The sequence below is a fragment of the Microbacterium sp. ZW T2_14 genome (assembly GCF_044987405.1).
Taxonomy (GTDB): domain Bacteria; phylum Actinomycetota; class Actinomycetes; order Actinomycetales; family Microbacteriaceae; genus Microbacterium.
The window spans coordinates 1-42,841 of record NZ_JBJDRK010000042.1 but is presented as its reverse complement, the minus strand read 5'-3'; the positions used below and the strand labels follow the sequence as shown (position 1 = coordinate 42,841).

Sequence of the window (42,841 nt, the reverse complement as noted above, 5' to 3'; positions counted from 1 at the left end):
GTGCGCCGACACGCTCAGCGCGACCAGACCAGCGCGTCCGCGGGCCTCGCCGCGCCACGCCCGGAACGACACCGGCACGTGCCCGAATGCGGCGACGGCATCCATGTGCAGCGGCACGCGGGCCTCTGTCGCCGCCGCGCCCAGCGCTGCGGCATCGTTGACGGTGCCGGCTTCGTTGTTGGCGACCAGAGCGGTGGCGAGAGCGGCGCCCGGGAGTGCTGCGGCGAAGGCCGAGGGCCGGATGCGGGCGACGGCGTCGATGCCGACATGACGCACCCGCGCGCCCTGGGTCTCGAGCCACCCCACGGCGTCGAGCGTCGCGTGATGCTCGCCGTCCGGCAGCACGACAGCGTCCGCATCGGTGGGGCGCGCCCACCACAGACCCTTGACGGCGAGGTTCACGGCCTCGGTGCCACCGGAGGTGAAGACGATCTCGATCGGATCCGCGTCGATCACCGCGGCGAGCCGCTCGCGCGACTCTTCGAGCACCCGACGCGCATGCTGGCCGGCACCGTGGATCGACGACGCGTTGCCGACCGTCGTGGCCGCATCGAGCCAGGCATCCCGTGCCTCGGGCCGCAGCGGCGCCGTCGCCGCGTGGTCCAGATACACGCGCAGATCGCCCATCGCCCTGATCCCCCTCGTGATCATGTCCCCACGGCTGCACCCGAGTCTCAAGGAGCACGGGACCGGGTCTCGTAACAAGTCCGACTCGGACCATGGTTATGGTAGTCCGCATGGTCAGCCCGCAGTCCGTCCTCTCGCCGCCAGCCGCGGCGCTGCTGAGCCCGCAGCTCGACGGGCTGGGTGTCGTGCTGGATGCCGACGGCGGCCGGCTGCGCGTCTGGTCCGGCGCGGCGGACGCCGTCGACCTCGTCGTGTTCGACGACACGGACCTCGATTGGATCACGGCGACCGAGCCGCTCGCCGCGATCGGCGGCGGGGTGTGGGAGGTCACGACTCCTCTGCTGCGCCCGGGTGTCCGCTATGCCATCCGCGTCGACGGCCCTCCGGGTGCCGGCAACACGTTCAACCGGGGCACGCTCCTGCTCGACCCGTACGCGCGCGGCCTCGACCGCACCGGCTACGACGGGTGGCGATCGGCCGTCGTCGAGGGGTCGTTCGACTGGGGCGGCGTCTCCAAGCCCGCGGTCCCGCTGGACCGCACCGTCATCTACGAGGGCCACCTCAAGGGCCTGTCGAAGCGGCATCCCGATGTTCCCGGAGCCCTGCGCGGGACGTATGCCGGGCTCGCCCATCCCGCCATGGTCCAGCATTTCCTGGACCTCGGCGTCACGAGCATCGAACTCCTCCCGGTCCACGCCTTCGCCACGGAGCCGAGACTGCTCCAGCACGGTCTCGCGAACTACTGGGGCTACAACTCGCTCGGATTCTTCTCCCCGCACGGCGCGTACGCCACGGAGGACGCGCGTCGCCAAGGCCCTGAGGCGGTCCTGCGGGAGTTCAAGGGCATGGTGCGCCTCCTCCACGAGGCCGGGCTCGAGGTGATCCTCGACGTGGTCTACAACCACACCGCCGAAGAAGGCATCGGCGGTCCCCGCTCGAGCCTGCGCGGCATCGACAACCGCGCGTACTACCGCCAGCAGGACGACGGCGTGTACATCGACGTCACCGGCTGCGGCAATTCCCTGGACACCTCGACGGATGCCGCGGCCCGCCTGGTGCTGGACTCGCTGCGGTACTGGGCGAACGACGTGCAGATCGACGGCTTCCGCTTCGACCTCGCCGCGACGCTCGGCCGCGACCGGACGCATGTCTTCACGCCGGAGCACCCGCTGCTGCGCGCGATCGTGGACGACCCCGCACTGGCGGGTGTCAAGAAGATCGCAGAGCCGTGGGACGTCGGCATGGGCGGCTGGCAGACCGGCAACTTCGGGGACGGCTGGAGCGAGTGGAACGACCGCTACCGCGATCGCGTCCGCAACTTCTGGCTGAGCGACGTCGACTACGCGCGGCGCGCGTCCACCTCGCCCGTCGGGATCGGCGGCTTCGCGAACCGCCTCGCCGGCTCGGCGAACACCTTCGCCGACGAGCGCGGCCCTCTCGCGGGAGTGAACTTCGTGACGGCGCACGACGGTTTCACGCTGCGTGATCTGGTCTCGTACGACGTCAAGCACAACGTCGGCAACGGGGAGCACAACCGCGACGGCGCCGACACGAACCGCTCCTTCAACCACGGTGCCGAAGGCCCCACGGACGACCAGGCGATCCTCGCCACGCGACGCAAGGCGATGCGCAACCTGCTCGGCACGCTCCTTCTCTCGGCCGGCGTGCCCATGCTGACGGCGGGCGACGAGTTCGCACGCACGCAGCGGGGCAACAACAACGCCTACTGCCACGACTCCGCGCTCACCTGGCTGTCGTGGGAGCACGCCCCATGGCAGCGGGATCTGTACGCGCATGTGCGTCACCTCCTGCGACTGCGCCGGGAGAACCCGGCCCTGCGCCCCGGCCGCTTCGCGCGGCTCGGCGAACGCACGCCGTCGGCATCCGTCATGGAGTGGTACGACGAGAACGGCCAGACCATGTCGATCGAGCGGTGGACCGACCCCGCGCACCGCACGCTGCAGTACGTGGCCGCCTCGACGCCCGAGTTCGAGGGGTTCAACCGCGTCCTCCTCATGATCCACGGCACTGAGCGGCCGACCACCGTCACGCTGCCGGACGTGGACGGCGTGACGCGGTACGCATCGCTGTGGTCCAGCGCCGACGAGACGCCGTCCGAGGCCCAGCCGGTCTTCGCGCCCGGCGACGCGATCGCCCTCGCCGGCACGACCATGCGCCTCTTCCGTGCCGAGTAGACCGGCTGCGATCCGGCGGCGGCCCGCCGTCACGTCGCTGTCATCCCGGTCGGACGCGCGATAGGTTCGACACGTGGTCACGACGACGCGCTCTCAGCGCTCCCGCCCCTGGCGGAGCGCCTCGGCCCTCCCTGTCCGCGACATCCGTGCCTGGCAGGCAGAACGCGACACCGCAGCGCGGCGTGTTCCCCTCGCTCAGCCGTCACCGGCCGTCCCCTGGGGTGATTACCGACCCAAGGCCTTCCACGGCGAGGTCGTGCCGTTCCGCGTCACGGCATTCCGCGAGGGACACGATCGCATCGGCGTGCAGGTGCGTCTCTTCTCGCCGTCCGGAGACGAATCGCTGCATCGCCTGCACGCGCTGAACGACGGATTCGACCGTTGGCAGACCGAAGTGGCGCTGCTCGAGCAGGGCATCTGGCACTTCCGCTTCGAGTCCTTCGGCGACGACTTCGCGACGTGGGAGCATGCCGCCTCGGTCAAGATCGCGGCGGGTGTGGATGCCGCGGTCATGCGCGAGCTCGGAGCTCTGCTCTTCGAGCGCGCCGGAACCGAGAAGGGGCGCCCGGCGGCCGAACGGCGCGCACTCGGCGCCGCGGCGGCATCACTCCGGGACTCCGCCGTCGACGACATCGGAGCGCTCGCCATCGTCGAGGATCCGGCGATCGCGGACTTCTTCGAGGCGCGCCCCCTCATGTCGCTGGAAACGATCGGCGACGACTTCGAGCTCCTGGTCGAGCGGGAGCGCGCCGGTGTCGGCGCCTGGTACGAGTTCTTCCCCCGCTCCGAGGGCGCCCGCCGCCTCAAGGACGGCACCGTGAAGAGCGGCACTTTCCGCACCGCAGCCAAACGGCTGCCGGCGGTGGCCGAGATGGGCTTCGACGTCCTCTATCTGCCGCCGATCCATCCGATCGGCACCGTGAACCGCAAGGGGCCGAACAACACGCTCGAGGCCCGTCCGGAAGATCCCGGCTCTCCGTGGGCCATCGGCTCGGCAGCCGGGGGACACGACGCGGTCCACCCCGACCTCGGCACGCTCGCCGACTTCCGGGCGTTCGTGCGCAGCGCGCGCGCCGTGGGGATCGAGGTCGCCCTCGATCTCGCCCTGCAGGCGGCGCCCGACCACCCCTGGGTCGCCGCGCACCCCGAGTGGTTCACGACGCTCCCCGACGGCTCCATCGCGTTCGCCGAGAACCCGCCGAAGAAGTACCAGGACATCTACCCGGTCAACTTCGACAACGATCCGGCGGGCATCCGTGCCGAGGTGCTCCGGATCGTGCGCCACTGGATAGCGCAGGGAGTGCGCATCTTCCGCGTGGACAACCCGCACACGAAGCCGCTGCAGTTCTGGGAGTGGCTCATCGCCACCATCACCGCGGAGGAGCCCGACGTGGTCTTCCTCGCCGAGGCGTTCACGCGGCCTGCGCCGATGCAGAGTCTCGCCGCCGCCGGCTTCCAGCAGAGCTACACGTACTTCGCCTGGCGCAACACCAAGACCGAGCTCGAAGAGTTCCTGTCCGCGCTCGCGCACGAGACCGACGACTTCCTCCGTCCGAACCTCTTCGTCAACACGCCCGACATCCTCACCGAGTACCTGCAGTTCGGTGGGCGCGCCGCCTACCGCATCCGTGCCGCCATCGCGGCCACCGCGGCACCGAGCTACGGCGTGTACGCCGGCTACGAGCTCTACGAGAACGTGGCGCGCCCGGGCTCCGAGGAGAACATCGACAACGAGAAGTACGAGTACAAGTTCCGGGATTGGGCCGGCGCCGTCGAGCACGGCGATTCGCTGGCCCCGTTCCTCGCGCGGCTCAACGAGATCCGTCGCGCGCACCCCGCACTCCGCCAGCTGCGCAACCTCAGCGTCCACTGGAGCGACGACGACGCGATCCTGGTCTACGCCAAGCACCTCGACGCGGCGCTCTCGCCCGACGGTCGCAGCGACACCATCATCGTCGTGGTCAACACCGATCCCCACTCGGTGCGCCAGACCATGGTCCACCTCGACACCCGCATCTGGGGCGTCGAGCCCGGTTCGCCGTACGAGGTCGAAGACCTCGTGACCGGCGCCCGATGGACGTGGGCGGACCACAACTACGTGATGCTGGACGCGTTCACCGAGCCGGTCCATATCCTCCATGTGAAAGGGCCGCGATGACGCTCTCCGACCAGATCCTCGATGCCGTCTCGACGGGCACCTACCACGACCCTCACGCCGTGCTCGGCATCCATCCCGACACGGATGCCGAAGGCACGGCGACGTGGACGATCCGCGCCCGCCGGCCCCTCGCCCGGAGTGTCACGGCCGTCTTCGCCGACGGCACGCGCGTGCCGCTCGAGCACGTGCGGGCCGGGATCTGGGAGGGCACGCGCGCCGGCGGGCTGGCCCGCTACGAACTGCTCGCCACGTACGCGCAGGGACCGGACTACGTCGCGGACGACCCGTACCGTCACACCCCGACGATCGGCGAGCTCGACCTGCATCTGATCGCAGAAGGGCGCCACGAAGAGCTGTGGCGCGCGCTCGGCGCGCACGAACGGGAGCACGACGGCACGATGGGCACCGCCTTCGCCGTGTGGGCGCCCAACGCGCGCGCGGTGCGGGTCGTCGGCGACTTCAACGGGTGGGACGGCCAGGGCCACGCCATGCGCTCCATGGGCGCGAGCGGCGTGTGGGAGATCTTCGTGCCGCGCATCGGCCAGGGCACGACCTACAAGTTCGAGCTGCGGGGGCGCTCCGGCGAATGGGCGCTCAAGGCCGATCCGATGGCCCGGTTCGCCGAGGTGCCTCCGGCCACGGCATCCGTCGTCGTCGGCTCGTCCTACTCCTGGGGCGACACCGCCTGGCTGGCGGAGCGCGCCCGCTCGACCCCCGTGTCGCGGCCGATGTCGGTCTACGAGCTGCACTTCGGCTCCTGGCGTCAGGGACTGACCTACCGAGGCGCCGCGGACGAGCTGATCGACTACGTCACCGGGCAGGGATTCACCCACGTCGAATTCCTCCCGCTCGCCGAGCACCCCTTCGGCGGCTCGTGGGGCTATCAGGTCACCGGCTACTACGCGCCCACCAGCCGGTTCGGGCACCCCGACGACCTGCGGTACCTCATCGACAGGCTCCACCAGGCCGGCATCGGCGTGATCATGGACTGGGTTCCGGGCCATTTCCCGAAGGATGCCTTCGCGCTGGCCCGGTTCGACGGCGAGCCGCTGTACGAGCACGCCGACCCCCGCCGTGGCGAGCACCGCGAGTGGGGCACCTACATCTTCGACTACGGCCGCAGCGAGGTGCGCAACTTCCTGGTGGCGAACGCCCTGTACTGGTTCGAGGAGTTCCACGTCGACGGACTGCGCGTCGACGCCGTCGCCTCGATGCTGTACCTCGACTACTCGCGCAACGAGGGCGAGTGGGCGCCGAACGTGCACGGCGGTCGCGAGAACCTCGAGGCGATCCGCTTCCTGCAGGAGGTCAACGCCACCGCGTACAAGCGCTATCCCGGCATCGCGATGATCGCCGAGGAGTCGACCAGCTTCCCCGGTGTGACGGCTCCCACGAGCCAGGCGGGCCTCGGATTCGGCTTCAAGTGGAACATGGGCTGGATGAACGACTCGCTCCAGTACATCAAGCGCGATCCGATCTACCGGGCGCACCACGAGGGCGAGCTGTCGTTCTCGTTCGTGTACGCGTTCAGCGAGAACTACGTGCTGCCGATCAGCCATGACGAGGTCGTCCACGGCAAGGGAAGCCTGTTCGGCCGGATGCCGGGCGACCACTGGCAGCAGCTCGCGAACATGCGTGCGTTCCTCGCCTACATGTGGGGCCACCCCGGCAAGCAGCTGCTGTTCATGGGCCAGGAGTTCGGTCAGCTCTCGGAGTGGTCCGAGGGACGCTCACTCGACTGGTGGCTGCTCGATCAGCCCACGCACGCCCAGCTGCAGCAGTTCGTCGGCGTTCTGAACCGCGTGTACCGCGAGCAGTCCGCCCTGTGGGCGCGTGACAGCGACGGTGCGGCCTTCACCCGGATCGGCTCCCCCACGTGGAACCCGAACGTCATCGCGTTCGCACGGCGCGACTGGCACGGCAACACGATCGTGGTGGTGGCCAACTTCTCGGGCCAGCCGCTGACGTCGTACGAGCTGGACCTGCCCGAGAGCGGCGTCTGGCACGAGATCCTGAACACCGACGCGCAGGCGTATGGAGGGTCGGGCGCCGGGAACCTGGGCGTCGTCCACGCGGGCGCGAGTGGCCGCGCATCTCTCGTGCTGCCGCCGCTGGGTGTGCTGTGGCTGCGTCACGAGACGAGTGCGCATATCCCCTCGCCCACGCAGGGCTGAGCGGACAGCCCTCGGAACAGCCCCGCTGTCAGAACAGCTGCGTCCTCAGAACAGCAGCGAGGCGAGGCGACCGCGCGCCGCGATGACGCGCGGATCCGCGTCACCCACCAGCCCGAACAGCTCCACGAGCCGCTCACGCACCGGCGCGCGCTCGTCCGCCGGCAGCTGCGCGAACAGATCGAGCAGGCGCGCGAACGCATCCTCGACGTGTCCGCCCGTGATGTCGAGGTCGGCCACGGTCAGCTGGGCGGGGATGTCCAAGGGAGCGGACGCCGCGGCCGCACGTGCCGCCTGCAGATCGACGCCCTGCACGCGGAGCAGGAGCTGCACCTGTCCGAGTCCGGCGCGCGCCTCGGCGTCGCGGGGGTTCTCGGCGAGGGCCTTCTCGTACGCGCGGACGGCGCGAGCGTAGTCGCCCTCCTCGATCGCCTCGAAGGCCTCGGCGTGCAGCGGCGGCAGCGCGGGTTCGGCGGGCGCCTCTTCCGCGGCCTCACCGTCGACGGCGGCCGAGCCGGTCACGCCGTTCTGCGCCGCGAGCTGGAGGAGCTGCGCGAACACCTCGCGCACCTGCTGCTCCGGCACCGCTCCGGTGAACATCTGCACCGGCTGCCCGGCCACGAGGGCGACGACCATCGGGATCGACTGCGCCCGGAACGCCTGTGACAGCTGCGGATTGGCGTCGACGTCGACCTTCGCCAGGACGAGCCGACCACCGAGCTCGAGCACCACCTTCTCGAGGACGGGGCTCAGCTGCTTGCACGGGCCGCACCACTCGGCCCACAGGTCGACGACCACGGGAACGGTCCGTGACAGCTCGAGCACCTGGGGGAACGTCTCGTCGGTGACGTCGAGCACCAGGGACGGCACGAGGACGCCGGCGCCGGGGACGGGAGCGTTGTCACCGGCCACCGCCGGTCCGGAGGCAGCCGGTCCGGCGGATGCCGGCCGATTGCGCAGGGTGGACAGGTCGACGGCACCGCGCAGCGAGGCGCCCAGAGTGGGATCGGTCACGGAAGAACCTTCGCATCGAGGATGTCGGACGAGTAACCGAGCAGGCGGATCTTCTCGTTGGACCCGGGGCCGGGCACGTAGAAGAACACCTGATCGCTGTAGGTGGTCTCGAACCCTGTCGGCGACTGCTCCGCGCCGGCGAGGGTCTTCACGGACGGATTCTTCTCGCCGGACTTGATCACCGCTTCCGGGACCGTGGGCGTCGCGGTCTCGATCTCGTTGATGTTCACCGCGACGATGGCCCCGCTCTCGACGGTCTGCAGCGCGTAGGGCACCTGCGGCCCCGCCGCCGACGTGAACACGAGCTGTCCGGTCCCGGCGGCGGTCGTGTTGAAGTCCGCGAGCCGGCGCTCCCGGTCGGCGGCGATGCTCGTCCGCAACTGGTCGCCGTCGACTTCGAAGAGCTCGTAGGAGGGGCTGGCTTCGCCGTTGTTGATCACGTCGGCGTACGCTGCTGCGAGCTCGTCGGGCGGCATCACGAGGAAGGGAGAGTCGGGTTCGACAGCCGGAGCGCCGATGTACGAGGGCGCCAGATCCGGCAACGACGTCGACGCTTCGAGGCTGCCGACGTAGGCGAGCTTGTAGTCGGCCCACTGATCCTGCTGCGTCAGCACCATGATGCTCGACGTCTTCGACTCCTCGTCGTCGGCGACCGCGATCACCGAGCGCGGCCACTCGTCGTACGCCTGGGGCAGCACGATCTCGAGGGGCTTGGAGAGGATGGGCGGCGGAGCCGGGTGGTCCGGGAGCGCGGCGCGCAGCTTGTAGTTCGTGTCGCGGGCGGCCAGCGCGGCCCCCTCCAGGCGCGTGTCGGCGAGGTCGCCGTCGAGCGCCGCGTCGGCATCGGCGACGGTCGAGGCGATCCGGGTGAGGATGCGCTCAGCCTGCGCTTTGGTGACCGCAGGGGCCTGCTGGCCCTCGGGCGCGATCACCGTCGCCGTCGGGGACGGCGTCGCCGAGGGTGCGAGCTGGGGCCAGGCGTCGGCGGAGCAGCCGGTGAACAGCAGGGCTGAGACGGCGATGACAGGCAGGACGGCGAACGCACGGCGTCCGCTCGCGACGGCACGGCGCGAGTTCGGGGTGCTGCTGATCACGCCCTTGCCATCGCCATCGCCATCGACCGCGATGTCGATCGGCTCGGTCACAGGCAGCGGCAGCCCCTTGCGGCGCGGCCCGCGCTTCCGGCGGGCGTGACGGATGCCGAGGATGTAGAGGAACACGCCGATGGCCATGAGGATGCCGCCACCGACGATCAGCGGACCCGCCCACGGCGTCGAGCTCTGCAGCGGCCAGGTCACGGTCACCTTGCTCGGCGCGGGTGCGGTGCCGTCGGCGGCGACAAGCACGCTCATCTCCTCCGGCAGCTGCAGCGGAGCGATCAGAAGATCCTTCTGCTGGTACTCATCCAGCCAGAGATCCGAACCCACGGGGCTGCGGCCGGCGGCGGGCGCGGCATCCGACGATGCATCAGCGGCTGTGTCCTCCGGCGCGGCGCCCTCGGCGGGGGCTTCCGGCGTCGCACCGGCGATGGCATCGACCTCCGGCTCCACGACCGCGGTCTCGACCTTGCCGTCACCCTTCAGCGTGACGTGCGTGTACGTCGTGTCGGAAAGCCAGGCCTCCATGTCGGCCGTGCGGCCGTAGGAGGCGAAGAGATCGCCGTCGGCCTGGGCGCGCAGCGTCTGCGTGCCGGGCATCTGGGTGAGGACCGCGCCGTCGATCAACAGGTACGGCGTCTTCTCTTCGACCGAGATCGTCGCCGTCTCGGTCCGAGGTCCCTGGAAGATCGTCCGCTGAGCGATACCCGCACCGATCATCACGGTGGCGAGGACGAACGCCAGCACCGCCCACACGAAACGCACGAAGAACACCTTTCCCGGACGCGCACACGAAGCGCGAACCTTCGATTCGACATTTCAGACTAGCGGGGATGACCTGGGAGGCGCGTGGGAGGGAGCATTCCACGGACTGGGCGCATGGCATGCGTATCCTGGGCGGACACGATCGGATCGGCACGAAGTCGATCGGCAGGGGGACTCGATGAAGCTGCACAGCCCGTTCCGCACCGCGCTGCTCGCGACGTTGGGTGTCGGTCTCGGACTGCTCCTCATCGGCAGCATCCAGAACCTCCAGACCATCCTGCTGTACGTGGGCACCGCCCTGTTCCTTTCCCTGGGCCTGGACCCGATCGTCGCCTGGCTCGAGCGACGCAAGCTCCCCCGCTGGGCCGCGGTGCTCATCACGATCCTCGGGGTGCTGGCCGTCTTCGCCGGCATCATCCTCATGGTGGTGCCGATCATCGTGCAGCAGATCGGGCAGCTGGTGGCGGCCATCCAGAAACTGGCCGAGGACGGCATGTTCGACGACCCCGTCGGAGCGATCCAGGACTGGCTGCACACCGTCTTCCCGGCGCTCAACGTCGATGAGGTCTGGAGCTACATCGAGGACTGGTACGCGTCGCTCGATGTCGGGGCCATCGGCAGCGAGGTCGGCGGCAGCATCATCACGATCATCGGTGCGCTCGTCGCCGGTTTCGCCGGCGCCTTCATCGTGCTGATCCTGACCATCTACTTCACGGCCTCCACGCCCAGCCTGAAGCGGTCGGTCTATCAGCTGGTGCCGGCATCGAAGCGTGCCCGCTTCATGGACCTCGGCGAGCAGATCACCGACTCCGTCGGCTACTACGTCATCGGTCAGGTGACGCTCGGTCTCATCAACGGTGTGCTGAGCGCGATCTTCCTGTCGATCATCAAGGCGCCGTTCCCCGCCGTGCTGGCGGTCATCGCGTTCTTCTTCTCGCTGATCCCGCTCGTCGGCACGCTCACCGGCTCGATCATCATCGTGCTGACGTGTCTCGTTGTCGGCTCACCGACCACCGCCCTGATCGCCGCCATCTACTACCTGATCTACATGCAGATCGAGGCCTATGTCATCTCGCCGCGCATCATGGGCCGGGCCGTGTCGGTGCCGGGAGCGGTCGTCGTGATCGCCGCGCTCGCGGGTGGCTCACTGCTCGGGCTGCTCGGCGCGCTCGTCGCGATCCCCGTGGCCGCCAGCATCCTGATCATTTATCGCCAGGTCGTGATCCCCCGCCAGAACGAGCGCTGACGTCAGGGCGAGCCCTCCCCGCACCTTGGGGTGTGGTGGCGTCCGTGCTGGTCAGCCCTCTGCGGCGACAGGACCGTGCCACTCCAGTGGGAGCGGCAGTGCATCGGGATTGACGGCCGCGACGATCTCGGTCAGCACCCGGCGTGTCTGGTTCTCCCCCACCCACAGGTGCTTGCCGCCTTCGACCGGGATCAGGACCGCGCCCGGCACGCTCGCGAAGCGCTCGGCCGCGGCGTCCGGTCGCAGATAGTCGTCGAACTCGGGCACCAGCACGATCAGCCGCCTGTCATCCCCCGCCCACGCGGCGATCTCCTCCGCAGTCGCCCGGTGCAGCGGCGGCGACAGCAGCACCGCACCCTCGATCGCGTGGTCACGGCCGTACTTGAGGGCGAGCTCGGTCCCGAACGACCAGCCGACCAGCCAGGGGCGCGGCAGGCCGCGACTGTGGACGAAGTCCATGGCCGCCGCGACATCGAAAGCCTCGGCACGGCCGCCGTCGAACGAGCCGTCGCTCGTGCCGCGCGGCGACGTGGTGCCGCGGGTGTTGAAGCGGAGGACCGCGAGGTCCGCCAGAGCGGGAAGCCGCCCGGCCGCCTTGCGGATGATGTGCGAGTCCATGAATCCGCCGGCGGTCGGGAGCGGATGCAGCGTCACGAGCGTCGCGACCGGCTCCCGGTCCTCCGGCAACGCGAGCTCGCCCACGAGGCTCAGGCCGTCGAGCGTCTCGAGCTCGACCTCCTCCCGCCGCGCGGGCAGCAGCATCGGTCCGCGGATCTCCATGTCATGCCACCTTCCAGCAGTGCTGATGCCAGTGCCGACGAGCTGCCAGGTCGGCGGCATCGCCCAGCACCCCGTCCGCGCGCCAGGCCACCAGATGTGCGACCCCGATATCGATCTGACGACCGCATCCCGGGCACGTGTACGCCTTCTGCGCCTGAGCGGTCGAGACGGGCTGCACGATCCACTCCACGCCGCGCCGCATCTCGCTGCGCTTCCAGCCGGCGAGGAGTCGCTCGAACGACCCGTCGCCGCTCGAGCCAGGACGACGGCGGTTGGACCTCGGCACGACTCAATACCAGCCCGTGCGCTGAGAGTGGTCCCAGGCCCCGCACGGTGTGCCGTAGCGCCCGCCGACGTAGCCGAGACCCCAGGAGATCTGCGTCGCGGGGTTGGTCTCCCAGTCGGCGCCGGCGGTCGCCATCTTGCTGCCCGGCAGGGCCTGTGGGATGCCGTAGGCGCCGCTGCCCGCGTTATAGGCGTTCACCCGCCAGCCCGACTCCTTGTTCCACAGGGCCACCAGGCACGCGAACTGATCGTCGCCCCACCCGCGGGCGCGCACCATGTCGTACGCGATGGCCTGCGCGGTCCCCGGATCGGGTGTCACGAACGGCGGACGCCAGCCACCGCCCGACGAGGCGGGGGTCGGCGCAACGGTCGGCGTCGGCGTCGGCTTCGGCTTCACGTAGACGGAGTACCCGCCGCGGTCGAGCGTCGCAGGCTCCGCCGAGGCCAGGCTCTCATCGCCGGCGATCGACTGGACGTCGTCGAGCGAGCTGGCGTACAGCGACACGTGCGGTTCCTCTTCGACACTGGCCTGGGCGAGCGCGAGGCCGGTCGGCCCGATGTAGGCGACGACGAAGCCCAGCACGGCGAACGCGGCGAACGCCCCGAGCACCCCGCGGCGGCGTGACCACCGGGCGGTCGGCCGCGCAGACACGCGCGCCGCTGCCGCCGGCGCGGCCGCCGGGGACGAGAGGACCCGGCCCGTCGGCCGTGTCGACACCTCGTGACGACGGGCGCGTCTGGTCGGGTGCAGCTCGTTTCCAGAAGTCACAGTGCCCCGATTCTCGCATACCGGTACGACGACGTGCCATCGGAGGCCCGCGCGTCTCACTTGACGGCGAGCATCACCTCGACGACGGCATCGAGCACGGCGTCGACCTGGGTCTCGCGATAGCCTCCGCGCTGCATGCGGAAGGCGACCGCGCGCACCTGCTCGACGGTGACGGCATCCCCGGACTCGAGGAAGCGCGCGAGCTTGTCGCTGACCAGATCGACCTCCGCGACGCGGTAGCCGTACCGCAGCCGCGACACGCGATCGAAGCGGTGGCCCGTCGGGCGCGAGAGGCGGTCGAGCACCTCCTGTGCGAGCTCGCGGGTGTGGCCGACCCAGGCACGCGCACCGACGACGGCCATCGCGGAGGACCGTTCACGTGCCGCGAACGCGTCCTCGATCCTGCCCAGGGCGGCGTCGACCGATGCGATCGCGTAGCCGTGCCGCACCAGGGGGAACGCGGCCTGGCGGATGTCGGCCGACGTCAGCTGCTCGCTGCCCTGCTCGAACGATGCGCGGGCCCGAGCCAGGAACTCGTCGACGGGCTGCTTGTCGTAGCCCTTCTCGCGACCTCGTACTTCGGGGAACGAGGTGCGCGACGTCGTCTCGGATGCCGTCATGATGCCACCAGCGGAGTGAAGAGGTAGTAGAGGGTCAGCGCTGCCACAACGGACAGCAGGATCGAATCCAGCCGATCCAGGACGCCACCGTGGCCCGGCAGCCAGGAGCTCATGTCTTTGATGCCGAGATCGCGCTTGATCATGGATTCGCCGAGATCGCCGACCGTCGCGGTGGCCAGGATCAGGATGCCGAAGACCGCTCCCATCCACCAATCGAGGCCGAGCATGAACAGGCCGACGAGCACACCGGCGACCGTGGCTGCCAGCGCGGCGCCCGCGAATCCCTCCCAGGTCTTCTTCGGACTGATGCGCGGTGCCATCGGGTGCTTGCCGAACGAGATGCCGGCCACGTATGCGCCGGTGTCCACAGCCACCGCGACGATGATGAAGGACAGCACCCACCACTCGCCGCCGTCCTTGCTCAGCAGCACCAGGCACAGGCTGGCCAGGAACGCGACATACAGCTGCAGGAAGGCGGCGAGCAGGACGTCACCGAGCACCTGGGCGTACGTGCGCCCGTCATGGGACGCCATCTGGGCGACCAGGCGCCAGACCACCAGGAAGGCGAGGGCGACGAACAGCACCACCCAGTGCAGCCACCCGTCCGCGAAGTAGGCCGACAGCACGACCGCCGTGCCGACGAGGAGCTGCGGGACGAGGTCGACGCGGCGACCGCTCGCGATCAGGGCGCGGCCGAATTCGAAGATCGCGAGCAGTGCCGCGGCCAGGGCGAACGGGACGAAGGCCCATTTCACGAAGATCAACGAGCCGAGCAGCGCCACGCCGATGGCGAGCCCGATGAGGGTCGCCACGATGAGATCGCGTCCGGTGCGCTCCTTGATGCGCTCGTTCGCCTCCTCGAAGTCCGCCCTCGCCTGCGCGACCTGGCTCTCGAGCTCGCTGCGGGCGGCCCGAAGATGCGCCTGCAGCGCCGGCTCGCTGTCGTGAGCCTCTGCCGCGCGACGCACGTCGCCCGCCTCGCGCCGCGTCTGCGGAGAGGCGGGCTCGTCACCGCGCGGCGGGTCCGATGAGTCGGTCATGGCTGGACCTCAGACCTCGAGGAGCTCGGCCTCTTTGCGCTTGAGCGCCTCGTCGATCGCGTCGACGTGGGCACGCGTGAGCGCGTCGAGCTCCTTCTCGGCGCGGCCGAGCTCGTCCTCGCCGACCTCGCCCTTCAGCGCGTCGATGTCGTCCTTCGCCTTCCGGCGGATGCCGCGCACGTGGACCTTGGCGTCTTCGCCCTTGCCGCGCGTGAGCTTCACGTACTCCTTGCGGCGCTCCTCGGTGAGCTCCGGCATCGTGACGCGCACGAGGTTGCCGTCGTTCGTCGGGTTCACCCCGAGGTTCGGGATGTCGCGGATGGCCTGCTCGATCGCCTTCAGCGCCGACTTGTCGTACGGCGTGATGATGAGGGTGCGCGCCTCGGGGTTGTTGATCGACGCGAGCTGCGCGAGCGGCGTCGGGCTGCCGTAGTAGTCGACGAGGACCTTCTGGAACAGCTGGGGGTTCGCGCGTCCGGTGCGCACCGACGCGAAGTCCTCCTTCGCAGCCTCGACAGCGCGGTCCATGCGCACTCCGGCATCGGCCAAGACGTCCGCGATCACAGTGTCTCCTTCAGGTAGGTGGGGCTGGTCAAGTGTATCGGCGGCGACGTGTTCACGCCGTGACGAGCGTGCCGATGGGCTCGCCCAGAAGCGCCCTCGTCACATTGCCCGCCGGTTCCATGCCGAACACCCTCATGTCCATGCGGTTGTCCATGCAGAGGCTGAACGCCGTCGAGTCGACGACCTTGAGCCCGCGCTGGAGCGCGTCGAGGTAGGTGATGCGATCGATCATCGTGGCCGAGGCATCCTTCTTCGGATCCGCCGTGTACACGCCGTCGACGCCGTTCTTCGCGACGAGGACCTCCTGCGCGTCGATCTCGAGGGCACGCTGCGCGGCGACGGTGTCGGTCGAGAAGTACGGGAGGCCGGCGCCCGCGCCGAAGATGACGACGCGCCCCTTCTCCATGTGGCGCTCGGCGCGGCGCGGGATGTAGGGCTCGGCCACCTGCGTCATCGAGATCGCGGACTGCACACGCGTGGCCGCTCCGGCCTGCTCGAGGAAGTCCTGGAGGGCGAGGGCGTTCATCACGGTGCCGAGCATGCCCATGTAGTCGGCGCGACCGCGGTCCATGCCGCGCTGGCTCAGCTCGGCGCCGCGGAAGAAGTTGCCGCCGCCGACGACGACGGCGATCTCGACCCGGTCCACCGCCGCAGCGATCTCCCGTGCCATCTGGCTGACCACGTCGGGGTTGACACCCAGCTGGCCGCCGCCGAACGCCTCGCCGGACAGTTTCAGAAGGACGCGACGGCGCCCGGTGTTCTCGTTGATCACTGTGGTCCTCTCGCTGACGACAAACTATCCGGCAATCGGCAACCTACCGAAGGGCATGAGAAAAGGCCCGCATCGGAGTGCCGATGCGGGCCTTCTCATTGGATCAGGCGCCGACCTTGTAGCGGGCGAAGCCCGTGAGCGTCAGACCGGCGTTCTTCGCGACCTGCGCGACCGACTGCTTGTTGTCCTTCGCGTAGTCCTGGTCGAGCAGCGAGACCTGCTTGAAGAACGCGTTGACGCGCCCTTCGACGATCTTCGGCAGGGCAGCCTCGGGCTTGCCCTCGTTGCGCGAGATCTCGGTGACGATCTCGCGCTCCTTGTCGACATCCGCCTCCGGAACCTCGTCGCGCGACAGGTACGACGGGTTGGCGAACGAGATGTGCTGCGCAATGCTGCGCGCCGTCTCGGCGTCGTCTCCCGAGTAGGCGAGCACGACACCGACCTGCGGCGGCAGGTCCTTGCTGGTCTTGTGGAGGTAGATCTCGAAGTGGTCGCCCGAGAGCGTGCTCACGCGGCGCAGCTCGACCTTCTCGCCGATGATGGCGGCCTCGTCCGAGATGAGCTCGGCGACCGTCTGTGCGCCGGCGGGCGCTGCGAGCGCCGCCTCGGCAGAGTCGGCGTGGACCGCGGCGGCGGCGTCGAGCACCTTGTCGGCGAGGGCGATGAAGCGCTCGTTCTTCGCGACGAAGTCGGTCTCGGTGTTGAGCTCGATGATCGTGACCTGACCTTCGACCTCCTTGGCCGCGACCAGTCCCTCGCTCGTGGAGCGGTCGGCGCGCTTGGCGTTGCCCTTCGCGCCCTTCAGGCGCAGGATCTCGACGGCCTTCTCGAGGTCGCCGTCGGCCTCCTCGAGCGCCTTCTTGGTGTCGACCATGCCGGTTCCGAGCTGCTCGCGCAGCGCCTTGATGTCGGCGATCGTGAAGTTTGCCATGGGTGGCGGCTCCTAGATTGTGAGAGTTCAGTGGGATGCCTCGGCGGAGTCGTCCGCAGACGACTCCGCCGGGCGGAAGGATGCGATTACGCGTCAGCCTTGTCGGCCTCGGCCGCGAGCTCCTCGGCGACGGCCTCGTCCACGACGGCCTCGGCCGCGAGCTCCTCGGCGACGACCTCGACCGCGACGGCGTCCGCGACGTCGCCCTCGGCAGCGAGCTCCTCGGCGACGGCCTCGGCCACGACGGCCTCGGAGGCCAGCTCGACGGCGTCGCCGTCAGCGGCGGTGGCGCCCTGCTCGAGCAGCTCGCGCTCCCAGTCGGCGAGCGGCTCCGCGTCGGCGGTCTCGTCGGTCGGCTGGTGGCGCTGGATCAGGCCCTCGGCGGCGGCGTCGGCGATGATGCGGGTGAGCAGGCCCACCGAGCGGATCGCGTCGTCGTTGCCGGGGATCGGGTACTGGAACTCGTCCGGGTCGGCGTTGGTGTCGAGGATGCCGATCACGGGGATGCCGAGCTTGGACGCCTCGTTGACGGCCAGGTGCTCGCGCTTGGCGTCGACGACCCAGATGGCCGACGGGGTCTTCTGGAGGTTGCGGATGCCGCCGAGCGACTTGTGCAGCTTGTCGAGCTCACGCTTCTTGAGGAGAAGCTCCTTCTTGGTGAAACCGCTCTCAGCCGGGTTCTCGAAGTCGAGCTCCTCGAGCTCCTTCATGCGCGCGAGACGCTTCGACACCGTCGAGAAGTTGGTGAGCAGACCGCCGAGCCAGCGCTGGTTGACGTAGGGCTGGCCCACGCGGGTCGCCTGCTCGGCGATGACTTCCTGCGCCTGCTTCTTGGTGCCGACGAACAGCACGGTGCCGCCGTGGGCGACCGTCTCCTTGACGAACTCGTACGCCTTGTCGATGTACGTCAGCGACTGCTGCAGGTCGATGATGTGGATGCCGCTGCGCTCCGTGAGGATGAAGCGCTTGACCTTCGGGTTCCACCGGCGGGTCTGGTGTCCGAAGTGCACGCCGCTGTCGAGCAGCTGGCGAATGGTGACGACGGCCATGGCCGTTCTCCTGTTCCGGCGCGTGTGCGCCTGTTGCGGTTCGTTCTCGCGCCGGTATGGAGCCGGCGAGCCTGGTGCCCGGCACATTCCCACCCCGCGCCCGCTCGTGAGCGTTCGCAGGGACCGTAGGGAGTGGATGCCGCGCCGCGACCCCTCGTGGAACTCAGGGTGTGCGGCGCTCTGGGCACGCGGAGTCACTCCGACATGCGGAGTGCGCAACCAGTGTATCAGCAGGCGGCCGGGCCGCCCCTCCTCCCCCGTGCGCGTGGGCAGCGGGTTCTCCACCGCCCTCAGGCGAGCCGCGCTGCAGATGTGCCTGGTGCGGGAGGTTCGGCTCATGACACCTCCCGCAAGCATCCACGGCCGGCCTGTGCGCGCGGCCGCCGCGCTGGCGTCGGCGCTGTTCCTCGCCGTCGCGCCCTGGTCGGCGCAGGGGGCGGAGGGCGCCGGTCGCGCGGATCCTGCGCCGCCCGCCGTCACGCACAGCCGGGCGGCCGACAGCGGGACGGCGTCGCTGATGCAGAGCTGGCTGTGGCCGGTGCGTTCGTTCCGCCTGGAGCGTCCATTCGTCGCACCGCCGCACGAGTACGGCGCCGGACATCGGGGAATCGACCTGGGCGTGCGAGGCGAGGATCTCCTCCGGGCGCCCGCCGACGGGGTGGTCGCCTTCTCGGGACGCGTGGCAGGACGCGGGGTCCTGACGATCGATCACGGCGGAGGGCTCGTCTCGACCCTCGAGCCGATCGAGTCCGGCCTCGCCGTCGGCACCGTCCTCGCGGCCGGCGCCGACATCGGGCGGCTGTCGATCGGCGGGCACACGACGCCGGGCACGCTGCACCTCGGCGTGCGTCTGGACGGCCGCTACATCAACCCGCTCCTGCTGCTCGGCGGCGTTCCCCGGGCGGTGCTGCTCCCCTGCTGCTGAGCCCGCGACTCACGCGCGGGGGTGCGCGAGACGGTAGGAGGCGGCCAGTCGCTCGCTCGAGACATGGGTGTAGATCTGCGTCGTGCCGAGACTCGCGTGGCCGAGGATCTCCTGGACGGCGCGGAGGTCGGCGCCACCGTCGAGCAGGTGCGTCGCTGCGGAATGACGCAGTGCGTGGGGTCCGACCTGGGCACCGAGCGCGGGCCCGAGCTCCCGCGAGACCAGGTCGTAGACGGCTCGTGGGCCGATGCGTCCGCCTCGGGCGCCGAGGAACAGTGCCGATGCGGAGGCCGCGGCATCCGCCCGGCGCGCCAGCAGCGCGGGGCGGCCGCGCACCAGGTAGGCCTCGACGGCGCGCTGAGCCGGGAGCCCGAACGGGACCACCCGCTCCTTGGAGCCCTTGCCCAGCACGCGGGCGGTGCGGCGATCGTGGTCGAGGTCGTCGACGTCCAGCCCGCACAGCTCCGACACCCGCACCGCCGCGCCGTAGAGCAGCTCGAGCATCGCGTGGTCGCGGAGGGCGAGCGGATCGCCCTCCGCCGCGGCGGACCCGAGACGCCCGAGCACGCTGTCCATCACGTCGGCCGTCGCCACCTTCGGCAGCGTGCGGCCGCGCTTGGGGGACACCAGCCGCAGGCTGGGATCGGTCGGCACGAGTCCGCTCTCGGCGGCCCAGGCGAAGAAGCCTCGGGCAGCCGCCGTTCTGCGGGCGATCGTGGCGCGACTGTCCCCTCGCTGCACCGCCTGCCACAGCCACTCGCGGAGGTTGTCCAGGTCGACGACGTCGAGGTCGATGTCGCCGCAGGCGAGGGTCAGATCGGTGAGGTCGGATCGGTAGGCGCGCACGGTCGCCGGTGACAGCCGGCGCACCTCCGCGAGGTGGCGCAGATACGCCTCAGCCCCCTCGTTGATCTCCACGGGTCCAGCTTGCTCCCGCCCACGCTGCGTCCCGGTGCGACGCACCGCGGGCGACGCGCCTCGGGCGCCGAGCCGAACCGGACGGCCCGGACGGCCGGACGGCCGTCAACCCGCCGCGGTCCGCAGCCGCCAGCCTTCCGCGCCGGTCTCGACCGATCCGTCGAGCCGCAGCAGCCCGAGGATGGCCTCCACCGCGTCGGCGGCCATCCCGGCACGGCGCGCGATATCTGTGGACTCACGCCACGATCGGGTACTCATCGCATCCTGCACGCGCGTCGCCTCGCCGGTGCGGCCGGCATCGACGCCGGTCACGGCATCCGTTCGCGGGGTGAGTCCCAGCAGCTCCCGGACGTCGTCCGCGCTCGTGATGCACTGCGCACCGTACTCGCGGATCAGCCGATGCGTACCCGCGGAGGTGGCGGAGGTGATGGGCCCTGGGACGGCTCCGAGCGGGCGCGACAGCGCGGCCGCGTGGCCGGCTGTGTTGAGCGAGCCGCTGCGCCATCCCGCTTCGACCACGACGGTGGCGGCCGACAGCGCCGCGATCAGCCGATTGCGCTGGAGGAAGCGCCACTTCGTGGGCGCCGAGCCGCACGGCACTTCGCTGGCGATGATCCCGCTCTGCGCGATGTCGTCGATCAGCTGGGTATGACCCGCCGGATAGGAGCGGTCGGCCCCGCCGGCGAGCAGTGCGGCGGTGAGTCCGCCCGTGGCCAGTGTCGCGCGGTGCGCCGCGCCGTCGATCCCATAGGCCCCGCCCGACACGACGGCGATGCCTTCCGATGCCAGGTCGGCCGCCAGTTCCATCGCCACGTGGTCGCCGTACCGCGAGGCGGCGCGCGCGCCGACGATCGCCACGGATGCCTCGAACCGGCGCAGCGCCCTGACGTCGCCGCGCACCCACAGACACAGCGGTGCATGAGGGCCGAGATCATCGAGCTGGCCGGGCCAGGACGGATCGCTTCGGGTGACCAGCGCGACGCCGCGCGCCGCGGCTGTCGCGAGTGAGGCGGCGACCGCGCGTGCCGACAGCCGCGGCAGCCATCGCTTGCGTGCCTCTGCGAGCTCCCGCGCCGTGACCTCCGGCAGTGGACCGCCCGCCAGCACCGCTTCGAGTCCTGCCACGGGACCTCGAGCCGCGATGATCCGACCAGCCACCGAATCGCCGGGCTCGATCAGCTGGCACCACACCGCGATCGCATACCGCTCGCGCGCGGCTTCAGGCGACTGCTCCCCGTGCATCGACGCCAGCGCACCGAGCGCGACGTCGGCGCTGAGATCGAAGCCGTTCACAGTGCGAGTCCCTTCTTGAGGTAGAGGGCGCGACCGATGTGCTCGGCGCTCAGCTGCGCACGCCCTTCGATGTCGGCGATGGTCCACGCCACGCGCAGTACCCGGTCATATCCGCGCAGCGTCAGCGCGCCGCGGTTCAAGGCGGCGTCGAGAGGCCGCCGAACCACCGGCATCGGAGCAGCCGGCCCCTCGCGCAGCCATGTCCCCGGCACATCGGCGTTCACGCGCCAGGGGGTGCCCGACAGGCGATGTCGGGCGCGTGCCCGGGCGTCGGCGACGCGCTCGCGCGCGGCGGCGGTGGAGATCGTCGGTCCGCTGTCCCGCTGGGCGACCGACACCCGGCTCAGGGTGAGCTCGATGTCCATGCGGTCCAGGAGCGGCCCCGAGAGCCGGCCCAGGTAGCGCCGGATGGCTGCGGGCGGACAGGTGCAGGTGCCGCCCCGGATCCCGTAGTCCCCGCACGGACAGGGGTTCGTCGCCAGCACCAGCTGGAAGCGGGCCGGATACTGCGCCTGGGCACCCGACCGGTGGATCGTGATGGAACCCGACTCCAGCGGCTGCCGCAGGGCGTCGAGCGCGCTCGCGGCGAACTCCCCTGCCTCATCGAGGAACAGCACTCCCTCGCTCGCGCGAGCGATCGCTCCGGGTCGGATGAAGCGCGTCCCTCCGCCCACGAGCGCCGCGATGCTCGCGCTGTGGTGCGGCGCCTCGAACGGCGGCGTCCGGGAGAGCTCGACCACGCGGGAGCCGGCGAGGCTGCGGATGGAGGCGCTCGCGAGCGCGGCCCCGTCGTCGAGCTCGGGAAGGATGCCCGGCAGCCGGCGGGCCAGCATGGTCTTCCCCGCTCCGGGCGGTCCGCACATCAGCAGGTGATGCCCGCCCGCCGCCGCCACGATGAGCGCGTCGACGGCGTCCCGCTGGCCGATGACCTCCGCGAGGTCCAGCGGTGGCTCGGACTCCCGCTCGTCGTCGGCCAGGGCGACGGGTTCTTCGTCGACGACCTCCACGTCTCCGCCGTGCCACGCGACCACCTGCGCGAGATTGACAGCGGCGAGCACGTCCATTCCGCCGACCAGCGCGGCCTCCGCTCCGTTGGCGTGCGGCACGACGACGCGGCGATGCCCGGCGCGACGGGCGGCGACCACGGCGGGCAGCACCCCGGGCACGGGACGAAGGCGGCCATCGAGACCGAGCTCGCCGATGTGCACCGCGGAAGCGACGGACGAAGGATCCATCGACGACTCGGTCGCCAGCGAGGCCACGGCGATCGCGACGTCGAAACCCGAGCCCTGCTTCGGAAGGCTGGCCGGCGACAGATTCACCGTCAGACGCCGTCGCGGCAGCGGCGTGCCGCTGTTGGCGCACGCGTTGTGCACCCGCTGCACGGCCTCGCCGAGTGCCTTGTCGGGAAGCCCGATGATCCGGAACTCCGGCGTCTGCTGTGAGAGGTCGGCCTCGACCTCGACGCATTCGCCCTCCGCTCCCACCAGCGCGACAGCCCAGGTGCGCGCGACGCTCACGGCACCTCCACGTCGACGAGGTGCTCCAGCCGCGCGGTCTCCGGCTCGGCGCCGGTCAGGCCGATGGCGTCGATCCGCAGGCGGCGGCCCTGCAGCACGTCGCGGTGCTCGCTGGCCCACGCGACTCCGAGTCGCCAGAGCCGCACGCGCTTGCGTGCGTCGATCGCTTCGAACGGGTGCCCGAACTCCTCACCTCTGCGGGTCTTCACCTCGACCACGACCACGGAGGCGCGGTCGGCGACGATCAGATCCAGCTCGCCGTCGCGGCACCGCCAGTTGCGATCGAGGACGGTGAATCCCTGTTCCTCGAAGTAGTGCGCCGCACGGTCTTCGCCCGCGCGGCCGAGCACGTCTTTATCTGCCATTCCGGCATCGTTGCGCGGCTCGGCGTTTCGACGGCCGCGGATGCGCGGCATCCGTTCAGAACTCGCGAGGAGTCCCGCGATCGGCGCGGTTGGGGAGGAAGCGCGGGCTCAGGTGTCGAGCGACAGCTCTTCCGGGAGGTGGAAGTCGCGACGCGACAGCTCTTCGACGTTGACGTCCTTGAACGTGAGCACCCGCACCGCCTTCACGAAGCGGTCGGCACGATAGATGTCCCAGACCCAGACATCCGTCATCGAGATCTCGAAGTAGAAGTCGTGCTCGGTGTCGCGTCGCACGACGTTCACCTCGTTCGCGAGGTAGAAGCGCCGCTCCGTCTCGATCACGTACTGGAACTGCGAGACGACATCGCGGTACTCGCGGTACAGCGCCAGCTCGAGCTCGCGGTCGTAGTCTTCGAAGACCTCGTCATCCATGGTGGTTCCATCCTATGGGCGCGGACGCGCGCGGCGATCCGGGTCCGCGCGTGGCGAACGCTAGAAGAGCGTGGGTGCGTCGGCGATCGACCACGACGCGCGGTGGTGGCGGCTGATGCCGTGCGCCCGGATGGCTTCGCGATGGTCGGGGCTGGCATAGCCCTTGTTGCGGGCCCAGTTGTACGCGGGCAGCTCCTCGTGGAGCTCGGTCATCAGGCCGTCGCGCGCGACCTTGGCGATGACGGATGCCGCCGCCGCAGACGCGCAGTCCCGATCGGCCTTGATGACCGGCCGCACGTTCAGGGTCCAGGCGCCGGCCGGGCGGATGTAGTCGTAGTTGCCGTCGAGGATCACGATCGCCTCCTCCGCCGCAACGCCCTGCGCCCGCAGGTCGGCGATCGCGCGGACGGCGGCGAGGCCGAGCGCACGCATGATGCCGACCTCGTCGATCTCCTCGGAGCTCGCCCAGCCCACCGCGCTCGCGGCGACCCAGGAGGCCGCCCGCGCCGCGACATCCGCGCGACGCGGTTCGGGGACGAGTTTCGAGTCGCGGAGCCCTGCGGGGATGCGCTTGCGCGAGCGCGGCGCGTCGACGACCGCCGCGCCGACGGCGACCGGACCTGCCAGCGCGCCTCTGCCCACCTCGTCGCACGCGATCACGAGCGTGTGCTCCCGCAGGAGCCGGCGCTCGAGAGTGAGACGAGGCTCGGCGACCGTCACTTCGAGCCGCCCTCCGGCTCCGGCGCGGGCACCCCGGCGAAAACGTCGTGATGGAAGTCGAGGAAGCCGAACCTGTCGAAGGGCCAGGTCACGAGGAACGCACGCCCGACCAGGTTGTCGATCGGCACGAAGCCCTTGCCGGGCTGGTCGGTGTTGTACCGCGAGTCCTTGGAGCGGTAGCGGTTGTCGCCCAGCACCCACAGGCTGCCCTCTGGCACGACGATGTCGAACGGATCCCCCGATGCCGCCGACTCGCCTGCCGGCAGCTTGATATAGCCGCCCTCGTCGATGGGGACGTCGTTGACGCTGATCTGACCGATCGCGTTGCAGCACACCACGTGGTCGCCCGGCAGTCCGACGATGCGCTTGACGAGGTGGTCATCGCTGTCGGGCGCAGCAAGCCCGACGAGGGACAGCACCCACTCCACGCCCTCGATGATCGGGGGACGGGCGGGCTCGGTGCTCGGCGGCAGCCAGCCGCCGGGGTCCTGGAAGACGACGATGTCGCCGCGCTCGTACCCGCCGAAACGCGGAGTGATCTCATCGACGAGGATGCGGTCCTTGACGTGGAGCGTGTCTTCCATCGAGCCGGAGGGGATGTAGAAGGATCTGACGAGGAACGTCTTCACCACGAGCGACACGAGGACGGCGATCAGGATGATCACGATCACGTCGCGGAGGAACACGAGCCAGCCCCGACGACGCGGCTGAATGGTCGCCTCAGGCTGGGGCCCGGGCGCCGGCTCGGCAGGAGCCGACTTCTCGGTCGTCATGGAGTTCCTTCGCGGATGCCGTCGGTCGCGGCGACCCGCCTTCAAGGGTCGCACATTCCAGCCCGCGCGGAGAACGCACGAAGCCCCGGACGCCAGAGCGTCCGGGGCTTCGAGAAAGCGCTGAGGGCAGCGTGCGTCAGCCGCGCTTCTCCTTGATCTTGGCCTTCTTGCCACGGAGGTTGCGCAGGTAGTACAGCTTCGCGCGGCGCACGTCGCCGCGGGTGACGACCTCGATGTGGTCGATGACCGGGGAGTGCACCGGGAAGGTGCGCTCGACGCCGACCTGGAAGCTGATCTTGCGGACCGTGAAGGTCTCGCGCACGCCGTCGCCGGAGCGGCCGATGACGACACCCTGGAAGACCTGGATGCGCGAGCGGTTGCCCTCGGTGATGTTGACGTGCACCTTCACGGTGTCGCCGGCGTTGAAGTCGGGGATGTCGGAGCGGAGTGAAGCCGCGTCGACGGCGTCGAGGATCTGCATGATCGTCTCTCTCTGCGGCCGCCACAGGTCGACCGCGGGAAGTAAGGTGAAGGACTCGGTGTGCCGCAGGCCTCCGGCGTGACGCCGTTCAGCTGATTCCCCTGAGGCAGAACCTGTCAGGGCACAAACATCCATTCTGCCATGGATGCCGCACCCGGCCAAAACGTGTCAGCTCGCAGGCGGCGTCTGCTTCTCGTTGATGATGATGACCTCGCGTTCCCCGACCTCGGGCTCCCCCGCCTGTGCCGGGATGTAGGCGACGCCCTCCGACGTATGCAGGACGACTCGCGAGGGCCGTGCCTCGCTCCAGAGCTGCCACAGCTCGAGCCAGAACAGCGCGACGCCGGCCAGGATCGTGAGGACCATCACAGGAGCCCACCATGCCTCGGCGAAGAAGCCGAGCGAGATCACGAGCAGGTGCCACACGGTGAAGCCCAGGACGTCCCACCACGAGACGGCGCGATGGGCCCGGACGGTCCCGCGCGCCCGCACCAGGAGCGTGAGGATCAGCTGCCAGATGAATACGCCGGGAATCGCGAGGAACAGCACCCAGAGGAACGCCCAGCCGCCGGCATTGAAGACGGCCCATCCCACGAAGAGCCACAGCGGCAGCAGGAAGGCGGCCGGAATGAGCCAGCCGAAGAACGCGCGACGCAGCCACATGCCTCCGATGCTACGCCGCCACCGCGCGTCGTGGCGCGGTTCCGCGTGGCACGGAGCATCCTCCCAGCCCGGTCGTGGCGAGTCCGACAGAATGGAGAAGGAGTGAGAGGAAGTTCCACACATGATCGAGTTGCGCACCCCTGCCGAGATCGAGGCGATGAAGCCCGCCGGGCGATTCGTCGCCGAGACGCTCGCGACGCTGCGCGACGAGACCAAGGTGGGCACGAACCTCCTCACGATCGACCGTCGCGCACACGAGCTGATCCGCCGTGCCGGTGCAGAGTCCTGCTACATCGACTACCACCCGTCCTTCGGCGCCAGCCCGTTCGGCAAGGTCATCTGCACCTCCGTCAACGACGCCGTGCTCCACGGCCTCCCCTTCGACTACACGCTTCGGGACGGCGATCTGGTGTCGCTCGACTTCGCGGTGTCGATCGACGGCTGGGTCGCCGATTCCGCCGTCTCCTTCGTCGTCGGCACACCGCGCGATGAGGATCTCGCGCTGATCGACACCACCGAGCGGGCGCTGGCTGCGGCGATCGCAGCGGCGACGGTCGGCAATCGGATCGGCGACATCTCGGCGGCGATCGCCGCGGTCGCCCATGGCGACGGGTACTCGATCAACACCGATTTCGGCGGGCACGGCGTCGGCCGGGAGATGCACGGCGACCCGCACGTCGCCAACGACGGCAAGGCCGGACGCGGGTACCCGCTGCGGGCCGGCCTCGTCCTCGCCCTCGAGCCGTGGTTCCTGCAGACGACCGACGAACTCATCACCGACCCGGACGGCTGGACCCTGCGCTCGGCCGACGGCTCCCGAGGGGCCCACTCCGAGCACACCGTGGCGATCACCGAGGACGGGCCGATCGTGCTCTCCGACCGCTCGTGGCTCGGCGTCCGCTGAGATCAGTCCGTCCCGGTCGTGACGACGAGCGCTGAACGCGGCGGCAGCACGAGCACGTCTGGCTCAGCTTCCGCTCCGGGATCGGTGGACAGCAGTATCCGCCGCGGTCCGCTCACCGGCAGGTGAAGGATCACGGTGGAGAAGTTGACGATCACCTCGGTGCCGCCGCGCTCGAGGCGGAACCAGCGCGCGTCCGCGTCGGCCGTGGCCGCGATGTGGTGGAAGTCGGGGTCGGTGAGTTCGGGGCGCTGCCGTCGCAGCGCGAGGAGGTCGCGGTAGAGAGCCAGCGTGCGGGCATGCGTGCCGGCATCCTTCTCCTCCCACCGCAGGAGGGAGCGCCGGAACGTCTCAGGATCCTGCGGGTCCGGCACGACGGACTCGTCCCACCCCATGCGGGCGAACTCCGCCTTGCGACCGCGGGCGGTGGCCGCGCCCAGCTCCGGTTCGGGGTGGGACGTGAAGAACTGCCAGGGCGTGGAGGCGCCCCATTCCTCGCCCATGAACAGCATCGGTGTGAACGGTGCGAGCACCGTGAGGACGGCTGCGATGGCGAGACCGCCTTCGTCGAGCGTCTGGGAGAGGCGGTCGCCGGCCGCCCGGTTGCCGATCTGGTCGTGGTCCTGCGAGAACGTCACGAGCCGCCACGTCGGGATGCGGGGGTCGATGGGGCGTCCGTGTTCGCGGCCGCGGAACGACGACCACGTGCCGTCGTGGAAGAAGCCGCGCGTGGCCGCCTTCGCCAGCGCGTCGAGGGAGGCGAAGTCCGCGTAGTAGCCGGTGGTCTCTCCGGTGAGGGCGACGTGCAGCGCATGGTGGTAGTCGTCGCTCCACTGCGCCGTGAGCCCGTAGCCGCCGGCCTCGCGCGCCGCGATCAGCCGGGCGTCGTTCAGGTCTGATTCTGCGATCAGCGTGAGCGGCCGTCCGAGGTGGGCGCTGAGCGCATCGACGGACTCCGCGAGCTCCTGCAGGATGTGGACCGGTCCGTCGTCCTTCAGCGCGTGCACGGCGTCGAGACGCAGGCCGTCGACGTGATGGTCGCGCAGCCACATCAGCGCGTTGTCGACGATGTAGCGCCGGACCTCGGCCTCGTCCAGGTCGACGGAGGAGCCCCAGGTGTTCGACTCGGCGTCGCGCAGGTACGGTCCGAACTCGGGCAGATAGTTGCCGCTCGGGCCGAGGTGGTTGTACACGACGTCCTGGATCACGCCGAGCCCGGCCGCATGGCATGCGTCGACGAAGCGCTGATAGGCCGCCGGCCCGCCGTACGGCTCGTGGACGGCGTACCAGAGCACACCGTCGTAGCCCCAGTTGCGTACGCCGTTGAAGCCGTTGACCGGCAGCAGCTCGACGAAGTCGACGCCGAGCTCCACGAGGTGCCCGAGCCGGCGGGCCGCGGCATCCAACGTCCCTTCGGGTGTGAAGGTGCCGATGTGCAGTTCGTAGACCACTCCCCCGGCCAGCTGTCGCCCGGTCCACGAGCCGTCGTTCCACTCATGGACGCCGGGATCGAAGACGGCGCTCAGCTCGTGAACGCCGCGGGGCTGGCGGCGCGACCGGGGGTCGGGACGTGCTGCCGCCGCGTCATCCAGGACGAACCCGTACTCGTCGCCGTGCTGCAGCTCGACTTCGGAGCACCACCAGTCGCCGCCCACGCGGGTCATCGGCGTGTCGGCACCGCGGCCGGGCACACGCAGCGCGACGGTCTCGGCCCGCGGGGCCCACACTTCGGGGATCATGACGGCTCCCCGGGGATCAGCAGCGCGACCGGATAGACGTCGAGCAGCTCCGCCAACGAGATGTGACCGGCGAAGGACCGCCCGGTGAGCACGTCGGTGGTGGGTCCGGCGTGCCGCAGGAGGACCGTGTCGCCCCACGGGGATCCTGTCGCCTCGCCTCGCCGTGCCAGCCCGACCGGGAGGCGCGTGGCCACGGCCACCGCGCCGCCGCGGTCGGCCGCGATCGCGTGCTCGGCGGCCGAGCCGACCACCGACATGGGTGTGTAACGCGTGAACAGGTCGGGGCGGTCGCGGCGGAGCCGCAGCGCCCGGGAGGTGACGAGCAGTTTCGCCGCACCGCTCCGATCGACCATCGGCTGCTCGCCCGCGTCGATACGCGACAGCAGCCGACGGCGTTCGTCGAAGTCGACCGCCCGGCGATTGTCGGGGTCGACGAGGCTCTGCTCCCAGAGCTCGCTGCCCTGGTACACATCGGGAACGCCGGGACCGGTCAGCTGCAGCAGCTTCGCCGACAGCGCGTTCGACCAGCCGGCGCCCTCGATCTCGGAGACGAAGCTCTCCACGCGCGCCGCCACGGCAGGATCGTCGAACGCCGCGTCCACCGCGGCGTGCAGGCGCCGCTCGAACGCAACGTCGGGCTCCAGCCATGACGTCGCCTCGCCGGCCTCCCGCGCTGCTTTCTCGGCGTACGCGTGCAGGCGCTCACGTGACGCGGGCCAGGCACCCACGATGGCCTGCCAGAGCAGGGCGTCGAAGGGTCCGTGGCCGGTGGTGGCGGCATCCGTCAGCTCTCCCAGCACCTCGCCCCACCGCTCGGGGATCTCGGAGAGCACCGCGAGGCGCGCGCGCACGTCCTCGCCCCGCTTGGTGTCGTGCGTCGAAAGGGTCGTCATCGAGTGCGGCCAGGCAGCGTGCCGAGCCGCCTGGGCGGCATGGAACTCGTCGGTCGACAGCGCGAACACGGACGGATCCGCGCCGACCTCGGTGAGAGTCCCGAGACGGGATGCCCGGTAGAACGCCGTGTCCTCCACGCCCTTGGCCATCACCATGCCGCTGGTCTGCTGGAAGCGCAGAGCGGCGGGATGCTGCGGGTCGGCGAGCACCGGAAGGACCGCGTCGAGCGTGGTGGCGAGGTCGGGCCGCTGTGCGCGGGCGGCGTGGGCGGCCTCGTCCAGGTGCTCGCGACCCGCCGGCAGATACGACCGATACACGGGGAAGCGCGCGAGGAGCTCGGCGAGCGCATCCTCTGTCACGGGATCGTCGGGCGCGCCGAGCTCGCGCGCGAGACGACGCACCTCGGAGCGCAGGATCCCCTCGCCGATGGCGCGCTTCGTCGCCGCGATGACCTCGGGCCAGGGCGCTCCGGCGGGCAGGTGCGAATGGTCTCGGAGCCGCGCGTCGAGAGCGTCCAGCTGCGCTTCGCCGGCCGCATCCACGAGTACCCGATCGATGGCGGCGAGCGCCTCGTAGCCGGTCGTGCCGTCGGCGGCGAAGAACTGCGGCAACGTCTCGCGGTGCTCGAGGATCTTCTCCACGAGGACGTAGGCGCCACCGGTGAGATCATGCAGGCGCTCGAGGTACTCCACGGGGACGCGCAGGCCGTCGGGGTGATCCACCCGCAGGCCGTCGACGAGACCGTCGGCGAACCAGCTGGCGATCTCGCCATGGCTGGCAGCGAAGACCGCCGGGTCCTCGACGCGCACCGCCGCGAGACTCGACACGCCGAAGAACCGGCGGTAGTTGAGGTCGGAGGACTCCCGGCGCCACGCCATCAGCTCGTAGTGCTGCCGCGCGTGCACGGCGAGCACGTCGTCGGGATCGGACGCCTCGCTTCCCGGAGCGAGCGGGAACCGGTGGTCGTAGTAGCGGAGTTCGCTCGCCTCGACGCGAAGGGTGCCGGCCGAGGCCGCCTGCTCGAGGTCTTCGCCGAGGACCGGCAGCCGCACCTTGCCGCCGCCGAACTCCCAGTCGATGTCGAACGCCGACGCCCAGCGCGACCTGGGGCCGTGCGTCAGCACGTCCCACCACCACGGGTTCTCTTCGGGGCGCGCGACGCCGACGTGGTTGGGCACGATGTCGACGAGGATGCCGCGACCGGCCTCATGGAACGCGCGGGCGGCGCGCTCGAGGGCCGCCCGCCCACCCCGTGCGGGGTCGACGGAGGTCGGATCGACGACGTCGTAGCCGTGATCGGACCCCTCGGAGGCGGTCAGGAGCGGTGAGAAGTACACCCAATCGACCCCGAGGTCGCTCAGGTAGCCCCGGAGGGCGACGGCGTCGTCCAGCGTGAACGACGGCCGGATCTGCAGACGATACGTGGACGCGGGACGCGACGTCGGCATGACTCTTCGGATCCTCTCAGTGGCGGAGCTCTGCGCGCGGAGCTGCGGACCGCACCTCGTCCGGTCCGACCGGGTTGGCGGCCGCCAGCGACGCCGCGACGGAGTGGTCGACCTCGGGTTCGGGCAGCTCATGCTCCCGCAGCACCATCAGCGACCGGGCGGGCACCTCCAGGGTCGACCCCGGCTCGATCGGCTCGGTGTTGGCGTGGACGCCAGCCGTGTCGACGATGACGTCCCACTTCGGGCTGAATTCCACGGCGGGGATCAGGAAGTCCACGGTCTCGTCGCCCGCGTTGAACAGCACGATGAAGTGGCTGTCCGAGATGGCCTCGCCACGGCGGTCCCGTTCGCGGATGCCGCCCCCGTTGAGGAAGACCGCGACGGCCCGCCCCACCCGGGAGTCCCAGTCCTCCGGCTGCATCTGCGAGCCGTCGGGGCGCGCCCACACGATGTCGGGGATCGGCGCACCTTCTTCGCGGCGGACCGGGCGTCCGTCGAAGAAGCGACGGCGACGGAACGTCGGGTGCTCACGACGCAGCCGCGCCAGAGCCGCGGTGAACTCGAGGAGCGGCTGGTCGGGCGCCGACCAGTCCACCCAGGTGATCTCGTTGTCCTGCGCGTAGCCGTTGTTGTTCCCGCCCTGCGTGCGGCCGAGCTCGTCGCCGTGGAGCAGCATCGGAACGCCCTGCGACAGCATCAGCGTGGCGATGAAGTTGCGCTGCTGGCGGGCGCGCAGCGCCAGCACGGCCGGATCGTCGGTGGGTCCTTCGACGCCCCCGTTCCAGGAGCGGTTGTCATCGGCGCCGTCGCGGTTGTCCTCGCCGTTCGCCTCGTTGTGCTTCCCGTTGTACGAGACGAGATCGCGCAGCGTGAATCCATCGTGCGCGGTGACGAAGTTGATCGACGCCACCGGCCGGCGCCCGGAGTGCTCGTAGAGGTCCGAGGAGCCCGTGAGTCGCGAGGCGAACTCGCCGAGGGTCGCGGGCTCGCCGCGCCAGAAGTCGCGCACGGTGTCGCGGTACTTGCCGTTCCACTCCGTCCACTGAGGTGGGAAGTTGCCGACCTGGTATCCGCCGGGGCCGACGTCCCACGGTTCGGCGATGAGCTTCACCTGCGACACCACCGGATCCTGCTGGACCAGTTCGAAGAAGGTCGACAGCCGGTCGACCTCATAGAACTCGCGCGCGAGCGTCGACGCGAGGTCGAAGCGGAAGCCGTCGACGTGCATCTCGAGCACCCAGTACCGCAGCGAGTCCATGATGAGCTGCAGCGTGTGCGGGTTGCCGGCATTGAGGCTGTTCCCGGTGCCGGTGTAGTCGGTGTAGTAGCGCTTGTCGTCGTCTTCGAGGCGGTAGTACGCCTCGTTGTCGATTCCCCGCATCGACAGCGTCGGGCCCAGGTGGTTCCCCTCGGCGGTGTGGTTGTACACCACGTCGAGGATGACCTCGATGCCCGCGGCGTGCAGGGCCTTGACCATGGCCTTGAACTCCTGCACCTGCTGGCCGCGCTCACCGCTCGAAGAGTAGGTGTTCTGCGGCGCGAAGAATGCGATGGTGTTGTAGCCCCAGTAGTTCGAGAGGCCCTTCTCCTCGAGCGTCGAGTCGTCGACGAACTGGTGAACCGGCATCAGCTCGATCGCGGTCACGCCGAGCTTCTCGAGGTGCTCGATGATCGCGGGATGCGCGATCGCGCTGTAGGTGCCGCGGATCTCCTCGGGGATCGCGGGGTGCAGCTTCGTGAGCCCCCGCACGTGCGCCTCGTATATGAACGACTCCGCGTACGGCGTCTTCGGCTGCCGGTCGCCGCTCCAGTCGAAGTACGGATTGACGACGACGCCCATCATCTGGTGCGAGGCGGAGTCGTCGTCGTTGCGTGAGTCGGGATCGCCGAAGTCGTAGCCGAACACGGCCTGCCCCCAGCGCACCTGGCCGTCCACCGCCTTGGCGTACGGGTCGAGCAGGAGCTTGTTCGCATTGAACCGCTTGCCCGTGGCGGGATCGTACTCGCCGTGGACCCGATAGCCGTACCGCTGTCCGGGCTGGATCGACGGCAGATAGCCGTGATGGACGAAGGCGTCGACGTCGACGAGCTCGACACGGGTCTCCGTGCCGTCGTCGTCGAAGAGGCACAGTTCGACGCGGTCGGCTCCTTCGCTGAAGAGTGCGAAGTTGGTGCCGCTGCCGTCGAACGTCGCCCCGAGCGGGTACGGGGAACCTGGCCAGATCTGCATGCGACCTCCATTTCGGCGGGGCCTTCACCCTAGCGGGCGCGGCCGAACGCGCAGTCGGGGTGGCGCCCAGCCGCGCAGGCGCGGTATGCGCGTCCCGGCACGTCGTTCTCACACCCCTGGCACACGGGCTGTGAGAGAAACGTTCGCTCGGGGTAACGGCGGGCGGTCAGGCGGTGAAACACCACGCTCGTAGCGTCAGCATCACCGAGACCTACGCCCCACGAGGAGGAGCCATGGCGCACCGGGACCGTGTCGAAAGCCGGAAACATGACGCTGACGCTGCTGCAACATCCGCCGCGTACGGTGACGACATGAGCGACACCCCTGCCCTCGGCACCCACGTGGTGGTCGTCGGTGCGGGCATGGTCGCGCACCGATTCGTCGAGAGCCTGCTGAGCAGGGCCGGCGAGCAGTGGCACATCACGCTGATCGGCGAGGAGCAGCGTCATCCGTACGACCGCGTGGGCCTGACGGGCTTCTTCGCGGGCGCGTCGGCCGAGGATCTCGAGCTCGAGCGCACCGTCCTCGAAGACAGCCGCGTGCGCTTCCTCCGCGGCGACGCCGTGACCCGCATCGATCGCTCGGCGCGCCGCGTGACCACGCGCAGCGGCACGAGTGTCGCCTACGACAGGCTCGTGCTCGCGACCGGCTCCTACGCCGCGCGGCTCGCGGTCGACGGATTCGGCCTGGAGGGATGCTTCGTCTACCGCACGCTCGACGACGTCGAGAAGCTCGAGGAGTTCGTGCAGCGGCGTTCCGCAGAGCTCGGCCGACCGCTCGTGGGCACCGTGATCGGCGGCGGTCTGCTGGGCCTCGAAGCCGCCGGTGCCCTGCAGGGGCTCGACGTCGCCTGCACCGTGGTGCAGTCCTCCGACCGTCTGATGTCGGCCCAGCTCGATCTGGCCGGCGGCAACGCGCTGCGTCGGCTGATCGAAGCGCGCGGTATCGCCGTCAAGACCCAGACGGTGACCACCCGACTGGACCCCGACAGGACGGGCCAGGTCACCGGCCTCGAGTTCCGGGACGGCTCCTACGCCCGCACCGACGTGGTCGTGTTCACGGTGGGCGTGCGTCCGCGCGACGAACTGGCGCGCGGCGCGGGCCTCGACGTGCACGAACGCGGCGGTGTGCTGATCGACGACGGGTGTCAGACCTCCGACCCGCGCGTGCTCGCGATCGGCGAGGTCGCCAACTACGACGGCATGTGCGTCGGACTTGTCGCACCGGGCTATGCGATGGCGGAGGTCGCGGCGACGAGACTCCTCGGCGGCGAGGCATCCTTTCCCGGCTACGACCTGTCGACGAAGCTCAAGCTGTCGGGTGTCGATGTGGCGAGCTTCGGCGACGCCTTCGCCGAGACCCCCGGCGCCCTCGACGTCACCTACGCCGACCCGGTGGCCGGGGTCTACAAGAAGCTCGTGCTGTCGGACGACGCCAAGACGCTGCTCGGCGGCATCCTCGTCGGCGACGCCTCGGCGTACGGCTCGCTGCGGCCCCTCGTCGGCGGTGCGCTCGGCGGCGATCCGGCCGCCTACCTCATGCCCGAGGGCGGTGTCGCGGCGCCGACCGGCGACCTTCCCGACGACGCGCTCGTGTGCTCGTGCAACAGCGTCACGGCCGGCCGCATCCGCGGTGCGGTCCATGACGAGGGCTGCACCGACGTCGCCGGCGTCAAGGCGTGCACGAAGGCGGGAGCGGCCTGCGGCTCGTGCGTGATGATGGTCAAGAAGATCGTCGGCACCGAGCTCGCGAAGACCGGCGCGGCGCTGAGCAACGCGATCTGCGAGCACTTCGACATGTCGCGCCGTCAGCTGTTCGACGCCGTCCGCGTGTCGGGGTTGACCACCTTCAGCGCCGTGATCGAGCGCTTCGGCACCGGCCGCGGCTGCGATATCTGCAAGCCGGCCCTCGCGAGCATCCTCTCGACGCTCGTGCGCGGGCACGTCCTCGACGGCGAGAACGCGACGCTGCAGGACACCAACGACCACGTGATGGCGAACCTGCAGAAGGACGGCAGCTACTCGGTGGTCCCCCGCATCCCGGGCGGTGAGATCACCCCCGAGGGACTCGTCGTGATCGGCCAGGTCGCGCAGGACTTCGGTCTGTACACGAAGATCACCGGCGGGCAGCGCATCGACATGTTCGGCGCGCGCCTCGAGCAGCTGCCGGACATCTGGCAGCGCCTCGTCGAGGCCGGGTTCGAGTCCGGTCATGCCTACGGCAAGTCGCTGCGCACGGTGAAGTCGTGCGTCGGATCCACGTGGTGCCGGTACGGCGTGCAGGACTCCGTCGGCATGGCCGTGCAGCTCGAGCTGCGCTACCGCGGCCTGCGTTCGCCCCACAAGATCAAGCTCGGTGTCTCGGGCTGCGCACGGGAGTGCGCCGAGGCGCGCGGCAAGGACGTCGGGGTCATCGCCACCGAGGCCGGCTGGAACATGTACGTCGGCGGCAACGGCGGCTTCACGCCGCGCCACGCGGTGCTGCTGGCCGAAGGCCTCAGCGACGAAGGGCTCCTGACCGCGATCGACCGCTTCCTGATGTACTACATCTTCACCGCCGACCGCCTCCAGCGGACGGCGCCGTGGTTCGAGGATCTGGACGGCGGCATCGACGGGCTCCGTGCGGTGATCTTCGACGACAGCCTGGGCATCTGCGCCGACCTCGACGCCGCGATGGCCGCGCACGTGGAGTCCTACGAGGACGAGTGGAAGGCCACGCTCGAGGATCCCGAGAAGTTGCGCCGGTTCGCGTCCTTCGTGAACGCGCCGACGACTCCCGACCCCTCGCTCGCCTACACGGCCGAGCGGGGACAGCCCCGACCCGCGACCGAGGACGAGCGCGCCGATTCGCGCGTGCTCATCGCCGGAACGACCCTGGAGGTGCGCCGATGACGCTCGTCGACCCGCAGACGGCCGAGTACACCGCTCCCGACGGCTGGGTGCGCGTGTGCGCCCTCGACGACCTCGAGGTGGAGCGCGGCCGCGCAGCCCTCTTGGGCGGCACGCAGATCGCACTCTTCCTGCTCCACGCACCGGACGGGTCGGGCGGGCGCGTGCACGCGGTGTCGAACCTGGACCCGTACAGCCACGCCCACGTCATCTCGCGCGGCATCGTCGGAACCCGGCAGGACGTGCCCACGGTCGCGTCTCCGATGTACAAGCAGGTCTTCGACCTGCGGACGGGCGCGTGCCTCGACACCCAGGGCAAGGAGCCGAAGAGCCTGCACGTCTGGCCGGTCGCGGTGGATGACGGACATGTCCTGGTCCGCTGGGAGGGCGAGCGATGACCGGGCGGATGAAGGACGCCGTGGGACGCGTCGACCTCATCGGCGGCGGTCCCGGTCCGATCGACCTGCTCACCCTGCGCGCCTGGCGACTGCTCCAGCGCGCGGAGGTCGTCGTGATGGACCGGCTGGGGCCGACCGACATCCGCGACCACATCGGGCCGGACGTCGAGGTCATCGACGTGGGCAAGCATCCCGGACACCACCCGGTGCCGCAGGAGGAGATCAACGACCTCCTCGTCGCCCGGGCACGCGACGGCAAGCGCGTCGTGCGCCTCAAGGGCGGCGATCCGTTCGTCTTCGGCCGCGGCGGCGAAGAGGTCGCCGCCTGCCTGGCTGCCGGCATCCCCGTCGACGTGGTCCCGGGAATCTCGAGCGCCATCGCGGTGCCCCAGGCCGCCGGCATCCCGGTGACCCATCGCGGTGTCGCCGGCGCCGTCCACATCGTCAACGGCCCCTCCGAGGTCACCGAGGCGACGCTGGCGGCGCTCCGTGACGACAGTGTGACGACCGTGATCCTGATGGGCGTCGGCGCACTGCCTCGCATCGTCTCCGATGCGCTGCACGCCGGCGTGCCCGCCGACCGCCCGGTGGCGATCGTCGAGCGCGGACACCACCGCGATCAGCGGACGACGCGCAGTACGCTGGGCACGGTGGTGTTGGATGCCGGACGTGCCGGTGTGCGAACCCCCGCCGTCATCGTCGTGGGCGACGTCGCCCGTGCCGGGCTGCTGCAGCCCGAACACCAGCTGGCAGGTGACACCGTCCTTTGAGCTCCACCACCCGCCCCACCCTGTCGGCCGCACTCGACGGCTGCACGATCGTCATCGCCGTCGACCGTCGCTCGTCCGAGCTGGCCGCGGCCCTCGAACGCCACGGCGCGCAGGTCCGCCACGCGCCGGCGCTCACGATCGTGCCGCACATCGACGACGACGCGCTGATCGCAGCCACGCGCGAGCTCATCGCGCGTCAACCCGACGTCGTGGTCGCCACGACGGGTGTGGGATTTCGCGGATGGATGGAGGCGGCCGACGAGGCAGGGCTCCTCGACGATCTGCACGCCGCGCTCGCCCGTGCGCAGCTCGTCGCCCGCGGCCCCAAGGCCCGCGGCGCGATCCAGCAGGCTGGTCTGACCGCCGACTGGGTGGCGGAGTCCGAGACGTCCGTCGAACTCGGCGAGTTCCTCCTCGCGGAGGGCGTCGCCGGCAGGCGGGTCGCCGTGCAGCACCACGGCTCCGGCGCCGACGGCCTCGACGAACTGTTCACGCGTGCCGGTGCCGACGTGGTGAGCCTCACCGTCTACCGCTGGGGTCCGCCGCCGGATCCCGCGGCGGTCTCGCGCTCGGTCGTCGCGGCCGCGGCGGGCGAGGTCGACGCCGTGCTCTTCACCTCCGCACCCGGCGCCGCCGAGTGGATCACCGCTGCCCGGAACGAAGGCGTGCTCGAGGCGATCGTCGAGCGCGAGACCGAGCGGCGCGTGCTCATGGCCGCCGTCGGACCGATCACCGCAGGCCCGCTGCAGGATGCGGGGCTTCACCCACTGATCGCCGAGCGCGGCCGCCTCGGCTCTCTCGTCCGAGCCGTCGTGACGCATTTCGGCGGCGGCGGCGCGGCATCCCTTCCCACATCCGCAGGCAGGCTCGAGCTGCGCAGCGGCGGGATCGTCCTGGACGGACGGCATATCCCGCTCTCGCGCAGCGCCACCGACATCGTCGCGGCCCTGTTCGATGCGCGGGGCGGCGTGGTCTCACGTCCGCGGCTGCAGGCGGCGCTCCCCCGGTCGGGAGAGAATACGCATGCGGTCGAGATGGCCGTCGCACGGCTGCGCGAGGCGCTGGCCGTGCCCGACCTGGTGAAGACGGTCGTCAAGCGCGGCTACCGGCTCAACGTCATCGAACCCGCCTGAGCGGCGTCGGCGATCTCGTCAGGGCGCCGATTCCGGTGCGGGCTCCTGCAGCAGGTCGGGGCGGTGCGTCCGGGTGCGCTCGAGGCTCTGCTCGCGCCGCCACGCGGCGATCGCTCCGTGGTTGCCGCTCAGCAGCACCGGAGGAACCTCCATGCCCCGCCATTCGGCAGGCTTCGTGTAGCTGGGGTACTCGAGCAGACCCAGCTCGTGCGACTCCTCCACGAGGCTCTCGGGGTTTCCGACGACGCCGGGGATGAGGCGCGACACCGCCTCGATGACCGCCATGGCGGCCACCTCGCCGCCGTTCAGCACGTAGTCCCCCAGGCTCACGAGCCGCACGCGACCGCGCGCGGCGTAGTGGTCGACGACGCGCTGGTCGATGCCCTCGTAGCGTCCGCACGCGAAGACGAGGTGCTTCTCCTCCGCCAGCTCCCGCGCCATCGGCTGCGTGAACAGCTCGCCGGCGGGTGAGGGCACCAGCAGCACGGCGTCCTCGCTCAGCAGTTCGTCGAGCGCCTCGCCCCACGGCTCCGGCTTCATCACCATGCCCGCGCCGCCGCCGTAGGGGGTGTCGTCGACGGTGCGGTGACGATCGTGCGTCCAGTCGCGCAGATCGTGGACGTGCATGTCGAGGATGCCGCGGTCACGGGCCTTGCCGATGAGCGAGACGCCGAGCACGTCGAAGAACGTCGGGAAGATCGTGACGATGTCGACGCGCATGCCTCCGAGTCTAGGAGGCCGCCGTGTTTCCGATGTGTGACGGCGCATCCACCTCGGCAGGGGGTGTGCGGTGACGCAGAAGTGATCGAGAAGTAACCGCGCGGGCTGACGGGCGGAAACACCGCGTTCCTAACGTGGGGGACACACTCACCCCCACGTGTTTGCTCACCCTCAGGGAGGCGCCATGACCACGACCGATTCGCCGTCGACGACGGATACCGCAGCATCGCCCCGCACCATCTCGCCGGCCGACGCGCCGGTCACCCTCGCGCATCGCCCCGGGCGCTGGATCGACGGCTGGAACCCGGAGAACGGAGCCTTCTGGGAGTCGCAGGGCCGCAGCATCGCCCGCCGCAACCTCGGATGGTCGATCTTCGCCGAGTTCCTCGGCTTCATCATCTGGCAGCTGTGGAGCATCGTCGTCGTGATGCTCCCGGCCGCGGGCTTCACGCTGTCGAGCTCTGAGCTGTTCTGGCTGATCTCGCTGCCGAGCCTCGTCGGGGCGACGCTCCGCTTCCCCTACACCTTCATGGTGGCGATCTTCGGCGGGCGCAACTGGACCATCGTGTCGGCGGGTCTGCTGCTCATCCCGGCCACCCTGCTCGGCTTCGTCGTCGCGAACCCCGAGACGCCCTTCGGCGTGCTGCTCCTGGTCGCCGCGCTCGGCGGTGTCGGCGGCGGCAACTTCGCGAGCTCGATGGCCAACATCACGTACTTCTTCCCGCAGAAGGAGAAGGGGTGGGCACTCGGCCTCAACGCCGCCGGCGGCAACCTCGGCACGGCTGTGGCGCAGTTCGCCGTGCCGATCGTCGTCACCATCGGAGCCGCTGCCACCATCAACATCTCGCTCGCGGGATGGATGTGGATCCCGCTCATCCTCGTCGCCATGTGGGGCGCATGGCGCTACATGGACAACCTGTCGTCTGCCAAGGCCGATTTCGCCGGTGCTGCCGGTGCCCTGCGCGAGCCGCACCTGTGGCTCATGGCCCTGCTCTACATCGGCACGTTCGGATCGTTCATCGGCTTCGCGAGCGTCTTCCCGAAGCTCATCGCCGACCAGTTCCCCGAGTACTCGTCGTTCCAGATCGGGTCGGCGTCGCTGACGCTGGCCTTCCTCGGCGCCCTCGTCGGCTCGCTCGCCCGTCCGTTCGGCGGAAGACTCGCCGACCGGATCGGCGGTGCCCGCGTCACGGTCGGCGCGTTCTCGGTCATGGCGCTCGGCGCGCTGTCCCTCATCTGGACCATGCCGATGCAGAACTTCTGGGTCTTCCTGGGCTGCTTCCTCATCCTCTTCGCCGCGACAGGTGTGGGCAACGGGTCGACATACCGGATGATCCCGAGCATCTTCGCGGCTCGCGGCCTGGCCAGGCATGCACTCCCCGGCACGCCCGAGGGCGTCATGCTGCAGCGCAGGGCCGCCGCGGCCCTGGGCCTCATCTCCGCCATCGGCGCGTACGGCGGCTTCCTCATCCCGCAGGTGCTCAACGCCTCCCAGCTGGCGACCGGCGGGTACACCGCCGCGTTCTACGGCTTCGTCGGCGCGTACGTCGCGCTGATGATCATCACCGTCGTGGTCTACGTGATCCCGCGCACGTCGCTCGCCGGCCAGCGCATCTGACGCAGAGACCTGACAGAACGGGATGCCTCACCCCGAGGCATCCCGTTCTTTCATGCGTCCTCCCGGGACTCGCGGGAGGGCAGTTCTCGGCGCCCACGGAACCGCGAAAGGGCACTTCTCCGCACGTCACAGCGCGCGGAGATCCCGCCTTTCGCGATTCCTCGCGGCGGGGCGGCGGACCGGGGGTCAGTACACGTCGCGGACGTAGCGCTCCTCGGCGGCCAGCGTGCGCGTGTACTCCGACGCGGCCTCCTCCGAGAGCTTGCCGTGCTGCTGCGCGATGGCGACGAGCGTCGCGTCGACGTCCTTCGCCATGCGGGTCGCGTCGCCGCACACGTAGACGTGGGCGCCCTCCTCGAGCCAGCGCCACAGCCGCGCACCGTGCTCGATCATGCGGTCCTGCACGTAGACCTTCTGCCGCTGGTCGCGCGAGAAGGCGAGGTCGAGCCGCGTGAGGAAGCCGTCCTCGCGCATCTCCTCCAGCTCCTCGCGGTAGTAGAAGTCCGTCGCGGCGTGCTGCTCGCCGAAGAAGAGCCAGTTGCGGCCGGTATGGCCGTCCGCCCGGCGATCGTGCAGGAAACCGCGGAACGGCGCGATGCCGGTCCCCGGGCCGATCATGATCATCGGCGTATCCCCCGCGGCGGGCGGCCGGAAGGCGGGTGATCGCTGCAGGTAGACCGGGGCCGAGGCGGCGTCGCCGTCAGCGAGGAACGTCGAGCACACGCCGCCACGCGCCCGGCCGGACTCCGTCTCGAAGCGCACCACCGAGACCGTCAGCTCCACGGTGTCGGGGTCGCTCTTGGGGCTGGAGGAGATCGAGTACTGGCGCGGCTGCAGGCGCTTCAGCACGCCGACCCAGTCGGCGGCGGTGGCGGCGACCGGGAAATCGCGGACGAGGTCCACCGCCTGCTGGCTCCACAGGAACTGCTCGAGGCGGCCCTTGTTCTCTCGCCGGAGCAGAGCTGACAGCGTGCCGTCGCCGCTGCGCTCCGCGATGAAGCGGACGAGGTCGAGCGGTGTCTTGGTGATGTCGAGCCGGGTGCGGAGGGCGTCGACGAACGTGCGCTCCTGGCCGTCGAGCTCCACGATCGTGTGCGGCACGATCCCGGTGGCCTCGAGCCACTCCGCGACGACACCCGGCGCGTTGGCGCAGACCACTCCCAGGGAATCGCCCGCCTCGTATCGCGCGCCCGTGTCGGAGAGGTCGAACGCGATGCGGCGCACCTCCTTCTGCGAACCCGGGCCGCTGAGCAGGTCGTTGCGGACGAGCGTCGCGCCCACCGGGTTCGAGCGGCTGAAGAATCGGCGGGCGGGGGGCGCCTGGAGCCCGGCTGCTGCTCCCCCGGGAGCGAGCGACCCGGCGCCCGCACCCTCCGCCACCAGAGTCTCGAGGATCTGGGTGAGCCAGGCCGCCCGGGGCTCCTCGGCATCGGGCTCGAGGTCGACGCGCTCGAGGAGCGCCGTCGCGCCGAGCTCACCGAGCCTCGCATCGAGCCTGCGCCCGTGGCCGCAGAAGTCGTCGTAGTTGGAATCACCGAGCGCGAGCACCGCGTAGCGCAGACCCGACAGCGCGGGTGCGCCGTCGGCATTGAGCTCGTGCCACAGCGCCGCCGCGTTGTCGGGCGGACCGCCGTCACCGAACGTCGACGTGACGACGAGCAGCCGGCGCACGGCAGTCAGATCCGACGCGCGCAGCTCGGCCATGCTGCGGGCGCGTGCGGGGATGCCGCGGGCGCCGAGTGCCTCGGTCGCCGCCGCGGCGAACTCCTCGGCGTTGCCGGTCTGCGAGCCCCACAGCACCACGACCTCGTCCTGGGCGCCGGCCGTCGGCATCCCGCCTGCGACCGTGGTTCGCGAGTAGGCGCCGGCGAGCACGCCGTCGAACCAGGCGCGCGCCCGCGCACCGAGCGGCGCCTCGACGGGCAGCAC

The 42,841-nt window shown here is 70.3% G+C and carries 37 protein-coding genes; 11 read left to right on the top strand and 26 right to left on the bottom strand.

Features of this window, described 5'->3' with window-relative positions:
- Nucleotides 1-618 (bottom strand): aminotransferase class V-fold PLP-dependent enzyme (locus ACI3KY_RS14465; RefSeq protein WP_404930856.1); only part of this gene is annotated, 618 nt, incomplete at its 3' end.
- A gap of 119 nt (nucleotides 619-737) precedes the next feature.
- Here ACI3KY_RS14465 and glgX (ACI3KY_RS14460) point away from each other — a divergent pair.
- The 3 genes from glgX (ACI3KY_RS14460) to glgB all read left to right on the top strand — a co-directional run bounded on the left by glgX (ACI3KY_RS14460) (nucleotide 738) and on the right by glgB (nucleotide 7,154).
- Complete coding sequence (glgX, locus tag ACI3KY_RS14460) at nucleotides 738-2,822, top strand: glycogen debranching protein GlgX (protein ID WP_404930854.1); 2,085 nt, start codon at nucleotides 738-740, stop codon at nucleotides 2,820-2,822.
- 142 nt (nucleotides 2,823-2,964) lie between these two features.
- Complete coding sequence (locus ACI3KY_RS14455) at nucleotides 2,965-4,980, top strand: maltotransferase domain-containing protein (RefSeq protein ID WP_404930855.1); 2,016 nt, start codon at nucleotides 2,965-2,967, stop codon at nucleotides 4,978-4,980.
- A complete protein-coding gene (gene glgB / locus ACI3KY_RS14450; RefSeq protein ID WP_404930853.1) occupies nucleotides 4,977-7,154 on the top strand; it encodes a 1,4-alpha-glucan branching protein GlgB in 2,178 nt (725 codons plus the stop codon). Before ACI3KY_RS14455 ends, glgB begins: the two co-directional genes overlap by 4 nt.
- 45 nt (nucleotides 7,155-7,199) lie before the next feature.
- On the opposite strand, the gene ACI3KY_RS14445 is transcribed toward glgB, so the two are convergent.
- Both ACI3KY_RS14445 and ACI3KY_RS14440 read right to left on the bottom strand, forming a co-directional pair.
- Nucleotides 7,200-8,165, bottom strand: a complete 966-nt coding sequence (locus ACI3KY_RS14445; protein ID WP_404930852.1) for a tetratricopeptide repeat protein — start codon at nucleotides 8,163-8,165, stop codon at nucleotides 7,200-7,202.
- Nucleotides 8,162-10,027 (bottom strand): glycosyl transferase, encoded by a 1,866-nt coding sequence (locus ACI3KY_RS14440; RefSeq protein ID WP_404930851.1) that lies wholly within the window; start codon nucleotides 10,025-10,027, stop codon nucleotides 8,162-8,164. The genes ACI3KY_RS14445 and ACI3KY_RS14440 overlap by 4 nt, the downstream gene beginning before the upstream one ends.
- Nucleotides 10,028-10,205: 178 nt before the next feature.
- Here ACI3KY_RS14440 and ACI3KY_RS14435 point away from each other — a divergent pair, with 178 nt between their 5' ends.
- A complete protein-coding gene (locus ACI3KY_RS14435; protein ID WP_404930850.1) occupies nucleotides 10,206-11,273 on the top strand; it encodes an AI-2E family transporter in 1,068 nt (355 codons plus the stop codon).
- 51 nt (nucleotides 11,274-11,324) lie between these two features.
- Here the strand turns inward: ACI3KY_RS14435 and ACI3KY_RS14430 are convergent, their stop codons facing one another.
- The 9 genes from ACI3KY_RS14430 to rpsB all read right to left on the bottom strand — a co-directional run bounded on the left by ACI3KY_RS14430 (nucleotide 11,325) and on the right by rpsB (nucleotide 18,083).
- Nucleotides 11,325-12,053: an alpha/beta hydrolase gene (locus ACI3KY_RS14430; protein ID WP_404930849.1), complete on the bottom strand. Its 729-nt coding sequence runs from the start codon at nucleotides 12,051-12,053 to the stop codon at nucleotides 11,325-11,327.
- 1 nt (nucleotide 12,054) lies between these two features.
- Nucleotides 12,055-12,339 carry a hypothetical protein gene (locus ACI3KY_RS14425; protein WP_404930848.1) on the bottom strand — a complete coding sequence of 95 codons (285 nt, stop codon included), beginning with the start codon at nucleotides 12,337-12,339 and terminating at the stop codon, nucleotides 12,055-12,057.
- A gap of 3 nt (nucleotides 12,340-12,342) precedes the next feature.
- Nucleotides 12,343-13,107 (bottom strand): lytic transglycosylase domain-containing protein, encoded by a 765-nt coding sequence (locus ACI3KY_RS14420; RefSeq protein WP_404930847.1) that lies wholly within the window; start codon nucleotides 13,105-13,107, stop codon nucleotides 12,343-12,345.
- Between the two features lie 56 nt (nucleotides 13,108-13,163).
- Nucleotides 13,164-13,727, bottom strand: a complete 564-nt coding sequence (locus ACI3KY_RS14415; protein ID WP_404930846.1) for a DivIVA domain-containing protein — start codon at nucleotides 13,725-13,727, stop codon at nucleotides 13,164-13,166.
- Nucleotides 13,724-14,767 carry a phosphatidate cytidylyltransferase gene (locus ACI3KY_RS14410; protein ID WP_404930845.1) on the bottom strand — a complete coding sequence of 348 codons (1,044 nt, stop codon included), beginning with the start codon at nucleotides 14,765-14,767 and terminating at the stop codon, nucleotides 13,724-13,726. Before ACI3KY_RS14410 ends, ACI3KY_RS14415 begins: the two co-directional genes overlap by 4 nt.
- Nucleotides 14,768-14,776: 9 nt before the next feature.
- A complete protein-coding gene (gene frr / locus ACI3KY_RS14405; RefSeq protein WP_404930844.1) occupies nucleotides 14,777-15,331 on the bottom strand; it encodes a ribosome recycling factor in 555 nt (184 codons plus the stop codon).
- A 52-nt stretch (nucleotides 15,332-15,383) separates the two neighbouring features.
- Entirely contained in the window at nucleotides 15,384-16,103 is a 720-nt protein-coding gene (gene pyrH, locus ACI3KY_RS14400) for a UMP kinase (RefSeq protein ID WP_194415218.1), read from the bottom strand.
- Nucleotides 16,104-16,206: 103 nt separating this feature from the next.
- Nucleotides 16,207-17,034 carry a translation elongation factor Ts gene (gene tsf / locus ACI3KY_RS14395; protein WP_404930843.1) on the bottom strand — a complete coding sequence of 276 codons (828 nt, stop codon included), beginning with the start codon at nucleotides 17,032-17,034 and terminating at the stop codon, nucleotides 16,207-16,209.
- An 86-nt stretch (nucleotides 17,035-17,120) separates the two neighbouring features.
- Entirely contained in the window at nucleotides 17,121-18,083 is a 963-nt protein-coding gene (gene rpsB, locus ACI3KY_RS14390; RefSeq protein WP_404930842.1) for a 30S ribosomal protein S2, read from the bottom strand.
- A gap of 337 nt (nucleotides 18,084-18,420) precedes the next feature.
- On the opposite strand from rpsB, the gene ACI3KY_RS14385 reads away from it, so the two are divergent.
- A complete protein-coding gene (locus tag ACI3KY_RS14385; RefSeq protein ID WP_404930841.1) occupies nucleotides 18,421-19,008 on the top strand; it encodes a murein hydrolase activator EnvC family protein in 588 nt (195 codons plus the stop codon).
- A 9-nt stretch (nucleotides 19,009-19,017) separates the two neighbouring features.
- Here ACI3KY_RS14385 and ACI3KY_RS14380 read toward each other — a convergent pair whose 3' ends face one another.
- From ACI3KY_RS14380 to ACI3KY_RS14340, 9 genes are all read right to left on the bottom strand, one after another.
- A complete protein-coding gene (locus tag ACI3KY_RS14380) occupies nucleotides 19,018-19,926 on the bottom strand; it encodes a tyrosine-type recombinase/integrase (RefSeq protein WP_404930840.1) in 909 nt (302 codons plus the stop codon).
- Between the two features lie 105 nt (nucleotides 19,927-20,031).
- Nucleotides 20,032-21,219, bottom strand: a complete 1,188-nt coding sequence (dprA, locus tag ACI3KY_RS14375; protein WP_404930839.1) for a DNA-processing protein DprA — start codon at nucleotides 21,217-21,219, stop codon at nucleotides 20,032-20,034.
- Nucleotides 21,216-22,739, bottom strand: a complete 1,524-nt coding sequence (locus ACI3KY_RS14370) for a YifB family Mg chelatase-like AAA ATPase (RefSeq protein WP_404930838.1) — start codon at nucleotides 22,737-22,739, stop codon at nucleotides 21,216-21,218. The genes dprA and ACI3KY_RS14370 overlap by 4 nt, the downstream gene beginning before the upstream one ends.
- Nucleotides 22,736-23,104, bottom strand: a complete 369-nt coding sequence (locus ACI3KY_RS14365; RefSeq protein ID WP_404930837.1) for a YraN family protein — start codon at nucleotides 23,102-23,104, stop codon at nucleotides 22,736-22,738. Before ACI3KY_RS14365 ends, ACI3KY_RS14370 begins: the two co-directional genes overlap by 4 nt.
- Before the next feature lie 108 nt (nucleotides 23,105-23,212).
- Nucleotides 23,213-23,536, bottom strand: a complete 324-nt coding sequence (locus ACI3KY_RS14360; protein ID WP_163617337.1) for a DUF2469 family protein — start codon at nucleotides 23,534-23,536, stop codon at nucleotides 23,213-23,215.
- Nucleotides 23,537-23,596: 60 nt separating this feature from the next.
- Nucleotides 23,597-24,256: a ribonuclease HII gene (locus tag ACI3KY_RS14355; RefSeq protein WP_404930836.1), complete on the bottom strand. Its 660-nt coding sequence runs from the start codon at nucleotides 24,254-24,256 to the stop codon at nucleotides 23,597-23,599.
- Complete coding sequence (gene lepB / locus ACI3KY_RS14350) at nucleotides 24,253-25,029, bottom strand: signal peptidase I (protein ID WP_404930835.1); 777 nt, start codon at nucleotides 25,027-25,029, stop codon at nucleotides 24,253-24,255. Before lepB ends, ACI3KY_RS14355 begins: the two co-directional genes overlap by 4 nt.
- Nucleotides 25,030-25,165: 136 nt before the next feature.
- On the bottom strand, nucleotides 25,166-25,510 hold the full coding sequence (gene rplS / locus ACI3KY_RS14345; protein WP_163617534.1) for a 50S ribosomal protein L19: 345 nt from the start codon (nucleotides 25,508-25,510) through the stop codon (nucleotides 25,166-25,168).
- A 168-nt stretch (nucleotides 25,511-25,678) separates the two neighbouring features.
- Nucleotides 25,679-26,173: an MFS transporter permease gene (locus tag ACI3KY_RS14340; protein ID WP_404930834.1), complete on the bottom strand. Its 495-nt coding sequence runs from the start codon at nucleotides 26,171-26,173 to the stop codon at nucleotides 25,679-25,681.
- Between the two features lie 121 nt (nucleotides 26,174-26,294).
- On the opposite strand from ACI3KY_RS14340, the gene map reads away from it, so the two are divergent.
- Nucleotides 26,295-27,077 (top strand): type I methionyl aminopeptidase, encoded by a 783-nt coding sequence (map, locus tag ACI3KY_RS14335; protein WP_404930833.1) that lies wholly within the window; start codon nucleotides 26,295-26,297, stop codon nucleotides 27,075-27,077.
- A 2-nt stretch (nucleotides 27,078-27,079) separates the two neighbouring features.
- Here the strand turns inward: map and treZ are convergent, their stop codons facing one another.
- Genes treZ through glgX (ACI3KY_RS14320) form a run of 3 tightly spaced genes read right to left on the bottom strand, consistent with a single transcriptional unit; the run spans nucleotide 27,080 to nucleotide 33,385 of the window.
- Nucleotides 27,080-28,813: a malto-oligosyltrehalose trehalohydrolase gene (treZ, locus tag ACI3KY_RS14330; protein WP_404930832.1), complete on the bottom strand. Its 1,734-nt coding sequence runs from the start codon at nucleotides 28,811-28,813 to the stop codon at nucleotides 27,080-27,082.
- The gene (treY, locus tag ACI3KY_RS14325) at nucleotides 28,810-31,155 is read right to left on the bottom strand and encodes a malto-oligosyltrehalose synthase (RefSeq protein ID WP_404930831.1); all 2,346 of its coding nucleotides are present in this window, start codon (nucleotides 31,153-31,155) and stop codon (nucleotides 28,810-28,812) included. The genes treZ and treY overlap by 4 nt, the downstream gene beginning before the upstream one ends.
- 16 nt (nucleotides 31,156-31,171) lie before the next feature.
- Entirely contained in the window at nucleotides 31,172-33,385 is a 2,214-nt protein-coding gene (gene glgX / locus ACI3KY_RS14320) for a glycogen debranching protein GlgX (protein WP_404930830.1), read from the bottom strand.
- A 311-nt stretch (nucleotides 33,386-33,696) separates the two neighbouring features.
- Here glgX (ACI3KY_RS14320) and nirB point away from each other — a divergent pair, with 311 nt between their 5' ends.
- Genes nirB through ACI3KY_RS14300 form a run of 4 tightly spaced genes read left to right on the top strand, consistent with a single transcriptional unit; the run spans nucleotide 33,697 to nucleotide 38,574 of the window.
- Nucleotides 33,697-36,276: a nitrite reductase large subunit NirB gene (gene nirB / locus ACI3KY_RS14315; protein WP_404930829.1), complete on the top strand. Its 2,580-nt coding sequence runs from the start codon at nucleotides 33,697-33,699 to the stop codon at nucleotides 36,274-36,276.
- Entirely contained in the window at nucleotides 36,273-36,671 is a 399-nt protein-coding gene (gene nirD / locus ACI3KY_RS14310) for a nitrite reductase small subunit NirD (RefSeq protein WP_194415203.1), read from the top strand. The genes nirB and nirD overlap by 4 nt, the downstream gene beginning before the upstream one ends.
- Complete coding sequence (gene cobA, locus ACI3KY_RS14305) at nucleotides 36,668-37,441, top strand: uroporphyrinogen-III C-methyltransferase (RefSeq protein ID WP_404930828.1); 774 nt, start codon at nucleotides 36,668-36,670, stop codon at nucleotides 37,439-37,441. Before nirD ends, cobA begins: the two co-directional genes overlap by 4 nt.
- Entirely contained in the window at nucleotides 37,438-38,574 is a 1,137-nt protein-coding gene (locus tag ACI3KY_RS14300) for a uroporphyrinogen-III synthase (RefSeq protein WP_404930827.1), read from the top strand. The genes cobA and ACI3KY_RS14300 overlap by 4 nt, the downstream gene beginning before the upstream one ends.
- Before the next feature lie 18 nt (nucleotides 38,575-38,592).
- Here the strand turns inward: ACI3KY_RS14300 and trmD are convergent, their stop codons facing one another.
- Nucleotides 38,593-39,294, bottom strand: coding sequence for a tRNA (guanosine(37)-N1)-methyltransferase TrmD (gene trmD, locus ACI3KY_RS14295; protein WP_404930826.1), 702 nt, complete (start codon nucleotides 39,292-39,294; stop codon nucleotides 38,593-38,595).
- A 184-nt stretch (nucleotides 39,295-39,478) separates the two neighbouring features.
- Between trmD and ACI3KY_RS14290 the strand changes: the two genes are divergently transcribed.
- Nucleotides 39,479-40,912, top strand: coding sequence for an MFS transporter (locus tag ACI3KY_RS14290; protein ID WP_404930825.1), 1,434 nt, complete (start codon nucleotides 39,479-39,481; stop codon nucleotides 40,910-40,912).
- A 186-nt stretch (nucleotides 40,913-41,098) separates the two neighbouring features.
- Here ACI3KY_RS14290 and ACI3KY_RS14285 read toward each other — a convergent pair.
- Nucleotides 41,099-42,841: sulfite reductase flavoprotein subunit alpha (locus tag ACI3KY_RS14285; RefSeq protein WP_404930824.1), on the bottom strand; the 1,743-nt coding region annotated here is incomplete at its 5' end.

Bases quoted from the DNA above. Each gene is read 5' to 3' on its own strand.
- glgX (WP_404930854.1), top strand. From the start codon at position 738: ATGGTCAGCCCGCAGTCCGTCCTCTCGCCGCCAGCCGCGGCGCTGCTG.
- glgB (WP_404930853.1), top strand. From the start codon at position 4,977: ATGACGCTCTCCGACCAGATCCTCGATGCCGTCTCGACGGGCACCTAC.
- ACI3KY_RS14435 (WP_404930850.1), top strand. From the start codon at position 10,206: ATGAAGCTGCACAGCCCGTTCCGCACCGCGCTGCTCGCGACGTTGGGT.
- ACI3KY_RS14430 (WP_404930849.1), bottom strand. From the start codon at position 12,053: ATGGAGATCCGCGGACCGATGCTGCTGCCCGCGCGGCGGGAGGAGGTC.
- ACI3KY_RS14415 (WP_404930846.1), bottom strand. From the start codon at position 13,727: ATGACGGCATCCGAGACGACGTCGCGCACCTCGTTCCCCGAAGTACGA.
- ACI3KY_RS14410 (WP_404930845.1), bottom strand. From the start codon at position 14,767: ATGACCGACTCATCGGACCCGCCGCGCGGTGACGAGCCCGCCTCTCCG.
- tsf (WP_404930843.1), bottom strand. From the start codon at position 17,034: ATGGCAAACTTCACGATCGCCGACATCAAGGCGCTGCGCGAGCAGCTC.
- rpsB (WP_404930842.1), bottom strand. From the start codon at position 18,083: ATGGCCGTCGTCACCATTCGCCAGCTGCTCGACAGCGGCGTGCACTTC.
- ACI3KY_RS14385 (WP_404930841.1), top strand. From the start codon at position 18,421: ATGACACCTCCCGCAAGCATCCACGGCCGGCCTGTGCGCGCGGCCGCC.
- ACI3KY_RS14365 (WP_404930837.1), bottom strand. From the start codon at position 23,104: ATGGCAGATAAAGACGTGCTCGGCCGCGCGGGCGAAGACCGTGCGGCG.
- ACI3KY_RS14360 (WP_163617337.1), bottom strand. From the start codon at position 23,536: ATGGATGACGAGGTCTTCGAAGACTACGACCGCGAGCTCGAGCTGGCG.
- lepB (WP_404930835.1), bottom strand. From the start codon at position 25,029: ATGACGACCGAGAAGTCGGCTCCTGCCGAGCCGGCGCCCGGGCCCCAG.
- rplS (WP_163617534.1), bottom strand. From the start codon at position 25,510: ATGCAGATCCTCGACGCCGTCGACGCGGCTTCACTCCGCTCCGACATC.
- ACI3KY_RS14340 (WP_404930834.1), bottom strand. From the start codon at position 26,173: ATGTGGCTGCGTCGCGCGTTCTTCGGCTGGCTCATTCCGGCCGCCTTC.
- map (WP_404930833.1), top strand. From the start codon at position 26,295: ATGATCGAGTTGCGCACCCCTGCCGAGATCGAGGCGATGAAGCCCGCC.
- treZ (WP_404930832.1), bottom strand. From the start codon at position 28,813: ATGATCCCCGAAGTGTGGGCCCCGCGGGCCGAGACCGTCGCGCTGCGT.
- treY (WP_404930831.1), bottom strand. From the start codon at position 31,155: ATGCCGACGTCGCGTCCCGCGTCCACGTATCGTCTGCAGATCCGGCCG.
- glgX (WP_404930830.1), bottom strand. From the start codon at position 33,385: ATGCAGATCTGGCCAGGTTCCCCGTACCCGCTCGGGGCGACGTTCGAC.
- nirB (WP_404930829.1), top strand. From the start codon at position 33,697: ATGAGCGACACCCCTGCCCTCGGCACCCACGTGGTGGTCGTCGGTGCG.
- nirD (WP_194415203.1), top strand. From the start codon at position 36,273: ATGACGCTCGTCGACCCGCAGACGGCCGAGTACACCGCTCCCGACGGC.
- cobA (WP_404930828.1), top strand. From the start codon at position 36,668: ATGACCGGGCGGATGAAGGACGCCGTGGGACGCGTCGACCTCATCGGC.
- trmD (WP_404930826.1), bottom strand. From the start codon at position 39,294: ATGCGCGTCGACATCGTCACGATCTTCCCGACGTTCTTCGACGTGCTC.
- ACI3KY_RS14290 (WP_404930825.1), top strand. From the start codon at position 39,479: ATGACCACGACCGATTCGCCGTCGACGACGGATACCGCAGCATCGCCC.